This window comes from Neobacillus citreus, from assembly GCF_018343545.2.
GTDB classification, from domain to species: domain Bacteria; phylum Bacillota; class Bacilli; order Bacillales; family Cytobacillaceae; genus Neobacillus; species Neobacillus citreus.
Genome location: NZ_JAGYPE020000011.1, coordinates 46,632 through 104,302, shown reverse-complemented (window position 1 = coordinate 104,302; position 57,671 = coordinate 46,632). Strand labels below are relative to the sequence as shown.

General features: G+C 42.2%; 54 protein-coding genes and 1 other annotated feature. Of the genes, 14 read left to right on the top strand and 40 right to left on the bottom strand.

Translation table 11 applies throughout. The annotated features are described in order from the left end of the window. Positions 1-71 precede the first annotated feature (71 nt). The 4 genes from KHB02_RS08840 to KHB02_RS30015 form a co-directional block, all read right to left on the bottom strand. On the bottom strand, positions 72-212 hold the full coding sequence (locus tag KHB02_RS08840) for a hypothetical protein (RefSeq protein WP_213118169.1): 141 nt from the start codon (positions 210-212) through the stop codon (positions 72-74). Positions 213-268: 56 nt separating this feature from the next. After that, the gene (locus KHB02_RS08835; protein WP_213146759.1) at positions 269-1,738 is read right to left on the bottom strand and encodes an amidase family protein; all 1,470 of its coding nucleotides are present in this window, start codon (positions 1,736-1,738) and stop codon (positions 269-271) included. A gap of 97 nt (positions 1,739-1,835) precedes the next feature. Continuing rightward, positions 1,836-2,975, bottom strand: coding sequence for a DEAD/DEAH box helicase (locus KHB02_RS08830; RefSeq protein WP_213146547.1), 1,140 nt, complete (start codon positions 2,973-2,975; stop codon positions 1,836-1,838). Between the two features lie 81 nt (positions 2,976-3,056). Beyond that, on the bottom strand, positions 3,057-3,356 hold the full coding sequence (locus tag KHB02_RS30015; RefSeq protein WP_213146546.1) for a DUF5658 family protein: 300 nt from the start codon (positions 3,354-3,356) through the stop codon (positions 3,057-3,059). Between the two features lie 320 nt (positions 3,357-3,676). On the opposite strand from KHB02_RS30015, the gene KHB02_RS08825 reads away from it, so the two are divergent. Then, the gene (locus KHB02_RS08825) at positions 3,677-4,276 is read left to right on the top strand and encodes a copper resistance CopC family protein (protein WP_213146545.1); all 600 of its coding nucleotides are present in this window, start codon (positions 3,677-3,679) and stop codon (positions 4,274-4,276) included. Beyond that, complete coding sequence (locus KHB02_RS08820; protein WP_213146544.1) at positions 4,276-5,364, top strand: copper resistance D family protein; 1,089 nt, start codon at positions 4,276-4,278, stop codon at positions 5,362-5,364. Before KHB02_RS08825 ends, KHB02_RS08820 begins: the two co-directional genes overlap by 1 nt. Before the next feature lie 50 nt (positions 5,365-5,414). On the opposite strand, the gene KHB02_RS08815 is transcribed toward KHB02_RS08820, so the two are convergent. The 4 genes from KHB02_RS08815 to KHB02_RS08800 form a co-directional block, all read right to left on the bottom strand. After that, on the bottom strand, positions 5,415-7,298 hold the full coding sequence (locus tag KHB02_RS08815) for an AMP-dependent synthetase/ligase (RefSeq protein WP_213146543.1): 1,884 nt from the start codon (positions 7,296-7,298) through the stop codon (positions 5,415-5,417). Positions 7,299-7,361: 63 nt separating this feature from the next. Beyond that, on the bottom strand, positions 7,362-7,727 hold the full coding sequence (locus tag KHB02_RS08810) for an SCP2 sterol-binding domain-containing protein (RefSeq protein WP_213146542.1): 366 nt from the start codon (positions 7,725-7,727) through the stop codon (positions 7,362-7,364). Between the two features lie 312 nt (positions 7,728-8,039). Further along, positions 8,040-8,642 carry a TetR/AcrR family transcriptional regulator gene (locus KHB02_RS08805; RefSeq protein ID WP_213146541.1) on the bottom strand — a complete coding sequence of 201 codons (603 nt, stop codon included), beginning with the start codon at positions 8,640-8,642 and terminating at the stop codon, positions 8,040-8,042. A 107-nt stretch (positions 8,643-8,749) separates the two neighbouring features. Further along, on the bottom strand, positions 8,750-9,766 hold the full coding sequence (locus tag KHB02_RS08800; RefSeq protein ID WP_213146540.1) for a 4Fe-4S binding protein: 1,017 nt from the start codon (positions 9,764-9,766) through the stop codon (positions 8,750-8,752). A 206-nt stretch (positions 9,767-9,972) separates the two neighbouring features. Then, positions 9,973-10,218 (top strand) — a binding site (T-box leader). 57 nt (positions 10,219-10,275) lie between these two features. Here KHB02_RS08800 and brnQ point away from each other — a divergent pair. Both brnQ and KHB02_RS08790 read left to right on the top strand, forming a co-directional pair. Continuing rightward, positions 10,276-11,616: a branched-chain amino acid transport system II carrier protein gene (gene brnQ, locus KHB02_RS08795; protein ID WP_213146539.1), complete on the top strand. Its 1,341-nt coding sequence runs from the start codon at positions 10,276-10,278 to the stop codon at positions 11,614-11,616. 158 nt (positions 11,617-11,774) lie between these two features. Continuing rightward, positions 11,775-13,427, top strand: coding sequence for a glutamine--tRNA ligase/YqeY domain fusion protein (locus KHB02_RS08790; RefSeq protein WP_213146538.1), 1,653 nt, complete (start codon positions 11,775-11,777; stop codon positions 13,425-13,427). A gap of 127 nt (positions 13,428-13,554) precedes the next feature. Here KHB02_RS08790 and KHB02_RS08785 read toward each other — a convergent pair whose 3' ends face one another. From KHB02_RS08785 to KHB02_RS08705, 17 genes are all read right to left on the bottom strand, one after another. Further along, the gene (locus KHB02_RS08785; RefSeq protein WP_241113787.1) at positions 13,555-14,571 is read right to left on the bottom strand and encodes a PAS domain-containing sensor histidine kinase; all 1,017 of its coding nucleotides are present in this window, start codon (positions 14,569-14,571) and stop codon (positions 13,555-13,557) included. A gap of 14 nt (positions 14,572-14,585) precedes the next feature. After that, positions 14,586-15,035 (bottom strand): GAF domain-containing protein, encoded by a 450-nt coding sequence (locus KHB02_RS08780; protein WP_213146537.1) that lies wholly within the window; start codon positions 15,033-15,035, stop codon positions 14,586-14,588. Positions 15,036-15,050: 15 nt separating this feature from the next. Then, complete coding sequence (locus KHB02_RS08775) at positions 15,051-15,704, bottom strand: response regulator (RefSeq protein ID WP_277398200.1); 654 nt, start codon at positions 15,702-15,704, stop codon at positions 15,051-15,053. A 13-nt stretch (positions 15,705-15,717) separates the two neighbouring features. After that, on the bottom strand, positions 15,718-16,377 hold the full coding sequence (locus KHB02_RS08770; RefSeq protein WP_213146536.1) for a sensor histidine kinase: 660 nt from the start codon (positions 16,375-16,377) through the stop codon (positions 15,718-15,720). A gap of 188 nt (positions 16,378-16,565) precedes the next feature. Next, positions 16,566-16,850: a hypothetical protein gene (locus tag KHB02_RS08765; protein ID WP_241113786.1), complete on the bottom strand. Its 285-nt coding sequence runs from the start codon at positions 16,848-16,850 to the stop codon at positions 16,566-16,568. Further along, the gene (locus KHB02_RS08760) at positions 16,837-17,148 is read right to left on the bottom strand and encodes a hypothetical protein (protein ID WP_213146535.1); all 312 of its coding nucleotides are present in this window, start codon (positions 17,146-17,148) and stop codon (positions 16,837-16,839) included. Before KHB02_RS08760 ends, KHB02_RS08765 begins: the two co-directional genes overlap by 14 nt. Continuing rightward, positions 17,141-17,332: a hypothetical protein gene (locus KHB02_RS08755; protein ID WP_213146534.1), complete on the bottom strand. Its 192-nt coding sequence runs from the start codon at positions 17,330-17,332 to the stop codon at positions 17,141-17,143. Before KHB02_RS08755 ends, KHB02_RS08760 begins: the two co-directional genes overlap by 8 nt. Then, complete coding sequence (locus tag KHB02_RS08750; protein WP_213146533.1) at positions 17,322-17,846, bottom strand: Rieske (2Fe-2S) protein; 525 nt, start codon at positions 17,844-17,846, stop codon at positions 17,322-17,324. Before KHB02_RS08750 ends, KHB02_RS08755 begins: the two co-directional genes overlap by 11 nt. 11 nt (positions 17,847-17,857) lie before the next feature. Continuing rightward, positions 17,858-18,421, bottom strand: a complete 564-nt coding sequence (locus tag KHB02_RS08745; RefSeq protein ID WP_213118184.1) for a 4Fe-4S dicluster domain-containing protein — start codon at positions 18,419-18,421, stop codon at positions 17,858-17,860. Position 18,422: 1 nt separating this feature from the next. Next, positions 18,423-20,612, bottom strand: coding sequence for a molybdopterin oxidoreductase family protein (locus tag KHB02_RS08740; protein ID WP_213146532.1), 2,190 nt, complete (start codon positions 20,610-20,612; stop codon positions 18,423-18,425). Then, positions 20,599-21,681 (bottom strand): hypothetical protein, encoded by a 1,083-nt coding sequence (locus KHB02_RS08735; RefSeq protein ID WP_213146531.1) that lies wholly within the window; start codon positions 21,679-21,681, stop codon positions 20,599-20,601. Before KHB02_RS08735 ends, KHB02_RS08740 begins: the two co-directional genes overlap by 14 nt. 277 nt (positions 21,682-21,958) lie before the next feature. Then, complete coding sequence (locus tag KHB02_RS08730) at positions 21,959-23,149, bottom strand: hypothetical protein (RefSeq protein WP_213146530.1); 1,191 nt, start codon at positions 23,147-23,149, stop codon at positions 21,959-21,961. A gap of 141 nt (positions 23,150-23,290) precedes the next feature. Continuing rightward, on the bottom strand, positions 23,291-24,451 hold the full coding sequence (locus KHB02_RS08725; RefSeq protein WP_213146529.1) for an HD-GYP domain-containing protein: 1,161 nt from the start codon (positions 24,449-24,451) through the stop codon (positions 23,291-23,293). 172 nt (positions 24,452-24,623) lie between these two features. After that, on the bottom strand, positions 24,624-25,868 hold the full coding sequence (locus KHB02_RS08720) for an ATP-binding protein (protein WP_213146528.1): 1,245 nt from the start codon (positions 25,866-25,868) through the stop codon (positions 24,624-24,626). A 180-nt stretch (positions 25,869-26,048) separates the two neighbouring features. Then, positions 26,049-27,464, bottom strand: coding sequence for a branched-chain amino acid transporter BcaP (locus tag KHB02_RS08715; protein ID WP_213146527.1), 1,416 nt, complete (start codon positions 27,462-27,464; stop codon positions 26,049-26,051). A 265-nt stretch (positions 27,465-27,729) separates the two neighbouring features. Continuing rightward, positions 27,730-29,037, bottom strand: coding sequence for an ATP-binding protein (locus tag KHB02_RS08710; RefSeq protein WP_213146526.1), 1,308 nt, complete (start codon positions 29,035-29,037; stop codon positions 27,730-27,732). Positions 29,038-29,174: 137 nt separating this feature from the next. Further along, a complete protein-coding gene (locus KHB02_RS08705; RefSeq protein ID WP_213146755.1) occupies positions 29,175-29,624 on the bottom strand; it encodes a hypothetical protein in 450 nt (149 codons plus the stop codon). A gap of 92 nt (positions 29,625-29,716) precedes the next feature. Here KHB02_RS08705 and KHB02_RS08700 point away from each other — a divergent pair, with 92 nt between their 5' ends. From KHB02_RS08700 to KHB02_RS08690, 3 genes are read left to right on the top strand one after another with little or no spacing between them, the layout of a single operon-like run. Continuing rightward, positions 29,717-30,028 (top strand): hypothetical protein, encoded by a 312-nt coding sequence (locus KHB02_RS08700; RefSeq protein WP_213146525.1) that lies wholly within the window; start codon positions 29,717-29,719, stop codon positions 30,026-30,028. A 1-nt stretch (position 30,029) separates the two neighbouring features. Next, positions 30,030-31,256 carry a glutathionylspermidine synthase family protein gene (locus KHB02_RS08695; RefSeq protein WP_213146524.1) on the top strand — a complete coding sequence of 409 codons (1,227 nt, stop codon included), beginning with the start codon at positions 30,030-30,032 and terminating at the stop codon, positions 31,254-31,256. 6 nt (positions 31,257-31,262) lie between these two features. Then, complete coding sequence (locus KHB02_RS08690; protein ID WP_213146523.1) at positions 31,263-31,649, top strand: DUF350 domain-containing protein; 387 nt, start codon at positions 31,263-31,265, stop codon at positions 31,647-31,649. 35 nt (positions 31,650-31,684) lie between these two features. Here the strand turns inward: KHB02_RS08690 and KHB02_RS08685 are convergent, their stop codons facing one another. The 4 genes from KHB02_RS08685 to KHB02_RS08665 form a co-directional block, all read right to left on the bottom strand. Next, positions 31,685-32,713, bottom strand: a complete 1,029-nt coding sequence (locus KHB02_RS08685) for an ion channel (protein ID WP_277398199.1) — start codon at positions 32,711-32,713, stop codon at positions 31,685-31,687. Between the two features lie 701 nt (positions 32,714-33,414). After that, positions 33,415-34,149, bottom strand: a complete 735-nt coding sequence (locus KHB02_RS08675) for a C39 family peptidase (RefSeq protein WP_420848077.1) — start codon at positions 34,147-34,149, stop codon at positions 33,415-33,417. A gap of 175 nt (positions 34,150-34,324) precedes the next feature. Further along, positions 34,325-34,771 carry a threonine/serine exporter family protein gene (locus KHB02_RS08670; RefSeq protein ID WP_213146521.1) on the bottom strand — a complete coding sequence of 149 codons (447 nt, stop codon included), beginning with the start codon at positions 34,769-34,771 and terminating at the stop codon, positions 34,325-34,327. Between the two features lie 16 nt (positions 34,772-34,787). Further along, complete coding sequence (locus tag KHB02_RS08665; RefSeq protein ID WP_213146520.1) at positions 34,788-35,549, bottom strand: threonine/serine exporter family protein; 762 nt, start codon at positions 35,547-35,549, stop codon at positions 34,788-34,790. A gap of 186 nt (positions 35,550-35,735) precedes the next feature. Between KHB02_RS08665 and KHB02_RS08660 the strand changes: the two genes are divergently transcribed. Beyond that, a complete protein-coding gene (locus tag KHB02_RS08660; protein ID WP_213146519.1) occupies positions 35,736-37,811 on the top strand; it encodes a carbon starvation CstA family protein in 2,076 nt (691 codons plus the stop codon). After that, complete coding sequence (locus tag KHB02_RS08655) at positions 37,804-38,007, top strand: YbdD/YjiX family protein (RefSeq protein ID WP_213146518.1); 204 nt, start codon at positions 37,804-37,806, stop codon at positions 38,005-38,007. The genes KHB02_RS08660 and KHB02_RS08655 overlap by 8 nt, the downstream gene beginning before the upstream one ends. A 125-nt stretch (positions 38,008-38,132) precedes the next feature. On the opposite strand, the gene KHB02_RS08650 is transcribed toward KHB02_RS08655, so the two are convergent. The 3 genes from KHB02_RS08650 to KHB02_RS08640 all read right to left on the bottom strand — a co-directional run bounded on the left by KHB02_RS08650 (position 38,133) and on the right by KHB02_RS08640 (position 40,421). Continuing rightward, positions 38,133-39,101, bottom strand: coding sequence for a ring-cleaving dioxygenase (locus tag KHB02_RS08650; protein ID WP_213146517.1), 969 nt, complete (start codon positions 39,099-39,101; stop codon positions 38,133-38,135). Between the two features lie 275 nt (positions 39,102-39,376). After that, positions 39,377-39,607 (bottom strand): hypothetical protein, encoded by a 231-nt coding sequence (locus KHB02_RS08645; protein WP_213146516.1) that lies wholly within the window; start codon positions 39,605-39,607, stop codon positions 39,377-39,379. 70 nt (positions 39,608-39,677) lie between these two features. Further along, positions 39,678-40,421, bottom strand: coding sequence for an alpha/beta hydrolase (locus KHB02_RS08640; protein WP_213146515.1), 744 nt, complete (start codon positions 40,419-40,421; stop codon positions 39,678-39,680). A 220-nt stretch (positions 40,422-40,641) separates the two neighbouring features. On the opposite strand from KHB02_RS08640, the gene gntK reads away from it, so the two are divergent. Both gntK and KHB02_RS08630 read left to right on the top strand, forming a co-directional pair. Then, positions 40,642-42,186 carry a gluconokinase gene (gene gntK, locus KHB02_RS08635; protein WP_213146514.1) on the top strand — a complete coding sequence of 515 codons (1,545 nt, stop codon included), beginning with the start codon at positions 40,642-40,644 and terminating at the stop codon, positions 42,184-42,186. Positions 42,187-42,192: 6 nt separating this feature from the next. After that, on the top strand, positions 42,193-43,038 hold the full coding sequence (locus KHB02_RS08630) for a MurR/RpiR family transcriptional regulator (RefSeq protein ID WP_213146513.1): 846 nt from the start codon (positions 42,193-42,195) through the stop codon (positions 43,036-43,038). A 44-nt stretch (positions 43,039-43,082) separates the two neighbouring features. Here KHB02_RS08630 and KHB02_RS08625 read toward each other — a convergent pair whose 3' ends face one another. After that, entirely contained in the window at positions 43,083-44,414 is a 1,332-nt protein-coding gene (locus KHB02_RS08625) for a GntT/GntP/DsdX family permease (protein ID WP_213146512.1), read from the bottom strand. Positions 44,415-44,633: 219 nt separating this feature from the next. Between KHB02_RS08625 and KHB02_RS08620 the strand changes: the two genes are divergently transcribed. Then, complete coding sequence (locus KHB02_RS08620; protein WP_420848074.1) at positions 44,634-45,860, top strand: MFS transporter; 1,227 nt, start codon at positions 44,634-44,636, stop codon at positions 45,858-45,860. Positions 45,861-45,895: 35 nt separating this feature from the next. On the opposite strand, the gene KHB02_RS08615 is transcribed toward KHB02_RS08620, so the two are convergent. The 4 genes from KHB02_RS08615 to KHB02_RS08600 all read right to left on the bottom strand — a co-directional run bounded on the left by KHB02_RS08615 (position 45,896) and on the right by KHB02_RS08600 (position 51,687). Further along, the gene (locus KHB02_RS08615; protein ID WP_213146511.1) at positions 45,896-46,822 is read right to left on the bottom strand and encodes a ketopantoate reductase family protein; all 927 of its coding nucleotides are present in this window, start codon (positions 46,820-46,822) and stop codon (positions 45,896-45,898) included. A gap of 96 nt (positions 46,823-46,918) precedes the next feature. Further along, positions 46,919-48,031, bottom strand: coding sequence for a radical SAM/CxCxxxxC motif protein YfkAB (yfkAB, locus tag KHB02_RS08610; RefSeq protein WP_213146510.1), 1,113 nt, complete (start codon positions 48,029-48,031; stop codon positions 46,919-46,921). A 265-nt stretch (positions 48,032-48,296) separates the two neighbouring features. Beyond that, positions 48,297-50,426: a DNA helicase RecQ gene (gene recQ, locus KHB02_RS08605; protein WP_213146509.1), complete on the bottom strand. Its 2,130-nt coding sequence runs from the start codon at positions 50,424-50,426 to the stop codon at positions 48,297-48,299. Between the two features lie 235 nt (positions 50,427-50,661). Beyond that, positions 50,662-51,687 (bottom strand): asparaginase, encoded by a 1,026-nt coding sequence (locus KHB02_RS08600; RefSeq protein WP_213146508.1) that lies wholly within the window; start codon positions 51,685-51,687, stop codon positions 50,662-50,664. Between the two features lie 182 nt (positions 51,688-51,869). On the opposite strand from KHB02_RS08600, the gene KHB02_RS08595 reads away from it, so the two are divergent. Further along, a complete protein-coding gene (locus KHB02_RS08595; protein WP_213146507.1) occupies positions 51,870-52,040 on the top strand; it encodes a hypothetical protein in 171 nt (56 codons plus the stop codon). Between the two features lie 117 nt (positions 52,041-52,157). On the opposite strand, the gene KHB02_RS08590 is transcribed toward KHB02_RS08595, so the two are convergent. Further along, complete coding sequence (locus KHB02_RS08590; RefSeq protein WP_213146506.1) at positions 52,158-53,735, bottom strand: fatty acid--CoA ligase; 1,578 nt, start codon at positions 53,733-53,735, stop codon at positions 52,158-52,160. 78 nt (positions 53,736-53,813) lie between these two features. Beyond that, entirely contained in the window at positions 53,814-54,959 is a 1,146-nt protein-coding gene (locus KHB02_RS08585; RefSeq protein ID WP_213146505.1) for an acyl-CoA dehydrogenase family protein, read from the bottom strand. Between the two features lie 250 nt (positions 54,960-55,209). Between KHB02_RS08585 and KHB02_RS08580 the strand changes: the two genes are divergently transcribed. After that, positions 55,210-56,169, top strand: a complete 960-nt coding sequence (locus tag KHB02_RS08580) for a D-2-hydroxyacid dehydrogenase (protein ID WP_241113784.1) — start codon at positions 55,210-55,212, stop codon at positions 56,167-56,169. Positions 56,170-56,199: 30 nt separating this feature from the next. Here the strand turns inward: KHB02_RS08580 and KHB02_RS08575 are convergent, their stop codons facing one another. Then, positions 56,200-57,426: an RtcB family protein gene (locus KHB02_RS08575; protein ID WP_213146504.1), complete on the bottom strand. Its 1,227-nt coding sequence runs from the start codon at positions 57,424-57,426 to the stop codon at positions 56,200-56,202. Positions 57,427-57,671 lie beyond the last annotated feature (245 nt).

Sequence of the window (57,671 nt, the reverse complement as noted above, 5' to 3'; positions counted from 1 at the left end):
GGATATCTACAATTCGACTTTTCTCCTAAAAAACGCCTCCCAGTCGCTCAAGGGAGGCGTTTTTATCTCAATTATCTAGGGTTCCCGTGCGGACGGTTCTGTTTTAAAGCTTCGCCAGTTTCAAATTCAACCAATTCAGAGCTTGTTTTCATGGCTTTCTTGCGGTTGTTATTACGCTGGGCATTCGCGTTGCCGAGTTTCGTTCTACCCACACTAATCAGCTCCTTTTTTAAAAAGTCATTGATAGTATGAGTGAAAACAAAATGACTTATTCTAAACTTAAAACAGGTGCTTTTCTTAATTTTGTCAGCTGTTCGAATGCATAGGCCGCCTCAATCAAAGCCGGTTCGCTGTAGGCGGTTCCGGCAAACGTGATCCCCACCGGCTCACCACTAACAGTAAACCCAGCTGGCACAGCGATGGATGGATAACCCGCTTTGGCGCTGATGTGCGACCCTTCATCGCCTGGAAAAACAATTGCATCCAACCGATATTTTTCCAAAGCATAATCAATTCCTTGCTCTGTCGAATGAAATAAGTCGAATTCCAACGCATCCACATAAGCAGACTCTGTTAAAGATCCGCTTGTCCGTTCAGACTCAAGCAGCACTGCCTGGCCATATTTCAGCATTCGCTCTTCATCCACTTTGTTAAACGCAATCAAGTCGCGCAAGCTGCGAACTGTAATGGATGGGTGTAAACCATTCAAATAGGCATTCAGGTCTGGCTTAAATTCATAGGTTAACACATCATATTTCCATTCCGCTTTGGCGCAAGGAATTTCAATTTTCTCCACGACTTCCGCACCAGACGATTTCAAAGCCTCCACCGCTGCCTGAAAGACTTCTTGCTTTTCCTTCATTAAAAGCTCAAGGAACCCATCAACAGCGATGCCAATTCTTTTACCTGCCAGACCGTCCTTAAGAAGACTTTTTAAAAAATCGACCCCGGCCAGCGGATTCGTCAGCGTAATTGGGTCTGCCTCATCTCTGCCGCATAAGGCGCCCAGGAGAATCGCAGCATCTTCGACCGTTCTTGCCATCGGTCCTGCTGTATCCTGAGTATGTGCAATCGGAATAACCCCGCGCCGGCTAATCAAACCGACTGTCGGTTTAATGCCGACTAGTGAATTTTGACAGGATGGATTTAAAATTGATCCAGAAGTTTCCGTCCCAACCGCAGCTGCCGCGAAATTGGCAGCCACAGCAGCACCCGAGCCCGAACTCGACCCGCCGACATCAAATTTGCCTGGGCCATACGGATTTAATACCTGACCGCCGCGCGAGCTATAGCCGCTTTTCATTCCATACGCCATGAAGTTGGCCCACTCCGTCATATTTGTTTTTCCGAGAATAATCGCACCGGCCTTGCGTAATTGCTCGGCTACATAGGAGTCCTTCATAGCAATAGAATCCTTTAAAGCTAGCGACCCGGCACTGGTATGCATTTTGTCATGAGTGTCAATATTGTCCTTTATTAAAATCGGAACGCCATGCAGCGGACTGCGCGGCCCCCTCACTTTTCGTTCTACATCAAGTGCCTCCGCTATCTGTAAAGCATCTGGATTTATTTCCAGAACCGAATGAATCTCCTTATCATAAACTGAAATCCGTTTTAAATATAACAGGACCAATTCCTTGGATGTAAGCTCGCCGCTTTCTAATTTTTCTTGAATTTCACTAATGGTGACTTCCTCAAGCCATTCTTCAAAAAACTTTTTTAATTTTGGACTTTGCATCACGTTTCCCCTCCAATTTCACCTCTTATTTATTCAAGAAAGTTACCTAAAATCCTTTTCCATTATGAAAAAAAGGCTGTGGAAAATCCACAACCCTCTAACGCCGCAGCGTCTGCTGCTCCGCCACGATTTGCCCTCTATAGAAAATTCTTTTTTCAACCGACACTTTTAATTCCCGGCCATACTGTTTTAATTCCCGCTCTTCCCGGTCTGTTACCAGTGAGATGACCATGCCATCCGCTCCCATCCTTCCGGTTCTGCCGGCGCGGTGGATATACTGGGTAATATCTTTTGGCATGTCAATCTGGACAACATGAGTGACCCCCTGAATATCCAGTCCTCGTGCCGCCACATCGGTAGCAACCAGCATGTTCAGCTTTCCATCACGGAACGCTTTCAGGATCGCCTGACGGTCTAGCTTTTTCATTTCACTATGTAATATTCCAACTGAAAGGTCTTTAAAATCGAACTTTTCCTTCATCACCTGGAGTTCGCCGATATCATTGATAAAGGCAAGCGACTTGCTGCCTTCAAGGCGGGCTATTTTTTCAAGCAATTCTATTTTGTCACGGCGTTCGCTGACAAAATAAACATGCTCAACTTCTCCACCGGCTGAAGCCGTATCATTCCGAGAAACTCGTATAAATTCTGGCTCTTTTGCTAATTCCCTAGCAGTCTTTTCGACTGCAGGCGACAGTGTGGCAGAAAACAACACGACTTGCCGGTCGGCCATCGTGGATTTCACAATAGTTTGCACTGTGCCCAAATGCTCATGAATAAGCAGCTGGTCGCCTTCGTCTAGGACAATCATTTTAACCTCGTGCATTTTCACTTTTTTCTGCTTAATCAATTCGAGCAGCCTTCCTGGCGTGGCAAAGATGACATGCGGGCGCTTTTTTAATTTTTCAAGCTGGCGTTTCAGGTTGGCCCCGCCGATAATCGATGTGCCCCTGATGCCGCTGCCTTCCGACCACTTTTGGAATTCTTGAAAAATCTGCATCACCAGCTCCTGGGAGGAAGCCAGTACAACCCCTTGAAGAGACTGTGCATCGGCATCTATTTGATTGAGCAATGGCAGTAAATAGGCTAGAGTTTTTCCGGTTCCCGTGGGCGATTCGGCAATCACATCTTTTCCCTCTAGAATTAATGGAACAGCCTGTTCTTGAACGACGGTGGCAGTTTGAAATCCAGACTTTTCCCATGCCTCTTGTAAAAATGGCTTTAAATTATTTAACATGTTGTACTCCCTTTTCTAAATCATTTTTCATGTTGTATTTGATACTAACGCAATTAGTTGCAAGTGTCTAGTTGGCAAAGGTTAGGCTGAAGTATTGAAATAGAGGAGAATCCATACCATATGGAAAATTAGCACAGAAAAATAAAGAACACAAGCGGAAATTAAAAGGGTGCGAACCCTTCCCTTTAAGGGATTAAGATAATATAAACCAATTAACATAATGGGAAGGAAAACTTTAATCAGGTAAAAATACTCCCAGCCTTTTTCAATGACCGCCTTTATCAGAGGATTTCCCTCCTCCACGACTCCTAAAGATATTCCGAAATGTGTCAAAAGCGCATCCAACGCCCCTGCACCCAACAAGAAAAAACAAAGCCTCACATTAGCCCACCTTTCACTATACAGTCTTTCTACAAAGTAATGTGCCGATACGTGATATATAAAGGCAAAGATAAATTTATTATAACAGATAAACGAACATTTCGTTCTTGAAATAGAACACCGTATCGAAAAAATGTAAGATCGGCAAATTTTGCAAAAGGTAACAAGGAGCCGATCCTTCAGTAAAGGGAATTCATTTCTAAGCAATCCTACAGATAATTTGACATGTTTGTGAACAATGCTTTCAAAATAATATTCATGGGAAGAAAAATGATAGAATGAACAACAAGGAAGTTTACAATATAATGGAGTTGAAAATAATGATAAAAAAAATCTCCTTTATGGTATCTATGTTGTTTTTTCTATTAGGAACCAATGTATTTGCACACTCCCATTTGGAAGATTCCTCTCCGAAAAATGGCGAGGTGGTAACACAGGAGCTTAAAGAAATTACCCTTACCTTTGAAACAAAATTAGAACAGACCAGCACCTTTACAATGAAAAGTCAAAACGGTACTGAAGTCCCTCTGTCACAGGTTACTGTTGATGGCAATAAATTAGTGGGAACGCCAACGGATAAATTAGAAAACGGCGGATATACTGTACATTGGAAGATTATCGGAATTGACGGCCATTTATTAGAAGGCGATATTCCATTTACGGTGCAGTTGCCTGAGGTTCAAAAAGCTGCTGCTTCAACAGAAGGCACTTCTACTGAGCAAGCATCAACGGAAAAGGCAGACAAACCTGCCGATACTGCAGCAAAAGAACAGAAAGCAAAGAGTGCCGCTGTTATGGCCAAGAATGTTGAGACAGACCAACCGACCTTTAAAAACTATGTGATCCCTGCCTCAGTCGGCCTCTTGATTGTCGTCGGTGCGGGAAGTTACTGGTTACTATATAGAAGGAAGCGTGCTTAATGTTCATAGCGAATGTCCTTAGTGAAGCCTTACTTTATTTGTGCTTTTCCATATTGTTAGGAAGTTTTATTGTACAGCTTGTTCCGGAAACGGCACTCCCTCAAATAAAAATCTCAAAAGGTCTATTGCTGACAGCAACTCTCGGAGTTGCTTTTCTTTCGTTTGTTCCGGTTTTAAAAATCATTTTGTATTTGTATAAGGACCTAGGGTTAGGGATGACCGTTAAATCCGTGCTTCTCAACTTTGAGGTTGGGAAGTCTTGGGTTCGTACTGCTGTGATCAGCTTTATTCTGTTGATTTTTTTATTACCTATCCGCCTTGAGAAAAAGCGAATCTTTTCTTTTATAGGGCTTATCTTTACCATCATTTTAATAAATGTGCGAGGCTCAGCGAGTCATGCCAGCTCCATTGCGGGATGGCAGGGTTATTTCACCCATTCGACCCATTTTCTTGCCGTTTGCACATGGATAGGAATTCTTGTTACGGTCGGCTGGTTTTCAAAAAATCATGATAATTGGCCGCGGTTCTTAAAGTGGTTTACCCCTGTGGCAGGGGCTTGTATAGTCTTGATTGCCCTGACAGGATTTGACCTGATGAGCTATACGATGAATGAAGGCGACTATGTCAATTCGTGGTCCTTATCTTGGGGACAGGCGCTTTTGCTTAAACATTTAGCCATTGCTCCACTTTTGGCATTTGCTTTTATTAACAGCATCCTGATTCGGAAAAAACTATCAAGTGACGCGGCATTTAATCCGCTTCCTTGGGTGCGGCTTGAAAGTGTTGTCGTGTTACTGATCTTTTCAATGACGGGGGCACTTGGCCAGGAATCGCCGCCGCATAATATCCAAACAACACTTTCTGAGTCTGGATACTCACCGCTCTATACCTTTTTTCATGATGGCAAGGTTACATTTCCGCTGCATTTTTCACCAGGTCTCATGTCAGTTGGGCTTTTCATATTAGCATTCATTTTTTTGGGAATGATCGTCTTAACCTTTACCAAAAAGGCGCCAAAAATGATGTCCATTATCATGAGTATCCTATTTATCCTTGCTGGATATTTAGCTTTAATGCTGGCTGTTTAAAAGCCAAAATAAAATGAGCGTGAACCTCTGAATGTGGTTCACGCTTTTTTTTAATGGCCACCGCTTCGCTCATGGCTTACTGATAAGCCAACTGCCGCCTCATTAGCGGCAATCCGCATATCCATAAAGCTTTCCTCCGCGTAGGCATGTTCGATAACGTCCTTGTATTTTTTCTGAATTTCCGGCAGGCGGACCTTTAAAGACGGGGTCAGTTCACCATCATCAACTGTCCACTCCTTACCAATAATGACAACCTTTTTTGGCTGTTCATACTTGGCAAACTTTTTCGTAAATTTGGCCACTTCCTTTAATAACAAGTGCTGCACTTCCGGCTCCCTTAACAGCTGCTCGATATTTCCGGAAAGCCCTTTCTTTTCTGCCCATGGCAAAAGATTCTCCAGGCTTGGGGTGATTAAGGCAATGACATACTTTTTGTCCTGGCCAACAAGAACTGCATTAGATATATAAATACTTTGAGTCATCGTATTTTCAACTGGCTGCGGGGCGACATTCTTTCCGGTTGTCAGGACAATAATCCGCTTTTTCCGGTCGACAATTTTTAAATAGCCTTCCTCATCGATACTGCCGATGTCCCCGGTTTTAAACCAGCCATCTTCGAATACCTCTGCGGTCGCTTCTTCATTCTTGTAATAACCCTTCATAACACTTGGACCTTTGACCAATACCTCACCATCCGGAGCAATTTTAATCTCCAAATTCGGAAGCGGTTTGCCAACAGTCCCTACCTTGGAACGGGCCATCGGATTTGTACAGACGACAGGCGCCGTTTCCGTCAGACCGTAGCCTTCAAGTGCTGGAATATCGACAGCCCAGAAGAACTTGCCGATTTCTGGATTTAAAGCACCTCCTCCAGAAATAAGCCCTCTTACTCTGCCTCCAAGCTTAGCTTTAACCTTGTTGTAGACAAGGGCATTGGCAATCTTCCAGCTGCGCTTGATTTCTTTAGGCAGGAAGCCTTTTTTCATGAAATCATCAAAGCTTTTGCTTAAATAATGCTCGTATTTTTTCAAACCCACTCCAATTGCCCATTTAAATATTTTCTTCCGTAATGGCGTACCGGATTCGACCATTCTCTGGGCAGTTGCATAGACTCGTTCAAACAGGAGCGGTACGCTGACTAACACAGTTGGCTTGACCTCCAAAAGGTTTTCTTGAACCTTATCGATTCCTTCTGCATAAGCGATGGTCGACCCGACTGATAATGGCATAAATTGGCCGGCCATCCGCTCGAACACATGTGAGAGCGGCAAATGGGAAAGCATCACATCGGATGGCCTTGCTTCAAGGACCCAGAATTGGACACCTTCAATATTAGCCAGGATATTGCCGTGTGACAGCATCGCACCTTTCGGGTTGCCTGTTGTTCCTGACGTGTGGATAATCGTGGCGAGGTCGTCCCTGGTCAATTCATCCCAAATTGATTCCCAATTATCTAACGGGTTTACAGAACCAAGTTGGGCCAAATGCTGCAGTGATAGAAGGGTGTCTGTTTCGGTGAAGTTCGTAGGTGTGAAGATAAGCGCCGTTTTCATGGGAACGCTCCCATTTCGAGGCACTTTTTTTAAATAGTTTTCATCTTGAACAAAAATAAAGGTGCAATCAGCATTATTTAATATATACTCGACCTGGTCATTTGGAAGCGTTGAGTGGATGGGCACGCTGACAGCTCCTAGACTTAAAATGGCCAAATCAGCTACCGGCCAGTAGGGGTTATTTTCTGATAATATTGCAATCTTATCATTTCGTTTTACACCAAGATGGGCAAGGCCTGCTGCCACCTGTTTCACTTTTTCCCAAAAGGTAAAATAGCTGATTCCATGCCATTTCCCATTCTGCTTCCATAAAAATGCATCCTTATCAGCGTAGCGGCGGGCAGTGCGGGCAACGACTTCCACTAGATTATTCGCCTTCATTGGCAACCTCCTATCAAATTTAGATTTTAAAGAAAACCCGGTAAATTACCGGGCCGCTTAATCTTACAAACTGTCTTTTACGTTATATTGACGAAGAATGCTTTCAATCTTTAAGGCCTTACCCATATCCCCTTTAATTTTCAGCTTGCCGGTCATGAATGCCATCGTGCCGTTTAATTTGCCGAGCATGAATTGGTGGAAACTTTTCAAAGACATAATCAAAGTACAGTCCGCTGGTGTTACAGAGCCTTCCTTGACCGCTGACTTGCCATCTTGGAATTGAAGCTGGTATGTGCCGCCATCATCGCCGGTTATGTCAAATTGATAGGTTGCTTGGAGGCCTTCAATCGGACCGGAATTCCCATTTAATGTTTCCTCAATTTTTTTCATTAAATCTGCTAAAGAATATTCTTCAATTGTTTTTGACATGATTAATCCCTCCTAAAATAGATATAAAGTATTAGCGGTCCGGAAGCATTATTAGTATCATATTCTTCTCCGCCCAGAAGGTTCTGTTCTGTTCTGTGTCAAAGCAGTCTTTACATATCATCGTTATATTTAAAAGAAAATGATCCACTTTTCCTCCTTTGAATGGATAGTGCTGAATTTTCAGATATTTTTATGATACCAATACGTACTCGTATTGTGCAAGCGAAAAATTTCGATACTTTTCGACATCCCCCCTATGAATATGTTGTTTTCCTCTGTATTCGGGCAAGAATGCAAAAAAAAAAGCACCCGTTAATTGGTTAAATTAACGAATGCTGCGATAACTATTCGATTTAGAAGCCGGGCTAAATCATCATAATGGTAAGGACTGTCATCTTTTCCTTTATAGTTTTGTACGACTACTTCATTTATAGCTCCAATCATGGCCTGGGATACGACATGTAGTTCTGTCTCGGAAGCAGTTTCAGGAAGGTAGCCTCGGACTGTTTGAAACATCAGCTGCGCAAATCGGCGGTGGGCCTCACTTCTAGCCATCTCGACGTCTTGGGAAACACCGACTGACTCCACCAGCATTAAATTGGCCACTTTTACATCAGTAAAACAAATCTCGATATAGCGGCGGATACCAACGTACGCCTTATAAGCTGTCCGGGTTTCTTTGTCAATGGCCAGGCTTACCTCTTGAAGTATTTCGGTTGCCACCACGTCAAAGAGGCTGGCCAATAATTCTTCCTTGCTGTTGAAATGCTGGTAAAAGGTTGTTTTTGAGACTCTTGCCATCTCGACAATATCAAGAACTGAGGTGTTTTTATACCCCTCATTGGTAAATAGAACTAGTGAGGAATAAAGGATTTTTTCCTTTGCTTCCTTTGGCATTTCCGTAACAAAAAGCATCAATAAATCAGTCCAATCTATTTAATACCTGTTCATATGAGTTGTCTTAATTTTAAAAGATATTTTTCTATTTAACAAGAAACAGTTTTTCAAAAAAGACGGGCCTTTTAGTGGCCAACATAGTTCGCATCCGGAATCAATTGCTGCCATTCTTTATAGGTAATAATCGTATCCCAGTGACCGGTTAGTTTTGCGACAACGACAACTATGAAAAACAATGCAAGAAAGCCAACAGGAATGAACCATTTATTTACCTTTTTGTTCACTACGGTCATGTTCAATGTATCTTTAATTGGGCAAGCCTCCACACAGGACATGCAGGCATTGCAATTTGGCGAAGCGACAACCTTTTTGGTATGAACCTTGATTCTTTGCGGACAAACCTTTGTACACATTTCACAGTTCGTACAGGTATCTTCATTACGGCGCACCTTTGTAATTCTGAACAGGGAGCCAAGGCCGATCATTGCTCCATATGGGCACAGGAAGCGGCACCAGAAGTTTCTGAAGAATAAGGACAGGACAAAAATCACTAAGATAACCTTCAAAGCAAAACCGCCGATGTTTAAAAAGAACAGCAGCATTTTTACATCAGAAATTTTATTATACGGTTCATCTAAAAATGCCTTTGCCTCAAACGTCGGCATCGCAAGAATCATACTGATGAAAAAGTACAGGAGCAAATATTTTAACGGAGTTAAAATCCAACTCAGCCAAGTTGGTATCTCAAAATTCTTTTTAAAAAGCTTTCGTCCAAACCAAGCAGTTATTTCACTGACGGTTCCAACCGGACAGAACCAACTGCAAAACGATTTGCGAAAGATAAGCCCCGAACCGATAAAAAAGGCAAATAAGACAAGTCCGGCCGGGTGAATCATATCAAATTCGCCGCTTGTCAGCCAAACCTTCAACGCTACCAAGGCGCTGATTGGAAGAAACCCCTCGACTGCCGATGGACGCTCAACAAAAGGCTTTTCCCCAAGCGTTTCAAAGTGCATATAAAACTGATAGAATCTTAGTCCAACGTATAACAAAAATAACAGAAAAATTGCTTGAACAGCATATCGAGTTATTTGAACAGGCTTTCGTTTCAACTGTTTCCTATACCAGGCTTTTGACTTCATAAAGTTCCCTCCGTTCCTCATATCTTAACTATAAGGAACAGGAAAATATGGATATGTGATTTTAATCATCGCATTTAGGTAATTCATAAAGCTGTCAAATTAGCGACTAAATTCCGTCAAATAATTTTTTTTAAAAAAAGTACTTGAAATATTATTGAAGTATAATATAATCAATCTATAAAATTTATTTCGACTTTTTAGAAACTTCAAAATCGATGACGAGAAGAGTAGCTTGTAATTCTTAGACTTTAGAGAGCCGGCGGGTGGTGAAAGCCGGTGTCAGGACGCAAGTGAAAATCATCTCCGAGATGCAGGGCTGAAAAACCAAGTAAGCTCTGCCGGACCGCCTGCCGTTACAATAGGACACGTATGATGGTACGTTGATCGAGAGCCGCAACTGTTTTTTTGTGTTGCGGAAGTAGGGTGGTAACGCGAGCATGCTCGTCCCTATCCATAGGGACGGGCTTTTTGTATTGTTTTTAGAAAATCGTCAAAAGGGAGAGAGAGTTATGAAAAAGAAAGACACACTATTTGTTGGACTCATGCTATTTTCAATGTTTTTTGGTGCAGGCAACCTCATTTTCCCACCCTTTTTGGGAATGGGCGCAGGAACGTCCTTCTGGCCGGCGATTACCGGGTTTGTTGTAACAGCGGTTGGATTGCCTTTACTTGTTTTGGTTGCAATTTCCCTTGTAAAGGACGGCGCTAATACTTTGGGGAACCGCGTTCATCCATGGTTCGGGACCATTTTTACAATTGTTGTCTATTTATCAATCGGACCATTCTTCGGGGTTCCACGCAACGCCAACGTCGCTTTTGAAATGGGCTTCAAGCCGTTTTTGGGAAATGTATCTGTCAGCCCGACCGTTCTATTGTTCGGTTTTACAGCAGTATTCTTTTTACTTGTTTATTTATTAAGCTTAAATCCATCAAAAGTGGTCGATTATATGGGCCGCATTATCACACCAGCATTATTATTATCAATTGTTGTTTTATGTGTATTAGGATTTTCAAAACTTGATAAACCGCTTCAGGCCCCGTCTGAAACTTATCAAACAGCATCCCTTTTCAAAGGCTTTATCGATGGTTATTCCACCATGGATGCCTTAGCAGCACTAGCGTTTGGAATTGTTATTTTAACTGCGTTGAAACAAAAAGGTGTAACTGAGAAGAAACAATTAACAGCTTACACTCTTAAAACGGGGATCGTTGCTGGTGTGGCACTGGCGCTTGTGTATGTCGCCATCGGATTCCTTGGTGCAAAAATGGCGGCTTACGGAACATTTGATAACGGTACAGCATTGTTATCGAATGCTTCTACTATTATCTTAGGTAGCAGCGGCAAGGTTCTGCTTGGTCTAATTTTTACACTCGCTTGCTTTACAACCTGTGTCGGCTTGACAATCGCTTGCGGTCAATATTTTTCAAAAATACTGCCAAAGCTAAGCTACCGTTTTGTCGTAACTGCTGTAACGATTCTTAGTTTCTTGATTGCTAACCTAGGCTTGAACCAAATTATCGCCGTTTCTGTTCCATTCCTTGTAATGGCATACCCATTAACAATCGTTCTTGTCGTACTGGCATTCTGCCATCGCTTCTTCGGCGGTTCCCATAAGGTATACGCAGGAGCCATGCTGCTGACTGGACTTGTCAGCCTGTATGACGGCTTAAAAATGTTTGGTCTTGAGTCGAGCGTTCTAAACCATTTAATGAGCAATCTTCCATTTGCCTCTGTTGGTTTAGGCTGGGTTGTTCCAGCTTTGGCCGGGGGTTTGGCCGGGGTTGTTTTGGAAAAATTAAGTCGTTCATCCTCTTCGAATGAGGAATTACAATTAGAAAAAGCTTCTTAATTAAAAAGTAGATGCCAGCGGGCCTTAGATCCGCCGGCATCTTTTTTTCGTTAACCTTCTTTATACCTGTTTTTCGGATGAAATGATGGGAACAATGGAAAAATATCAGTATTTATGTTATGAATAATAAGTAGATACGATGAAAGAGGTTGAAAAGGATGGATAATCAAACATCTAACTTTATTAAGGATATAATGATAAAAGATTTGGAATCAGGCAAGCACGACAAAATCGTGACCCGCTTCCCGCCTGAGCCAAACGGCTATTTACATATTGGCCATGCCAAATCCATCATCTTAAATTTTGGCTTGGCGGATGATTTTAACGGACTGACTAACTTGCGCTTTGATGACACGAATCCATTAAAAGAAGATATTGAATATGTAAACTCTATCAAAGAGGACGTCAAATGGCTCGGCTTTGAATGGGACGACTTATTATTTGCCTCCAACTATTTTGAGGAAATGTACAACCGCGCTGTCCTGCTAATCAAAAAAGGGCTTGCTTACGTTGATGACTTAAGTGCAGATGAAATTCGTGAATACCGAGGAACACTGACTGAGCCTGGTAAGGAAAGCCCGTATCGGGACCGTTCCATCGAAGAGAATCTTGACTTATTTGAACGGATGCGTGCTGGTGAGTTTAGTAACGGTGAAAAGGTGTTACGTGCGAAAATCGATATGGCTTCGCCAAATATTAACCTGCGCGACCCGGTTATTTACCGCATTTCTCACGCCACACATCATAATACTGGCGATAAATGGTGTATCTATCCGATGTATGCATTCGCTCATCCGCTCGAGGATGCGATTGAAGGAGTTACCCACTCTATCTGTACGATTGAATTCGAGGATCAGCGTCCACTTTATAATTGGGTTGTTGAACAATGTGAGATGGAGAACACACCGCAGCAAATCGAATTTGGCCGCTTGAATTTAACCAATACCGTAATGAGCAAGCGGAAGCTGAAGCAGCTAGTTGATGAAGGGTTTGTTGATGGCTGGGATGACCCACGTATGCCGACCATTTCCGGAATGCGCAGAAGAGGCTTCACCCCTGAGTCTATCCGGGCGTTTGTTCGTGAAACGGCTGTTACCAAAAATAATGCTACAGTTGATGTGGAAATGCTCGAGCACTTCGTCCGCGAGGATTTAAAATTAAAGGCGCCGCGGACAATGGGTATTATTAATCCATTAAAAGTGGTCATCACCAACTATCCAGAGGGACAAATTGAGCTTTTGGATGCGGAAATCAACCCGGAAAATCCGGATATGGGGATGCGGAAAATTCCATTCTCCCGTGAGATTTACATTGAGCAGGATGATTTTATGGAAAACCCGCCAGCAAAGTACTTCCGCCTCTTCCCTGGCAATGAGGTCCGTCTGAAGCATGCGTATTTCATTAAATGCGAGGAAATTGTCAAGGATGCAGATGGCAAAGTGGTTGAACTGCGCTGCACCTATGATCCTGAAACAAAGAGCGGTACGGGCTTTACTGGCCGAAAAGTAAAAGGAACTATTCACTGGGTCGAAGCGGCACATGCCGTTCCTGCTGAGTTCCGTCTTTACGAGCCGCTGATTTTAGACGAGACAGAGGAAGATGAAGGCGCGACTTTCCTTGATAAAGTGAATCCAAATTCGCTGGAAGTGCACCAAGGCTATGTTGAGCCAAACATGAAGGAATGCCAGCCGCATGACAAATTCCAATTTTTCCGGCATGGTTATTTCAATGTTGATCCTAAGGATACCGCGTATGGTGAAAAGCTTGTGTTTAATAGGATTGTTTCCTTGAAGAGTTCGTTTAAACTTTAACAATAAAGAGGCTGCCCCGCTTTTCGGGGCGGCCTTTTATATCATTCTGATTATTTAATTCGCTGATATAAACGGACGATTCGCTGATATAACGAAAAATCCGCTGATATACTTAAACCCACATTCTTTAATCCTTGGATATCGGCACTTCCAGAATGATTTTCGTGCCAATCCCCGGTTCAGTATTAATCGACAAGGTGCCGCCGACTGAACGAGCCCGTTCATCCATACTGAACAGTCCGACTCCTGGAGACTGATTCCCCAGATCAAACCCTTTCCCCTTATCTTCAACCATTACTCGGACAACATTGTCCATTTCCCTAACTGTTACGGAAGCATCCAAAACCTCGGCATATTTACGAATGTTTGTCAGGGCTTCCTGGATAATTCGGTAAATTGTCAATTCAATGCTGATGTCAAGTCGCCGGTTTAACGCGCAATCGAAATAGACGTCAATATTATAATGATTGGAATACCGAGAAAGATAAGAGCGAATCGCCGGAATTAAACCTAGGTCATCCAAGACAGAAGGCCTCAGTTCCCAAGAGATTTCCCGGATTTCTTCAATTAATTGGGTAGCTTCCTCCTGCATCTGCTGCAAGAGCGGATGGTCCATCTCCGACAAAAGGCGGTTAATGGTAATCAGGTGACTGTAGAGGTTTTGTCCGATTCCGTCATGAAGATTCCGTGATAAACGCTTTCTCTCTTCCTCTTGGACATCGATGATCCGTGCCATCATTTTTTGAAGTTCCTGCTCGACCCGCTTGCGTTCAGTAATTTCATAACGTATTGCCAAATACTGATACGGCCTGCCCTTATCATTTAAAAAAGGAACAATCGTCGTATCGACCCAATAATAGGTCCCGTCTTTGGCTTTATTACAAATCTCGCCCTTCCACACCTGACCGCTGCCAATTGTTCTCCACATCTCTTTAAAAAATTCTTTTGAATGATGTCCCGAATTGATGATACGGTGATCCTGCCCAATCAGTTCTTCCCTTGAAAATTTAGATATTAGGCAAAACTGGTCGTTAACATATGTAATCATCCCCCTCGCATCAGTGATGGCAACAATTGAGGAGGCATCAAGGGCAAATTTGTAATCCGTCAATTCATTTCTTGTTTGCTGTAAATCCTTGTCCATTTCCATCCCCCGCATCAAAATAAATGCTCCTTTAATAGCTGTTCGAGAGCTTGGGCAGATTCAGCCACCTTTTCCTGCTCCTCTTCTGCAAAGAAGTACTCCTCTCTTTTTCCGATAAGGAGCACTCCCTTTGGTATGCCACTAAAAAATAAAGGGACCGCATAGGTAGCCACAAGTTTTTCAGCAAGATTAATGGGATAATCCGTCACTTTTCCTATGATGGAGTTTGGAAAATTTGTAATCATCATAGGGCTGCCGCTTGATATAATTTTCCCTGCGATTCCTTTTCCGAAACGGACCGTTATTCGTTTGTATTTATCGTTTAAATTTCCGGAAGCGTAATGCCACCTGACATCAGGACCTGATTCATTTTGCAGGGCAAGCCCGACAAAATCGCAGCCGATCTCAGCTCTTAACCGCTCACAAACTATAAACAATTCTGGGAGTTCCCTTAACTCTGACATCTACGCACGTTCTCCTTAAATGCCATATCCCAATAGCCCCTTCCTAACGGCATATTCGACCAGCTCAGGCCGGGTTTTCATTTGCAATTTTTCCATCAGATTGCTTTTATGGGTTTCGACCGTTTTGACACTGATGACCAACTGTTCGGCAATCTCTTTATTAGAGTATCCTTTGGCAATAAGAGTAAGCACTTCTTTTTCCCGCTCGGACAACAGATTGTACGTATCATTGCCATCCTGTTTTACGCCTGCTAAGTATTCCTCCATCAGGCGTTTTTGTGCAGACGGATGCAAGTAGGCATCTCCTTTAGCCACAGATTCAATTGCCGACATTAATTCATCATGCGGGGCGCTTTTTAAAATACAGCCGCTGGCGCCGCCTTGGATGGCTCTGAACAGGTATTCCTCGTCATCATGCATCGTTAAAATTAAAATATTCACTTCAGGCATTTGCTTTTTTAATTCCATTGTTGCGGTAAGGCCGTCTTTTCCATGCGGCATGCTTAGGTCCATGACAACCACATTCGGTTTTAGCTTCAACGCTTTTTTGATGCCTTCATTGCCTTCAGATGCTTCTCCGACTACTTCCATTTCAGGATTCGTTTGCAGCAGCATTTTCAGGCCGCTTCTTACCACGGCATGGTCATCTACCAACAGAATTCTTATCAATGTAAACTCCCCTTTAATTCGATAATGGAAGAGATATTTCTATCGATGTTCCTTCTCCTATTCTAGAGGATATCACACACTCACCGCCAATCAGAAGCATTCTTTCCTTCATTGCCGCGAGCCCTGAAGAAGGTTCATTTCCTTGGAACTCTTCAGGCTGGAATCCTTTCCCGAAATCACGGATGGTAATCTTTAGTTCAGATTCTTTCCAGAAAAAGTTCATTTTTACAATGGCTGTATCTGCGTACTTTGCAATATTGGTTAATGCTTCCTGACATACACGAAATACGGCAATCCGTTGTTTTTCCGCGATTAATTTTCCCTCACCGCTGGACTCTAACTCCACGATTATGCCAAATGTAGAGGTATAACATCCAATATAGCTTCTCATGGCCGGTAACAATCCAAGTGTTGTCAGGGCAGGCGGATGGAGTTCGACGGAGAGCAATCTAATTTCCTGAATTGTTTTTTCAATCAGCAGGTTCATTTCCCTCATGTAGCTTTTCTTAGACGAGTCCTGTTCTCCTGATGCGAGAAACTGTAAGCCTGTTAAAATACTATATAAGTTCTGGCCGACCCCTTCATGCAGTTCATGCGCAATTCTTTTGATTTCCTCTTCTTGGGAGTCAATGATATATGTGCAAACATTAGGGTTTGTTCTTAATGAATCCATTTTTACCTGCCCTCCTGTCTTCTAATTCTCAATTTAAATATATCTCGAGTCTAATTTTAAACCTATTGGCGGTTTTTAGCTTTCTATTGGCTAATTCTGATGTTCTATTGGCGAATTTTGGACTTCTATTGGCGAATATAACTGTCCTATTGGTGATTTAAAAAGCTTATAAAAAAATTCAGGTTCTCCTAGAAGACCTGAACCTTTTTAAACGTATAGGTTAAACCACTTTCCTCATCGGCAGCCGACCACAAACCAGCAGACTCCGTTACTTGGCTTGCCAAAGGCACTGCCAAAAAGTAAAAATCATCAAAATAGAAGCGGAGATGGGTTCCATCCGGGCAAAGCTGAACCTTTTTTATCGATTTGCTCACCACAGGGGCCTGATCCCCGCCATCCCGGTCCTGAATGGCAATTTCAACTTCAGCACCGGCGAAACGCTCCTGTATTTTCTTGATATCAATGGACGCCACAGCTATTACATCCTCTCTCAACTGGGTAGATGAACATCTTGTAGCCTTGCAGGTACTCCCAAAACTTCTCTCCCGCGTTTTCCTCGATAAACTTAATCGTTTCGTCCTCGGACACCCAACTGCTCATTCCTTTAATTTCAGCAATCACCATTTCGGCACCTTCAACGACCTTTTCTTCGAGATACCAATTTAAACGTTTCTTGGCAAACAGCGATTTCAGCAGTTCGTCAATCTCCCCAGAAAATCCACCGGCCTGCGGGCGAACAAAGCAGAAATCAATATACGTTTCACTAGTCATTGACATTCACACCTTTTTTATAAATGATGAATGCAACTGGGAATAAGACAACATTCACAACAGCAGCGATGATGGTGTTTGTGTAATTTTCGTAAAAATATTGATGCACCATGTATTGTGTAAAAATAATGTTTAACATCAGCACCACAAGCAGCAGGCCGACAGGGATATAACTACGCTTCATAACGCTTCACCCCCACGGCATAGACAGCGCCGTTTTCCACTTTCACATGGATTTCAGGCAATGGACGTCTTGGCGGGCCGGCAATTGGTGCGCCTGTTTCAACATCAAATTTTCCGTGATGGCAAGGACATAGCATCTCGCCTTCATCCTTTTGCCAAAAAACAGGACAACGCAGGTGTGTGCAGGCATTTTGGTACGCGACAAATTTCTTTTCCGATATGCGAATCAGAATGGCGCTGTCGTGTTCGCCAGGAAAATGAAAATCAACAGCGTCACCTACAGGAACCTTATCTAAATCAGCAATTTTATGTTTCGGATATTTTTTATCTTCTAAGCGGTTGAGCTCCTTTGCCGCCATGACTCCCCAAGGAAGTGATGAAACGGCGAACACTCCAGCGGCGCCAACCAAGGTCTTCATGAAACCGCGGCGGTCCAACTTTCGTTCGTTATTTCTATTAATATTGTGGGTATAGTTATCTTCATTGAACGGGATTTTATTATTTTTATCGCTCATGGTAATCCCTCCTAGAACAGTTTAGTGACGCCCTGCAGGATTCCAGGGAGATTCACACGTACGTTAGTTTCGCCTTCTAAATATGGCATGCTGGTTACCCATTTGCCATTATCAAGATTAAATTGCTTTTGTTTTGCTTCGATTTCTTCGTCTGTTAACCATTGAAGTGTATTGGACGGACATACGCTCGCGCACATTGGCGGGATACCGTCCTTGGTGCGGTCAATACATAGGTCACACTTATACATTAAATTCTGCTCTGTATCGAACTTCGGTATTCCATATGGGCAGGCAATTGTACAGTTTTGGCAGCCGATACATTTTTCCACAAGAGCCGAAAGGACGGCTCCTGTTTCATGGATTTGGATCGCTTGGGCCGGACAACTGCGCGCACATGCCGGATTCACACAGTGAAGGCACATTAAAGGCATCGTCTGCCGGTTCTTAAGCGGATTTACATCGTAAACATAGTTGCGGTTGCGCTGTTCGTGTCCGCCGCACTGTGTGCAAGCAGCCAAACAGGAACGGCATCCTATGCAATTTTCCAGTTCAAGATATAACCTCTTTTTTACCACTTTATTGCACCTTCTTCATTTCTAGTTTTTCAATCTGTGCTGCACAAGCCTTGAATTCCGGCATTCTTGAAATTGGATCAAGAGCGGCAATTGTTAATAGATTGATAGATTTCTCGTGACCGAAATGGTACGGCACGAACACTGTATCCTTACGAATGGCTTCGGTAATTTTTACTTTATATTCAGCCTCTCCTCTGCGAGTATAAAGGCGGACATATTCTTCATGTTCAATATTATATTTTGCAGCTGTTTCCGGATGAACCTCAACATATGGCTCCGGACACATATCACGCAAGAATTGAATGCGGCGTGTTTGGTTACCAGATAGGTAGTGGAACACAACACGTCCGGTCGTTAAGCGCAACGGATATTCCGCATCCGGCTCTTCTGCAGGCGGGCGGTATGGCAATGCGCAAATTTTTGCTTTTCCGTCTGGATGATAGAACTTCTTATCTAAAAACATATGTGGTGTACCAGGGTCCTTTTCATCACGGCAAGGCCAGAACACACCGTCTTGTTTATCGATTTTATCCCAGGTAGCGCCATAATAGTCAGCGTATCCACCTTTTGAAGCTAAACGGAATTCATCTGCTACATCTCTGGCTGTTTTTAAGTGGGAGAAATATTTTCCCCTGCCAAGTTTTTCGGCAAGCTCCACTTGCATTTGCCAGTCGGGCTTTGATTCGCCTATCGGCTCCTGCGCCTTATTGATTTTTATGATGCGCCCTTCAATATTTGTAACCGTTCCTTCATCCTCTGACCAAGTAACGGAAGGAAGGATAACATCGGCAAATTCTGCTGATTCAGAAAGATAGAAATCGGCGCAAACCATAAAATCTAATCCTTTTAATGCCTTACGGACAAAGTTTTGGTTTGGTGCAGATACCGCTGGATTTGAACAAAGCAAATACAAACCGCGTATTGTTTTTTGATCCATTAATTCAAACATTTCATAAGCAGATACACCTGGCTGCGGCATTTCTTCAGGGGTAATTCCCCACACCTGACATACTTCCTCAACATGCTTTGGATTAGTGAGCTTACGGTAGCCTGGCAGCAGGTCTGATTTTTGGCCATGCTCACGGCCGCCTTGACCGTTACCTTGGCCGGTAAATGTTGCAACACCTGATTTCGGACGGCCGATTTTCCCAGAAACTAACGCCATGTTGGTGTAACCAGAAACGTTGTCGACCCCTTTATGCTGCTGTTCGATGCCGCGTGCAAACATCACAACTGCGTTTGGCGCTTTACCATAAATCTCCGCAGCACGGATAATTTTTTCAACTGCAATTCCTGTAATCTCGCTTGTATATTCAGGAGTAAATTCTTTGACTAATTCTTTTGTTTCTTCAAAGCCATTTGTGTGTTGGTTGACGAATTCTTCATCAACATAGCCGTTTTGGATCAATAGGTTCACAATACCATTAGCAAGTGCCAAGTCTGTTCCCGGTCTTAAATCCAAGTGAACATCGGCACGTCTTGCAATCGGGGTTTCACGTGGGTCGGCAACGATCAGATAACCGCCTCTTTCCTGGACGTTCCAAACGCGGAACATCGAAGTTGGATGGCATTCTGCCGTGTTGCTTCCAGCGATGAACAAGCAATCTGTTTCATGGATATCGGTCCATGGTAATGTCGAACCACGGTCAACGCCGAATGAGCGAAGGAATCCGCCGGCTGCACTGGACATACAGAAACGTCCGTTATAATCGATATAGCGAGTTTGCAAACCAACTCTTGCAAACTTACCTGTTAAATAGCACTTTTCATTGGTCATTGATACACCACTGAAAACAGACAATGTATCTTTGCCGTATTTCCCTTGAAGCTCTTTGAATTTCCGAGCGATTAAATCATACGCTTCATCCCAGGTTGCTTCACGGAACCCTTTGTCTGTTCCTTTTAAGGAAGCATCGTCACGGATTAACGGTCTTAAGATGCGGTCCGGATGGTTCGTCTGCTGGTAAGCAGTAACCCCTTTCGGACACATTTTCCCGACCGTAACCGGCCATTCATAGCGAGGCTCAACCCCGATAATTTTGTTTGTTTTTGTATTTACACGTAAATTCATCCCGCACTGCATACCACAATAGGCGCAGTGTGTTTTTATTAAGGTTTCATTTGGATGACGTACGTTTTCGATTTCTCTAAAAAATTTATCTTTTGGGGCTTTTTGGTTAACCTCTTGCATTCTGATTTGCCTCCTTGACCTTCACTTGATGGGTAGGGAATCCTGAGAATCTGGCGATACGGTACTTTCTGCGGCATGGCAGGCACAATTCCGCAAGATTAAAGCCGTCTTCCATGTTGAACTCCATGTTGTTAGTTCCCAATACTTGAATAATATCGTTCGATTGTTCGACTGATACAAATTTATCTCCGCACACTTTACATTCTTTCATATGCTGTTCTCCATAATGTTCACGGTAGTTTCTAGCAAATACGCTCATCGGACGGAACGGAATATGAGCAAGCTTACCAAATGGCAGATAGATAAGCGTTACAATGACTGAAAACTGGTGGATCAGCGACATTTGCGGCTGCATCCATCCATGTAAGAATACGTTTTGGACTGTCAATAGTAGACCAGTTACTGAAATAAATAACAACATATAGAGCGGCAAGAAATCGTACATGAATTTTTGCTCTGCTCTTGCCTGCATATTTTTCATACGGCGGTAAAGCGCCATGCAAACTCCTGTAATCACCATGATGGCTGAAATATTTAAAGCATTGTAAGAAAACCAGGCGATGATTCCATCTGCTTTAATCCGTACTAAGTCCATTCCCATTAAGACTACTGTGTAATAGCCATTTCCATCCATATTGAAGTACATCCAGCTGAACACGAGCGGGAAAGTAACTAAACAAGCAAGCACACAGCCCCACCCGATTAATACGTGCTGCATCCAGCGATAAAATCCGCGCTTTTTGATGAAGTCGTAAATCGCTAAGTGGCTTACCACTGTTTTTGGAGCGCTTTTTCTAAAAAGCAGCTTTAAGCCCTTTTTAATGATAATTTTGGTTGGCGGTCTTTCTCCCCAGGAGATGAAGCGGTAAAAGAAACCTCCTATGAAAGTAATCGTTCCTACCATATATCCATAAAGGTTTAAGTCAATATGTGTAAACATTCTTGTTCCGATAAACACCAAAATCGCAAGTCCGGCTACGCTTAAAAACATTGATTTGGCAAAATGGGAAGCAAATGCATTATTGACGGTATTATCCCGTTTTTTCGCCGATTGAATAGTTGACTCCATTTTCTTGATCCTCCCTTAAATGTAAACTCGCCGACTGGCAAGTCCGGTAGGACGAAGACAGAGGCGTAGTTGAATTTATGCGTTCGAAATTTACGATAGTGAATTTCGATTAGCAAAAAAATAACACTATCGTTTTCTTATTCTTATTGTAAGAAAAACGACAGTGTTATCTTTATCAGGGAACTCCCCCATCTAGGGGGAAAAAAACCCTTATATATCTCATATTTTGACAAAAGTTCGTCACAAATAGAAAAGCCCCAGCATCTTGTGGCTGGAGCTAGATATTTTGCTTTTTGATGTACTTTTTTCGTAAAGAATACAGAAGTAGCAAGAACCCAATTAACAGCTGCAGTGAGGACAAGGCGGCATCCCAGAAATGATAGGTGGACGGTCCATAGCCAAAACAGTGGTGGATCGTAGTTATTGCATATAACATTTGCGGGAGATAATAACCAAAAAATAACGATAACGTAAGCCCTACACCCAACACATAAAATACGGTATAAGTGATAATCGTCCGCTTTTCTTCTTCAAATACAACCTCAGTTTGTCGGGCAGGTTTTCTAAATCTAAACCAGTTTCGAAAAACCTGCTGGGCATTTTCCATAAGATTGTAAACACCCGTCGAGTTTTCAAATACATAATATAAATCTGTTTTCATATAGATGCAGCACTGATAAATCATCCGAATAAAAGCATCTAGGACAATTACCTTCAGTACGCTCAGGAAAATCCCTGACCCGTCTGCGAAAATCAACTGACCTAGCAGTGCTGCAAAAAGAACGAACGTATCAAAACAAATCCCCGCCAAATATAAAACATTTCGATCTTTTGAAGGTAGTTTCCAAACGAATGACATATCTGTTTCGAAAACGATAAGGAAAAGGCGATGTCCAATGGTTAATTTCGTGGGAAGCTGGTAGGCCCTCATGGCCAGCACGTGCCCAAATTCATGAAGCATTACAAAGCAGAAGGATAAAACGAGCCATGCCGGGATATTCAGCACCATTAAGTCAAAAATAAAAATATCCTTAAAATTTGGAAATAAAGATGGATGGGTTAGAAAAAGGAAAACGTTGATGACAAATAAGGCTGCGTAAACAGTATAAGCCGCTTTATTGAAAAAGAATTTTCCCAACTTAGGAGAAATCCACTCAAATCCAAGCGGATCTTGCTTCTTTATTGGGGCAGCGAGTTTCACACCATCCATTTCGACAACCAATTGCAGTTCGAGAAGCTGTTCGGCAAAATCGAGTAAATCGACCTCTTCATGAGGATACTTGCTTTTAAGCCGGATTTCAATTTCACCTAATTGATAGCCTTCGTTGATTAATTGAATCGCATCGATACAAACCTTAGGCATTTCATAAAATTCCCCGGAGCTGGTATCTTCAACGATATAATTCTTTTTATCTTTACGAATTTCAATTGGGACTAATACGAGATGTGAATGGAGTGTAAGGTTCATTTTTTTACACCTGTATCCTTGTTTATTTATTTAATAAAGAAGGATGCTTGGCATAATGCCAGCATCCTATTTGTCATGGTTTAATCCAGTAACTACACCACCAGCATGTAGTTTTTACTTTTTTTAATTTGCGAATTTTCATCAACTCCACCTCCTAAGTGAACTCATTTCTTTTTGCCAAGGATAGTCATTATGAAATTTAACCCATGCTGGGAATACCTTTTCAAATTCTTCCATTAGCTTTGGATCAAATTGGGTACCCATACCTTCAATTATACGTTTATGAGCTTCTTCCAAAGGCATTGCTGCACGGTAGGACCTCGACGATGTCATTGCATCAAATGCATCTGCAATAGCAGTTACTCTAGCTAGTATTGGAATTTCTTCTCCCTTTAATCTTTGGGGGTATCCATTTCCATCCCATCGCTCATGATGGGAACGTATCACACAAATGCTGTCTTTAATTCCTTCCACATCCTTGACCGCATCTGCGCCAACAGCAGGATGTGATTTAATAATTTCATATTCTTCATTATTGAGTTTCCCTGGTTTCATTAGTATTGAATCAGGTATATGAACTTTACCAATATCATGTAATAAGCAAGCATAGTAAAAAGATTTTTGTTCGTCTTTGGAAAATTCCCCTATTTGTTGGGCCATTAATAAAGCATAGCTCGCTACACGTTCACTATGTCCCCTTGTATATGGGTCTTTTAGTTCTAAGGTTGCAATAACTCCTTTGACAATACCCTCTAACTGTTTATCATAAGAGGTTTTAATTGATTTTACGTAACCTTGAAATCTTACTAACAGAAAGAAGGACATTGTTGATAGGATGGATACTAAAAGGAATGGCATAATAACATAGGATGTTTGTAATATGACACCGGTTAATAGATATTTTACGGCAATACCCGTACTAACAATCCAAAAATAGCTAGTGCTTAGAAAAATAGGCAAAGTTAATATCAAATACACTTCTACCATATTCCCGCTTAAGTAAGCCTCACTTCTACCATAAAAACTAATAATATCAACCGTAAAAGTTGTTAATAAATAACTGATAAAAAAAACAAATTTAATAGAGATCAGTTTTCCAGACTTGCTCAGAAAAATGTTCACAGGAATCAATATTGCTAATACAATATATGTTACGAACCAAAAGTCACTTGGAAAGCCATGTTGCTTATGAGTGACAAAGGCTGGTATAAAATAATAATAGAAAAAATCATAGCCTATTAAAATTAAGTAAAAAAACAGCAGGAACCATTTTAAGGTCCGTTTCTCTTCATGAAGTATCATAAAATCCTCCAAATTACCTATCTCAGATAAGATAGTATAAAAGAATTCATTTCCTTTTGGCGGTTTGACAAAATCTTTAATAATTCTATATTCCTCTACATTATATCTTATTAGTTAAACCCGTGAAACATTTTATTTTGCTGATTTTTGTACAATTGGAGAACTTAAACTGTTAAATACTATTGTGTGCTATTGGTAAGTGGACTATAACTTTAGTCCCAGCGCCAAGTATACTTTCAATTTTTAAACTTCCTCCATGGTCCTTAATAATTTGTCTAGTTATGAGCAACCCTAGTCCAGTGCCATCACTTTTAGTCGTATAGAAAGCTTCAAATAGATTTTCAAGACTGGCAGCGTCTATACCACAGCCGTTATCTTCAATCACGATGTCAAGCGAAGATTCTTCAGCCATTTTTATTTCTATTTTTAAATTACCGCCGTTTGACATGGCCTCAACTGCATTCTTTAATAAATTTATAAATACCTGCTTTAACTGTTTCTCATCACAATCCACTAGGGGAATCGGGGTATCAATAGACGTTTCCACCTTCACACCTTGAGATTCAGCCTGCTGGCAGATTAAAGAGATAGTGTAATTAACAATTTCTTCCATATCAACCTTTTTAAAATCGATTTCCCTGGGTTTCCCTAGATACATTAGGTCATCCACGATAGAATTAATTCTATCAATCTCTTGAAGCATAATTGGATAAAATTCGCTGTTGCTTGACTTTGACTCTAATTGCAATTGGGTAAAACCTTTTAATGATGAAAGCGGGTTTCGAATTTCATGACCTATCGCAGCTGCCATTTGGCCTATTACTGCAAGTTTTTCTTTTTTACTCAGTTCCTCATGAACAGATGTTAATGACTTTATATATGAATAAAATCTAATTAAAATGATAAAGGCAATTGCTGATAAAATGATAATGATAAACATAGGAGGTATGATATTAGTATCATGGAGTATTAGCCCTAATAGAACATACCTTCCAATCAATCCTATAGTTACACTCCAATAGTATTCCTTATTAACAAATACCGGTGAAAAAAAGACAAACAAAAGCTCTACTATATTTCCTGAAGCAAACGTTAGGTTAGTTCCATAATACTTCATAACAAGACCTATACTATCTATGAGAATGTAACCAAATAACAAAAGGTATTTGACAATATAGGGATTTCCTCTTTTTATAAATGAAATGGAAATCGGCAGCAGCAAAAACACCAGAATATAAAGCCAATAACCGAGCCCATTACTAGGAAATTTAGCTGCTCCATAGTCTGTAAATTTCGGTAAAACAATATACCAAAAAAAGTCATATGAAATGAAAAAGAAATAGAATAGCCACAAAAATAACTTTATAGCCTTTTTTTCTTCATATATTAGCTTCGGACCTTTGCTACTTATTTCCATGAGTGTTCTCCTTAAACTAGATACTATTCTAAAAATTCAAAATTCCGTACATCACTCATACTATTCTACCATTTTTTTAGAATAACATTATAAAATAAATGAAAAAAACGATGATTTTCGACATTTTTTTATTGGGAAAATTTAAAGGGGAGTCCCATTTGATTGGAACTCCCCTTTATATTAGCTGACCTTTTTCAATTGTCCAGATGAATTATTTAATGTCGAATGCTTTCGTCCATAGCCGAAGTAGACGAACAATCCAATTACCAGCCAAACACCAAAACTAATCCATGTTATAGCCGGCAGCTGTACCGCTAAATATCCGCAGAACAAGAATGCCAAAATCGGAATATACGGTACAAACGGGACTCTGAAGCCTGTTTTAGGCACTTGGTTGTTTTTTCGAAGATATAAAATCCCGACTGAAACTGTCATGAATGCGAACAAGGTTCCAATGTTTGTTAATTCAGCCAGTTTGCTTAATGGAACAAATCCCGCAATAACAGACACCAATAAACAAATGATCCAAGAGTTTACAACCGGTGTTTGTTTCTTTTCATCTACCTTGGAAAACACTTTTGGCAGCAATCCGTCACGGCCGATTGCGTAGAATAGGCGGGATTGTCCGTAAAGTAATACTAGAAGTACCGTTGTAATACCGGTGATTGCCCCAATTGAAATGAAACCGGCAACCCAATCTTGATGGATATAGGTTAAGGCGAATGCAACCGGGTTTTTCACCCCCAACAGATTATAAGGTACAATTCCCGTTAGGATAGCGGAAACAACAATATATAAAACCGTACAAACAAGTAATGAAGCAATAATTCCGATAGGCATGTTGCGCTGCGGGTTTTTAACCTCCTCAGCAGCTGTCGATACAGCATCAAAGCCAATATATGCAAAGAAAATCGTAGCCGCTCCAGTCGCTACGCCGGAGAATCCGAATGGCATAAAAGGAGTCCAGTTAGCTGGCTTTACATACCATACACCAACACCAATAAATAAAAGAACAACAACAAGCTTGATAATTACCATGATGTTATTTAAACGGGTAGATTTCTTTGCCCCCTGAGATAAAAGCAAAGTAAGTAAAAATACGATGACGATCGCAGGAACGTCAACAAATGTCCCGTTTGCCGGGTCAAACGCACTTGTTATGGCTTTCGGAAAATGAATCCCAAACCCTGCAAGCAGCCCTTGGAAATAGCCTGACCAGCCGCTGGCAACCGCCGCTGATGCAAAGCCGTACTCGAGAATTAAATCCCAGCCTAAAATCCATGCAATCAATTCACCAAAGGTCGCATAGCTGTAAGTATAGGCACTTCCAGAAACCGGTACATTTGAAGCAAATTCCGCATAACAGAGAGCGGCAAAAATGCAGGCTAAACCTGATAAGACAAAAGAAATAATAAGTGCTGGCCCGGCATGTTCCGCAGCAGCAACCCCTGTGACAACAAAAATTCCGGTCCCGATAATGGCCCCTATCCCAAGCATCGTTAAGTCAAAGGCCCCCAGCTCCTTCCTTAAGGAGGCACCTTTTTTCTCTGATTCCTGGATCAGGTCCTGAACTGATTTTTTCCTAAATAAATCCATTTATTATTTAAACCTCCTCAGGTTCGATGTTATAATTTTCTGAAAAGACAAATAAAATTTATATCGGTATAATATAATCTTTTTATCGAAAAAGCAATATTTTTTTAAAAATAAAAAAATTGGTAATATTACACTGGGAATATACTGGTTTTTCACTGAATCAACATAAAATAACCCTTATTAAAATTCATCATTTTTTCTATTTCGATATAGTTTAACTAGATAAAAAAACAGATGACATCAAACGAAAGGATGTCATCTGTTTTTACATTATTTTAACTACTGTCGGTTCTTCATTAATGATACTGCTAACTAACTCTTCCTTTTTACCTGCTGGAAGAACAATTGTTACCGTTGTTCCCAGTCCTGTTTCACTTTGATAGAAAACCTTTCCTTTTATCGTTTCAATAATTCTTAAGGATACCGAAGTTCCCAGCCCCGTTCCCTTATCTTTGGTCGTATAAAACAATGTTCCAATCCTCGATAGTTGTTCGGGTGTCATTCCTTTTCCGTTATCAGTAATCAAAACGGAGGCATGGGTTTGGTCGGACCTTGTATGTATCGTCACAACGCCTTCCTCTGAGGTCGCTTCAATCGCATTTTTCACAAGATTTACAAGAGCCTGTTTTAACTGATTTCGATCTGTATAAAGGCAAAAATCGGATGTATCCAATTCACTTTCTAGTTGTACACCCTGCTTTACAGCATAAGGTTCCAGTAGCGTGACTATTTCCTTCAATATGTCTTTTAAGGCGAATTCTTCTAGTTTTTCGAATTTCGGCTTGGCAAAATTCAAGTAATCGCTAATGATCGCCTCAGCCCGTCCTAATTCACTTAAAACCAGCCCGAAATATTCATAATTCTTCCCTTTCTCATCCTGCTGCATCAATTGTAGAAATCCCTTTACTACTGTTAATGGGTTGCGGACTTCATGGGCGATAGAAGCCGCCAGTTCACTTAATGTATTAAGCTTTTCTGCTTTCAGTATCTCTTCCTTCATTCTATTTTTCTCAATCAGCCCTTCATATAACTTTGCAGCAAGCATTAGGGAAGCGGTATAAATAAGAGCAAAAAGCAGTAAATCGGGAATATTTATAAACAATTTGAAGGTATTTCCATTTAGATAATGATAAGTTAGAAGTGTTAAATAGCATAGAATTAAAGACCAGACGCCCGATAATAAAGTGAACTGTACTCTTCGATTTGAAGAAGCATTCCAAAAGCGGGTTCGCAAAAGGTAAGGGACAATAGAAGTAAGCAGGCAGCCCAAAATGGCGTAATGGACACTGCCACCACCCATCATAATGCGAGCTCCAATAATAGAGGCTATGACCATCCCGCCGCCAGCAGGTCCTGCATATAAAACGGCAAGAATAAGCGGAGCATAGCGAAGATCCCAAATAAGGCCATAATTTGAATAACTAAAAATCATGCAGGCTATTGCTGCCTGACTGTGCATGGACCCACAGATGATTGGTGAATTCCATTTTTTCTTATAGTCAGTTAAAGCATTACAAAGCAGGACTGGTGCTAATACAATTAACAGTTGCAAAAGAAGCTTTTCCGCCAGCATCGTCATTCCCCAGAGGAATCAATTATATTATCCATTACAATACGACAAAAAACGGCACTTTCCTTCTTATGCTGAAAATTTTTTGGCAGGAAGTGTCGATGGCGGTTTTTCTTCTCCGGAAAACTTTTAAAAAGACGTCAATGGCTGTTGCCGGTAAAGTTTCCATAGTATACATAGCATTTACGATCCTCATCAATCTCCCTTGAGTCCATCGCAAATTCTAAAAACTTTTCTCCCCTTTTTATATAGATGAAATCTGAGTGAAGGGCAGCGAGTACTTCCTCGTGCTCCCAAATTTCTTTTTGTTCGATTAAAATGCTCCCCTGTTCGGTCAGTTCCCTTGTTTCAAATCCAATATGCGAATGATATTTCTCAAGGGTGTCATTGCTGAACTCTTCTTTTTCAACATAAATGACTGCCGTTCCGTCTGGGTCAAGTGCAGTAGCGGTAACCTTGTACGTCTCATTGTTTTTTACAAAATATTCACAGGTCATTCGCGCGGCCGCTTCCGATTTGGAGATGTCATAGTAGTGCCATAACGCCGGGTATTGCTGAGCTTCGTCATCAAGCCGATATTCAAGCCTCAAATCAATCTCTCCTTTTTCTTTTACTTTTCCATTGTTTTCCTCTAAATTCATTTTATAATAAAATTACAAATCGAAAAAGGAGAGTGAGAAGTTTGAAGAAAACTAGATTGCTTATCACGGGCGTTCTTACTTCTCTAATGGCCGGAACGATCGCTGGCTGTTCCAACGACCGGCCGCCCCAGCCGGATGACAGTAGCTGCCGGGACTGGGATTGGGATGATGAGCAGGGTGTCTGGCAATGTGACGACACAGGTTCTAGCCATTATGGACACTTTTTTTATGGCGGCAAATATTTCCGAAATAAATCTTCACTTCTAAAATCCTCCTCCTATAAGTCCTATCATTCCTCATCCAGCTTTAAAGGAGGCTTTGGCAGCGGAACGAAGGGCGGATTTGGAGGTTAGAATGGAGGATTATTCTACACGGCGCAGACAGTTTTATTCGCAATTCCCGGCCTTTTGGTCAGACTTATATGGCAGTGAATATGGTTTATTTCACACATTCCCCATTTCAGTTACGACCGCTTTGCAATTAAGAGAAGCAACGGAGCGGATGGGCAGAGTCTTTTTTAAAACAGCAACACTTCTGCGGAGCCTTCCGGATGAGCAGCTGTTGCAGCTTGGATACCCGGTTGAGAGCATTCCATTTTTACGATTGAAAAATCATTTTCCGGAATCAGTGATTTCCCGGTTTGATTTTGCTGTAACAGAAACGGGTGTTAAGTTGCTGGAATTCAACAGTGACACGCCGACCTTTATTGTGGAATGCTTCCACATCAACGGGAAGGTCGGCAAGGAATTCGGCTTAATCGACCCGAATCAGGGCGGGGAGCGGCTTCTTTCTTCAGGCATTACCAAAGCGGTATTAGAGGCTGCTGAGGGAAAAACCTCCCCTAATGTCGTTTTTACAGCCCATCAGGATCACATGGAAGATTGGCAGACCAGCGTTTATTTAAGCGAGCTTTGTCAGGTAAGAAATAAATTGGTTCCATTGGCTGACCTGCGGATTACAGATGGTGCTTTAGCGGATGCCGATGGGATCCCTATCGATGTACTATACCGGCAGACATACCCGCTTGAACATTTACTGGAGGACAGAGATCCAATCAGCGGCGCTCCAGTTGGTATTGAACTTCTACAGCTAGTAAAAGATGGAAAGCTGGCTGTGGTCAATCCTATTTCAGCTTTTTTGCTCCAGCCAAAATCGGTCCAATGCTTAATTTGGGGATTGGCGGAGCAAGGCGTTTTTTATTCTGAGGAAGAACTAGGCTGGATCAAGGAATATATGCTGCCAACCTATCTTGATCCGGATGCCTTTGTTGGCAAGGCACCCTATGTTGAAAAGCCGTCCTTCGGGCGGGAGGGGGACACAGTGACGATTTGGGATGCTCATGCTAGGGTTTATGAACAGAATGCATTTGCAACCTATAAGGATGAATTGTCAGTCTATCAATCTTATTGTTCGCTTCCTACTGTAACGCTTGAAACAGAAAAGGGGCAGGAAGAGCTTTCCTATGTTATTGGATCCTTCCTCATCGCTGGAAAACCAAGTGCGATTGGAATCCGCGCTGGAGGAAAAATTACCGGCAATGAGTCTTACTTTTTGCCAGTTGGAGTAAAAAAGGGGGAATAATGGATCATGACGGATTTTTTATTATATTTGGCGGTTTCGCTTGGTTTGTTAATTGTTGGGCTATTTCTTATGGAGGTCACAACCAAGGTTAAGGAATTTTCCTTAATAGCTAAAGGGAATAAGGCAGCAAGTTATGTTCTTGGCGGCAGGTTGCTTGGCCTTGCGATTGTGCTGTATTCTACGGCAGCTAATTCGATTTCTTTGGCGGATATGGCCATTTGGGGCGGAATTGGAATTTTAGCGCAGATTATTGTATTTTATTTGGCAGAGTGGCTGACACCAAAGTTTAATGTTACTCAAAGCATCGAGGACGATAACCAGGCCGTTGGACTTTTCTTGATGTTTTTGTCGGTTTCTATCGGTGTGATCATCGCCGGATGTTTAACGTATTAGGTTAAAAAAAACGCATCTCCGCCGGAATGCGTTTTTTATATCCTTTGATAAGTTTTTTTGTCGCAAATAACAAACAGTCTCGCTTCTTTTGGGATGGAGTCGTGCCATTTTTTGAGGATGTTTAAGTCATCCCGATCGGCAATCAGCTGGGCTCCTTTATTTTTTAAGGCTTCGTAGGCCTCGCCGTATGTTTTCCATTCCGGTTTTAATTCTACCTCCCAAAGGTCGCTCCCAGCGTCCCCATCCCTTCTGCTTAATAATTGTGTAAAAAGATGGCTCGTACCCTTGGTTTGGGCGGATTTGGCCATAAGGTTGGATACAGATTGGTGTGAAAGAATGAACTCGTCTACTTTTACATGGTTGAAATTACCGACATGCCTTTCATTTAATATTTCTGCGATGGTGTAAATATTACTTTCTGTTCCCTCATCATAGCGTTCGATGGAGGAAGCCGTTAGGAGTGTTTTCCCGTCAGCTAAATCGGGATTGGTGATGCCGTCAGGAGCAAACAGCAATACCGCTTTTGCTTTTTCGATTCTTGCCCTTTTGAGGGTCTCCTCATCGGTTGGGCTTCCTTGTATGTAGAGGAACCGTTCATGCTCATACGGCGTTTTCTCCAACTCGTCAATTAGTACAATTTCCGTTTTGGGCTCCGCTGCAAACAGCTCTTTAATAGTGTTTTTGCTTTTGGCTGTCCAGCCAACAATGACAAAATGATTTTCACCTTTGAAGGTCATCCTGCCTTCCTCCTTCATTTGCTTATACCTGGAAACACTGTCGATAATCATCCCAATGACGGTGCCGAAAAGCCCGATACCCAGCGTATAGACGATGACCATCGCCCAGGTCCGCCCCAACTGCGTCGTCGGGTAAATATCGCCGTATCCGACCGTTGTCATTGTGGTCAGAATCCACCAGACCGCGTGAAAGGTATTTTCAAAGGTTTTCGGCTCTAGCATTCTCATAATCTCTGCATTGATAAATATGTAAATGGTTGTGAAAAGGATGACGGTTCGATAGCGGTATTTGGATGCCGTTAGAAATAATCTTCGGAAGAAGACCAATGTAGTGCACCTCCTGTGCATGGATTTGTTTTTAGGTTTCATAACGACCGTGGCATTTATTTTTTCGGCAGTTCAGGCGATTTGAACCTTTCATAACGACCCAAGCCCAAGACTCCGTTTCTCATCTGATTCAGGCGTTTTGCCCCTCTCAACCAATCAATTAAAATAGTGGATTCGATGGCACCGGGATCCATATATCTGTTAATGAAAACCCTCCATCTGGTCCCCCCCTTTTTTAAATAAATACTTCTATTTACTATTCAAATAATCCTTTTTATAAAAATGTTTAAAAGCGTGGATTAACGTTGAAAATATTTCAATTAGCCAATTGACAAATACAGATTAATCATGTAATATTATTAATTGTGCTTTTCATTTGTATAACTTGAAATAAATAGAGAATACACAATGTAAGAATTTTACTGGCTTTTCACTCGTGTTTTTTTTTGGAAAGACTTATTCACACTGGAACGGCCTCGGAGCCGTAAGGATGTTAGAGAGGTAGGGCTGGCATCGTTTAGGTTTATAAAACCTACTGGTGGAAATTGTACCGCGGCATATTTAATTAAGAAATATTTAAATTTTTACATGAAGGCAGCATAAGGAACTTGCAGCTATTCAAGTTACGATAAATCCTAAAATAAGGAAAGCAATAGAAGGCAGAGGAGCTATTCCTCTGCCTTCGTCCAATTTACAGGACGCTATTGGATAACAATTGCTTGTTTGCCCATTTGCTCCCATGTTTTGATAAAGGTTTCGCGGTCTAGTTTTTTGTTCTTTGTACCGTATGGGTCATTGACATAGATGTGGGACTGGTCATAACCAGTAATCACCACGCTGTGTTCACTGAAGGTGATATCGATTTTTCCCTCTGGGGTATTCCAGGTTTGAAATACGTTTACCGGAGCAAAGCCTGTTGTCGTGATAATCCAAACTGGATGTCCTTGGTTTACTTTTTTCAACAGGTCTGTAAATGGACTGCCCGTTAAATTTATGGCACGTTCCCCAGCATATTTTTGGGCAAGCTCGTAAACGGGGCCATTGTACACCCCAAGTCCCGGCCCATGTGCCATATCTCCAACAAATCCGGTATTTGGATTTCCTTTTAGTCCGTTGCTATAGGTAAACGGAACTGTTTTAATATTTTCGGCAAGCTCATATTTCGTCACATTGATTCCATGAAATTGCATAACCATCGCAAGGCTCGTCACCTCACAGCCATTGTAGAGCATCGGCTTATCCATTTGATTAATCAACGGGACATCGAGCAGTTTGCTTTCAGGCAAAATAGGATAATCTTTTTGAAGTGCTATCTGGCGTGTTTTTAGAGGAGGGTCCTCCAAAATCATTTTTATTGCCGATCGTATTGCTTCGACCCCAATTATGTTTGTTGAACCAAAGAGAATCGCCATGAAAACAATAAGCGCAATAATCATTTTGTTCATAAATAATAAATACCTTCCCTGTGAACTTTTCATTTTGCTAGTAGTACTAATATACTAATATATTACTATACCAAACGTTAATAGAACCTAAAAGAGGAAAAGTTTCCAGATAAAATCCAGAGGCTGTTCAAGGAATAAAGTTGAAAAGACAGCCCCTAGAAAAAATTTATGTTTTTAACTTTCTTTCATTGATTTTCCGGATCACTTGATTGATCACTTCTGAGAAAACTAACCCAAAGGCGATGGTTCCCGCAAGCATCAAAACCTGAGCAGCAGACCCAAGTGCCGTGTTATAATTCTCTTCCACAAAATTTCTCATGGCATTATAAGCGAGTCCCCCTGGAACTAATGGAATAATTCCAGCAACACTAAAAATAATCACAGGGGTTTTATATAATTTTGCCAATTCCTGGCTTAGCACAGCTATAAAGACCGTTGCCAGTAATGTCCCTAAAACAGGATCATCATAATATCCTTCGACAAGATAATAAACCAGCCAGCCTCCTGCACCAATCAACCCGCATTTCACCAAGGTATTCCTCGGTGCATTAAAAAGGATGCCAAATGCCCCTGTTGCAATAAAGCTGGTTATGACCTGAGCTAAAATATCCACTTTTCCAAGACCTCACTCACAAGAATTTCAGTATTACCGCAATTCCAGCCCCAATGGCAAAGGCTGTCAGAAACGCTTCGGCACCTTTTGACAATCCGGAAACGAGATGGCCCGCCATTAAGTCTCTGATGGCGTTGGTCACTAATAATCCAGGAACTAACGGCATGACCGACCCAATAATGATTTTATCCAGTTGATGGCCCACGCCGATTATGACAAAAATCAAGGAAAGCAGCCCAATCACAAATGCCGCCAAAAACTCGGAGAAAAACTTGATCGGCACGAAGCGATGGAAATAAACAAAGCTTAAATAACCCGCACCTCCGGCAATCATTGATGGCAAGAAATCATTCCAACCTCCCTTAAACATAATCATAAAACAGCCGCTTGCCAAGGAGGCTGCCGCGACCTGCACCCTGAACGGGAAGGAAAGGTCCTTGGCTTCAATTTCCTTTAGCTGTTTCATCGCCTCTTTACTATCCAGATCACCGCTTGATATTTTTCGTGAAATACTATTCACGATGGCGACCTTCTCTAAATCTGTCGAACGCTCTGAAATTCTAATCAACTTGGTTTTTGTCGGTTCCGACCCTTCGGCGGAAAAAATAATGCCCGTTGGCGTAACATAGCTATGTGACTTTTCAATCCCGAACGAGGCTGCCATCCGCATCATCGTATCTTCCACCCGATATGTCTCCCCGCCGCTCTGCAGCATAATTTTCCCCGCCAGAAGACAAACCTCCATAATTTCATACGTTCGTTCTGCTTCATTATTCATCTATATCTCACCACGTCAATTTCAACATTTGATAAATAGTTTAATTCAAAAACCTGTAATAAGGCAATTTCTAGTCAGTTTATCAAAATTTCGGGAAATTTGTCAAAATTCACAAAAAATTCTCTTGAATTCAGAAAATAATAAAATATAATAATATTATTCTAAATAGGAAAGGTGTGAATCTTTATGAAAACGTTTAAATCCATTATTATCTGGGGAGTCATTGCCGCCCTCGGAGCAGCAGGTTTTGCCGTCATGGCCTTAAACAGGGGCGAAAGCATCAGTGCGATTTGGCTGTTAACAGCCGCTGTCTGCGTATATGCCATTGCTTACCGTTTTTACAGCAAGTTTATTGCAGAAAAAGTATTTCAGTTAAACGATAAAAGGAAAACCCCTGCTGAAATTCATAACGACGGAAAAGATTTTGTACCGACAAACAAATGGGTTTTATTTGGCCACCATTTCGCCGCTATTGCCGGTGCAGGTCCATTAGTTGGTCCAATTCTCGCAGCTCAAATGGGATATTTGCCTGGAACACTTTGGATTGTCGTTGGTGTTGTTTTGGCTGGTGCTGTTCAGGACTTTGTTATTCTTTTCGCTTCCATGCGCCGCAACGGTAAATCACTCGGAGAGATGATTAAAGAAGAGATGGGCAAGGTTACAGGCGTCATTGCGATGATCGGGATTTTAGGAATCATGGTAATTTTATTAGCAGTTTTAGCCCTTGTCGTCGTAAAAGCACTTGTAGGAAGCCCTTGGGGAATGTTCACGATCGCAGCAACGATTCCGATTGCGATATTAATGGGAATTTACATGCGCTTCATCCGCCCTGGCCGCGTTGGCGAAGCATCCATTATCGGTATTGTTTTACTTTTACTTGCCTTAGTTTTCGGACAGACAGTTGCCGAAACCCCAACTTTAGCAGCCATGTTCACGTTCAAAGGCGAAGCGATTGCCATTATGATGATTATTTATGGCTTTATTGCATCTGTACTGCCTGTTTGGCTGCTGCTCGCACCACGCGATTACTTAAGTACGTTCTTAAAAGTGGGTACCATTATGGGACTTGCCATCGGTATTGTCGTAGTTGCTCCACACCTAGAAATGCCTGGTGTAACGAAGTTTATTGATGGTACGGGTCCAGTATTTGCAGGAAACCTCTTCCCGTTCTTATTTATAACTATTGCCTGCGGTTCTGTTTCCGGTTTCCATGCTCTCGTTTCATCCGGTACAACACCTAAAATGATTGAAACAGAATCACATGCCCGCCCAATCGGCTATGGTGCGATGCTGACAGAATCCTTTGTTGCCGTCATGGCAATGATTGCCGCCTGTGTGCTGCATCCTGGTGTGTATTTTGCGATTAACAGCCCAGCTGCCTTAATCGGAACGGACGTTACCCAAGCTGCTTCTGTTGTATCCAGCTGGGGCTTTACGGTCACTCCTCAAGATTTAGCGAATTATGCCAAGGATGTAGGGGAAGCTTCGATTCTCTCCAGAACCGGCGGTGCCCCAACCCTGGCGATTGGTATGGCGGTTATTTTCTCAAAAGTTATTGGCGGAAAGGCGTTAATGGCATTCTGGTACCATTTCGCGATTCTTTTCGAAGCGTTGTTCATCTTAACAACTATTGACGCCGGTACTCGTGTCGGCCGCTTTATGATCCAGGATATTTTAGGAACCGTTTATAAGCCATTTGCGAAAACTGACGCGCTGGTTCCAAACCTTATTGCAACCGCATTATGCGTTCTATTCTGGGGTTACTTCCTGTATCAAGGCGTTATTGACCCGCTTGGCGGTATTAATACACTATGGCCGCTTTTCGGTATAGCCAACCAAATGCTGGCTGGAATCGCCCTGCTCTTTGGAACTACGATTCTCTTTAAAATGGGCAAAAAAGCGTATGCCTGGGTTACCTTGGTGCCAACCGCTTGGCTATTAATTGTTACGCTAACAGCAGGCTGGCAAAAGCTATTCCATGAAAATCCAAAAATCGGCTTCCTTGCTCATGCCAAAATTTTCAAAGAAGCGAATGATGCCGGCAAGGTTCTTGCACCAGCGACTTCTCCAGCACAAATGAATCAGGTACTGATCAATGATTACGTGGATGCCACACTAACGGGGATTTTCATGGTTGTTGTCATTTTGGTATTAATCGCAGCCATTCGAATTTGGCTTCAGGTTTTAAACGGCAAAAAATTAACAGTACACGAAGAACCATTTATTCCGCGTACCGAAGGGGATTTGAAGAAATATGCTTAATCGCTTGAGAAAGCTCAACGCCTACCGTAAGCAGTTTATTAGTTTACTGGTTGGAGTTCCAAGCTATGAAACATATGTAGCTCATATGGAATCGCACCATCCTGGCGAGCCTATTAAAACACGGAAAGAATTCTTCTGTGAGGCTCAGGATGCACGTTACAATGCGAAGGGCGGTAAAGTTTCACGCTGCTGTTAAAACAGAAAAAGCCTTGACCCATTGGTTAAGGCTTTTTTAGTTTATAAGGCTGCATCATTCACTTCAGCAAGTATTAATTATTTGTTTTTATTGGATTCCGATTCTTTTATAAATTTCACAAATATTCAATTTAGGTCTAGCGGCCGCAGCTTTTCTTCTATCTCTTTTCGGCGTGGCTCTAAAAATGGCGGTAATGCCAGCTTTTGACCCATTGTTTCCATCGGTTCGTCTGTTGCAAAGCCTGGCTCATCTGTTGATAATTCAAACAAAATGCCATTTGGCTCTCTGAAATATAATGCTTTAAAATAATAACGTTCTACTTTTCCTGAGTTCGGCAAGCGATAATCCTTCAAACGCTGTGCCCATTGGTTGTATTCTTCTTCATTTGGTACACGGAAAGCAACATGATGAACTCCCCCACGGCCTAATCGAGCTTTTGGCAAATCGGGCCTTCTTTCAATATGCACTTCTGCGCCACTGCCCCCTTCACCTGTTGCATAAACCAATATTTCAGGAAAATCCCCTTCAAGTGATGGGTATGATCCCACATATTGAAATCCCATGACTTCAGTAAGCACACCAATGGTAGGTTCTGCCATTCCAACAGTGAGGGTAACAGGTCCTAAACCTATTATGGCATGTTCTTTTGGAATATCTTCCCCGACCCAAGGAACCCCCGGCCTAACACCTTCTTCACCGTTGTCGGCGACCAGTATTAAACGTGTCCCATCGAAATCTTTGAAGGCTAATGTATCACGATTTGCTCTTTTTTCAATTTCATCATGTTGAACACCAGCCTGTTTCAATCGTTCCTTCCAAAACAATAAAGAATTAGTAGTCGGAACTCTTAAGGATACAGTGGAAATATCTGAAGTTCCCCTGTATGAACTTCCAAGATTAGGAATGTCAAAGAAGGTCACCTCAGTACCGGGATTTCCTTCTGCATCCGCATAGAAGAGATGATATGATGATGTATCATCTTGGTTTACTGTTTTCTTTACCAATCTCATTCCTAAGATTTTTGTATAAAACTCATAATTTCTTTCTGCTTTTCCGGTCAAAATCGATACATGATGTAACCCTAAAAGTTTCATTTCCTCCACTCCTACATTCTTATTTTTTCAAAATCGGTTAGAATAAATGCAATTATCTTGAATTCGAGATATTATTTCAAAAATAACCTTCAATTACCCTAAACAGGATATCTTGAAGTTGAGATAATAGTAACCCTTTTACATTTATATGTCAATAGACTTTCTATTAGCGACTAAATGAAAACAAACTCCCACTTGGTTTACGAAAGCGAGAGTTTTTGTTCCTACCGACATAACTCCAGGCCATCCATTCCTGGTGGCTTTGTCGCTAAAATCTACTCCCCAATATTGTTCTCAAACCATTCCTGCAACTCTTGTAATGAGGTAAAAGAGAAGATTTCTTCTCCATTCTGACCATTATCAAAACCGGTGTTTCCCCTTAAGGTAATCATCCCTTCATCCTCTGAAATGAGAATCGCATAGGGATGATTCACATTTATGTACCTGGCATCCAAATCATTATCAATCCAGTTCTTACTTCTTAAAAAAGTTTCACAATGGTTCACTAATAATCACTCCTTCACTAAATATTGTTCCAAAAATGCAACAAAAAAAGAGACAAAAAAATTGTCTCCATTAAAGATTTTTTTCGATAAATTCTAATGTTTTTTCGATAATTACCTGCTGGTCGTTATCAAGTGTGGCCACATGGTAGCTGTCTTTCACCCGATGAAGTTCTTTAACCTCTGAGCGAATGTCATCATAAATGATTTGCGAGTTATCAGGCGGGACGACATGGTCTTCATCAGAAACAAAAATTAATACCGGGCAGGTAATTTTGTGAAGGTCTGCTTTTACCTCATCCATAAAGGTCAAGATTTCCTTCACAGATTGAACCGGTGTTTTTTCATAGGCAAGTTCCACGACACCCGGCTTCTTAATATCTGAACCGATCGCATCTAAATAACGCACATCTTCTAATTGGCGGACTGGTAACATGGCCGGAATATCAACAGCTGCATTAATAGGGATAATCGCGCGAATTTCTGGATGGGTTTCAGCCATATACAAGGTTAATGTTCCGCCCATTGATAAACCAGTCACAAAAATCGTGTCACAGCGTTCCTGTAGCCATTGGTAAGCTTCCTCTACCGAAGTAATCCAATCTTGATATGTTGTTTGCTCCATATCTTCATAATGTGTTCCGTGCCCTTTTAAGCGCGGCCCGCAAACCGTGTAGCCTGCTTTGGCATAAGCCTCCCCAAGCGGGCGCATGCTTTGGGTGGACCCCGTAAAACCATGTGAGACCAAGATACCGACACGATTTCCTTCAAAATAAAACGGTTCAGCACCTTCTAGAACTGGATATTTTTCAGACATGAACTTCCCTCCCGTAATAATTTGCATATACGTTTAAAATATTCGCTACAAACACCTTTTTCCCTTTCTTTTTTAAAACTATCTAATAATCTCTTTATGTATGTTTAACAATAGTTATAGGACAAATTGTAGTGTGCAGGAATATTTTTTCTTATATAATGATACTGGAGTAAAAATTTTTTGAACTATACAATAACGCTTCATAAAGGAGATTAACCCAATGACTAAAACCTCTTACTATCTCGGTGTTGATATTGGTACCACAAGTACAAAGTCAGTTCTTTTTGCAGAAAAAGGGAAAGTTATCAGCATGCATCATGTTGAATACCCTTTATACAGCCCTGCCCCGTCCATTGCAGAACAGGATCCGGAGGAAATTTTCCAAGCTGTCCTAGAAACGATGAAAGTAGCTATCAAAAAGGGCGAAATCAATTTGGAACAGCTTAAGCTTGTTTCCTTTAGTTCCGCCATGCACAGCCTTATCGCCATGGATGATAACGGTAAACCAATTACCCGCTGCATTACGTGGGCAGATAGCCGCGCTACAGAAACAGCTGAAAAAATTAAAAACGAATTGAATGGTCTTGCCATTTACCGTAGAACCGGAACACCGATTCATCCGATGTCACCGCTTGCCAAAATTACTTGGCTAAAAGAGGATCATCCTGAAATCTTTAGCAAAACCAGCAAATTTATCGGTATTAAAGAGTACATATTCTTTAAGCTATTTAATCGTTATGTGATGGATTATTCCATCGCCTCTGCAACAGGGCTGTTTAACCTCGAACAGCTTAATTGGGATGCAGAAGCACTAAGTGTTGCCGGTATTACCACTGAACAATTGCCTGAACCAGTTTCAACAAAGTTTTATTTAACCGGCTTAAAAAATGAATATGTCGAGGAGCTTGGAATATCAGGGAACACTCCATTTGTAGTCGGAGCTAGTGACGGTGTTCTTTCCAATCTCGGCGTCAACGCCATTGACCCAGGAGTAATGGCTGTCACGATCGGCACCAGCGGCGCGATTCGGACTGTCACGGACAAGCCAGTGACTGATCCAAAAGGGAGAATTTTCTGTTATGCGTTAACTGAAAATCATTGGGTTGTCGGCGGTCCAGTCAATAACGGCGGGATGACCTTCCGCTGGGTTCGCGATCAGCTTGCCTGGTCGGAGGTTGAAACAGCAAAACGACTTGGCATCGACCCTTACGATGTCTTAACAAAAATTGCCGACAAGGTCACGCCTGGTGCAGAGGGGCTCATTTTCCATCCGTATTTGGCGGGTGAACGTGCACCTTTATGGAATGCCAATGCCCGCGGTTCGTTTTTTGGACTTGGCCTTCATCACAAAAAAGAGCATATGATTCGTTCTGTCCTTGAAGGTGTCATTCTAAATTTATATACCGTTATGCTCGCCCTTCAGGAAATGATTGGCGTACCGCAAAAAATCCAGGCAACAGGCGGGTTTGCCCGGTCAGCATTGTGGAGACAAATGATGGCGGATATTTTCAACCAGGAAGTTGTTGTACCGGAAAGCTTTGAAAGTTCCTGCCTAGGTGCTGTTGTCCTTGGTATGTATGCACTTGGAGAGATTGAAGATTTCTCGATTATGTCAGAATTGGTCGGTTCCACCCATGCCCACCAGCCAATTGAGGAAAATGTGGCCATTTATGAGGACCTAATCCCGATTTATATCCGCCTATCACGGTTATTTAGCGAAGAATACGGGGCCATCAGCAGCTTCCAGCAAAAATGGGTGAGGTAATCACCAATGCCGCAAAACTGTCTAGGAAAAATTCGTTCTTATTACGCAAGGCTTAGTGAAAAAGAAAAAAAGATTGCTGACTACATCTTGGACAGTCCCGAAAAAATCATTCATAACACCATAAACGAAGTGGCAGAGGATTTGAATGTCGCTGATGCCACTGTTTTTCGGTTTTGCAAAAGGATTGGTTTCAAGGGGTACCAGGCAATGAAAATTGCCCTCGCTTCTGAAATATTTGAACCTATTCAACAGATTCATGAAGAAATTAAGGAAGATGATACGGAGAAGACAGTAGCGGTGAAAATTTTTCAGTCAAATATTAGAGCATTGGAAAACACCTTGCAGATTCTCGATGGGCCTTCTATTCAAAAGGCAGTTGATTTATTATTGCAGGCTGACCGGGTTGAGTTCTATGGAACGGGCGGCTCAAATGTAATCGCCATGGATGCTTTCCACAAGTTTGTCCGGACAGGGATTAAAGCATTTGCCTTTATCGATTCCCATTTCCAGCTTATGTCGGCTTCCCAGCTCGGCGAAAAAGATGTGGCTGTGGTGATTTCTCATTCGGGAACAAACAAAGACACCATCAATATTTTAAGAACAGCGCAAAAAAATGGCGCCAAAACAATCGGTATTACAAGCTATCCAAAATCACCAATTGGACAAAACGTGGATGTTGCTCTTTTTACAAGCTCTGAAGAGACCGAATACCGCTCCGAAGCACTGTCTTCGAGAATCGGCCAATTAAGCCTGATAGATGCTCTTTATGTTAACATGATGATCCGCAATAAGGACAAGGCCAAAAACTCACTTGATAAAGTTAGGGAAGCCATTTCTAATACACGAATGTAAATCTAAATGAGGATGCCTTTTTGAGGCATCCTCTGCTTTTTTACTTAGACAAGCATATTCACTATAAGTGCCCCAATAAAGGCGACAAAGGAAAGAATTGTTTCGAGTACCGTCCACGTTTTAAAGGTTTCTTCAAGAGTTAGTCCCAAGTATTCTTTAACCATCCAGAACCCGGCGTCATTGACGTGTGAGAACATTAACGAGCCTGCGCCTGTTGCAATAACCAGCAATTCTAAATTGACTCCTGACATTCCGGCCACAATGGGAGCAACGATTCCAGCAGCAGTCGTTAATGCCACTGTTGCAGAGCCTGTGGCAATCCGGATTAACCCTGCAATCAAGAACGCCAGTACAAGTGGTGATATATTCAAATCCTGAGACATGCTGGCAATTACTTTCGCCACGCCGCTATCAATAAGAATTTGCTTAAAACCGCCGCCTGCACCAATGATTAAAATAATTGAACCGACTGGTATAATACATTCTTCCACGAGTTTCTTAATTAAGTTCCTATCCATTCCATGACGGAAGCCAAGGAAATAAAAAGCTAAGAAACAAGAAATTAACAGAGCGATGACTGGGCTGCCGATAAAGGTTAACACTTTTTGCGCACCAGCTGAAAGATGCAGATATGGTGCCGCTGTTCCTAATATCATTAATATGACTGGCATTAAGATCGATAGGAAGGAAACACCAACACTTGGTACCGACTTTTTATCGGCTTGATCGTCGATTTTCACCAACGTTGGTTCGCCGGTCGGGATAACCCGTTTGTTAATCATCCATGCAAATAACGGCCCGCCAATTATACCTGTAGGAATCGCAATAATTAAAGAGTACAGCAATACTTTTCCGAGATTAGCCCCATAAATTCCGATTGCCGCAATCGCCCCCGGATGCGGCGGGACAAGACCGTGTGTGATGGACAAACCAGCAATAGCCGGCAGACCAACTAATAAAATATTTTGTTTAGATGCTTTTTGGATGGAAATAACCAGCGGTAACAGAATTAAAATTCCCACTTCAAAAAAAACGGGAATACCAATTATAAAGCCTGAGAAAAACATCGCCCATGGCAGCTTCTTTTCGCCAAATGCCCTAATAAAGAAATTGGCAATTTGCAATCCTGCCCCTGATTCAGCGAGCATTTTACCTAAAATCGTACCTAGGGCCAAAATGCCCACTAAGTGTCCTAAGACTGCGCCGACCCCTGTTTCATAGGAACCGACAATCTTGTCCCATCCCATACCGGAAAAAATCGCCAAGAATAGTGCTGCGACCATTAAACTAATAAATGCATGCCACTTAAACCAAGAAACTCCTAAAATGACAATGATAATTGCCAGCAGTGTGATGAGTAACAAATATGTATCCATTATAACTGCCACCCTTCTGTAATGTAAAAAAGCTTATAAATGATTTGAAACCATTTTCACGCCTATTTGCTAAATTTCTCCTTATTGTTCTTCAACGAGTACGAGCTTATACAAATAGCCAATCCGTCAAACCATAAATATAAATGAAATTTCCTATTTAAATTTTTCAGAAATTTCGGTAAAATAATATTTAGAGAATCGAAATAAATACAGAAAGAAGTGTTATCTAACTTGAAACAACAGGACCAGGCAAAACGAAATTTGGCCATCATGTGGTTCGCCAACTTTTTTGTAGCTGGAAGCATGACAATGGTTCTGCCGTTTATCTCCCTGTACATCGAGTCACTGGGTGATTTTTCAGAGAAATACGTCCAGCATTGGTCAGGTTTAACATTCGGTATTACATTTGTGTCCGCCTTCCTCTTTTCACCGATTTGGGGCAGGATCGGCGACCGTTATGGCAGAAGAAAAATCCTGATCATTTCCGGAATGGGAATGGCTTTTTCGATCCTGTTAATTGGGTTTGCCCAATCGGTTTGGCAGCTTTTCATGCTCCGCTTTTTTATGGGCTTCTTCTCAGGATTTATTCCAATGTCACAGGCACTTATCTCCACACAAACGCCGAAGGAAATTGCCGGCCGTGTCCTCGGCACCCTGCAAACAGGAAGTATTACGGGTTCCTTATTAGGCCCGATGCTTGGCGGGGTTCTCGCTGACACCTTTGGCTATGCAGACACCTTTAAGTGGACCTCCGTCACGATTTTCCTTTCCGCCCTGCTTGTGCTGGCAGTAAAAGAAGTTCGAATAGAAGTAAAAAAGGGAGTGAGGTCCCACTATTCAAGCAAAGAAGTTGTCCAGCATATTATCCGTAATCCGGTCATGCTGACTGTTCTGCTCATCTCAGCCCTTGTACAAATCGCCCATTTTAGTATTCAGCCAATCCTATCACTATTTGTAGGCGAGCTGCATGGCCCTAAAAATATCGCCTTTTATTCAGGAATTGCTTTTTCTGCTGCTGGTTTAGGGAATTTGTTGATGTCCAGAAGATGGGGAAATATTGCCGACCGGCACGGTTATATTAAGGTTTTGGTGATTCTTCTTTTCCTAGCGGGAATTATTTACTTACCTGGGGCCGCGGTTACAAATCTTTGGCAGCTGGTCATCATTCGGTTTGTTCTAGGGGTTGCCATCGGGGGAATTATTCCGGTGCGAATTGCTTATATCCGCCAGGAGGCACCTCTTGCCATGCAAGGTGAGGTTCTTGGCTATAACAACAGTCTGAGGTTTCTTGGAAACATCATTGGCCCAATGCTCGGCGGCTTTATTTCCGGATATCTTGGTTTTTCGGCTGTATTTATCAGTACCAGCGCGTTATTAATCATTAGCGGTGTAATTTTGTTGGTATCTATGAATAAGCATCCAAAGCTGGCAAAGCACACGGCATAGAGGGTGAGCAACTTTTTGCTCACCCTTTTTATTATTTATTTGCCTTGCTGCAGTTGCAGTTCATACACTTTTAAATTGGCATAAACAGCATCTAAAACCGGAACTGGAATTTGTTCTTTACGAGCGATTGTTAATAAATACCCATGCAGATGGTCCGCTTCGACAGAAAGCTGCTTCTCCATATCCCGCTGCATCGAGGATTTCATCGCATAGCCCAAGCTATCAATTTGATTCAGTTGAAGTGCTGCTATATCTTCAGGCAGAGGCGCACCAATTTTGTTCATGACGGAAATGATTTCTTGTGACAGTTTTTCGATTGTTGCCCGGCCGCTTGGCATTTCCCTGATTGGTCCAATCGGCGCCCTCATCAGAGTCGTAATTCCTGACATCATCGAAATAAACAAATATTTGTTCCATAAATCCTGATTAATGTTGTCGCTGAGTCGATAGCCAGACCTAGTGCCGCTGAAGGCTTCTTCAATTTTTAAGATTCTTTCAGTCTTTTCACCGGTTAATTCACCAAAGACAATATCGTGTCTTGGGCTTGTTTGGATGATTCTTCCCTCTTGGTCTAGGGTAGTTTCAATAAAGCACAGGCCGCCAATGATCCGCTCTTGGCCGAACTCTGCTGCTAATTGTTCAATATGGGAGATTCCGTTTAATAATGGAAGAATGGCTGTCTTTTCATTTACATATTGCCGGAAGCTATCAATTGCACCTTGCAGGTGATAGGCTTTCGTCGAGAGCAGGATTAAGTCAAACGGATCCGCTTCCTCTCCAGACAAAATCAGTTTTGGAGTCAGTGTGACGCTGCCGTGAACACTATCAATGACAAGCCCTGCTTGGTCAAGCTGCTTCTTTCTTCCTTCTCTTACTAAAAAAGTGACATCAACGCCTTTTTCCTGCAAGCGTCCGCCAAAATATCCGCCAACTGCCCCTGCACCAACGACTAAAATCCTCATGCTACAAACCCCCTATGGATAAACCTATAATTCTAGTATAAGGGAATTTTTACTAAATAGTAAGATAAAAAAGCAGGATACTCTGTCATCCTGCTTTTAAATATTGGTCTGCCGTTTTGAAAAATCAATGTCTTGATAATAGCTGTTTTTGACAAGAATATTTGGGCCAAGACACCTTACGGATGGACAGTGGCAGCTCAGTTCTTTTGCTAAGTTCGAGGTTTGCCATGTCTGATACGCATCTTGAAGTTTCGTCGTTTGAATGTTTCCGAGCGGAGGAGCATCACCAAAATCAGTTACGATAATATCTCCGTTGAAGATGTTGACATTTAGACGGGAGCGGCCGTCAGGGTCGTTTCGAACGGTGATATTTTTGCTGGAATAGAGCCGTTTTAATAGGTTAAGGTCCTCCTCTTTATTGTTGCACGGATAAAATGGCAGTGTGCCAAACAGCATCCACGTTTTTTCATCCCTAATGTCCAACAAACGATGGATCGCCTCTCGTATTTCTTCGAGCGTCAGTACTTCCAAATTGCTAGCGAAGTCACTCGGATACATCGGATGCACCTCGTGCCTTTGGCAAAGCATCTCATCGACAATTTGCCGGTGAATTTTTTCAAGATGCGGCAGCGTCCGTTTGTTTAACATTGTTTCTGCGGATACCATCACACCTGCTTTGACAAGCTCGCGGCTGTTCTCTATCATTCTTTCAAAATATTTAGCCCGCTGCTGGTGATCAGGCTTTTTTTCCATCCGGGCAAAACCGCCCTCAACAAAATCGTCTATAGTTCCCCAGTTATGCGAAATATGTAGGACGTCCAAATAAGGAATAATTAATTCATAGCGGTCGAGGTCCATTGTTAAATTAGAATTGATTTGCGTCCGCACTCCGCGTTCATGTGCGTATTTTAAAATGGGAACGACATAATTTTTGATTGAGGAAAGGGAAAGCATCGGTTCGCCGCCAGTGATGCTAAGGGCTCTTAGTGTCGGGATTTCCTCCAGCCTTTGTAATAGCAGTTCGAGCGGAAGAGCCTCCGGATCCTTTGTCTGCAAGGTATAGCCGACCGCACAATGCTCGCAGCGCATATTGCAAAGTGTTGTGGTGGTGAATTCAATATTCGTCAACTGGGGCTTTCCGTACTCCTCAATGTCCAGATAGGCTTCCCAAGGATCATATTGAGGGGAAATTTTTTTCATCGTTTTCATGATTTGCTCCTTTAAATCGAATCTAACAAACTTAATTATTATAGCCGACTTTGTGGATTTGATGGTACATAAAAGCTTATGAACACCATTACGTTTATATTCAGATGGATGCTTTTCAATCTGCTTATCCGTTTATCGACAAATTGCCGGGGAAATAGAACAAATTTATAGGAATATCGACAAACTATTCGAATTTTCAGATATTTATATTCCCGTCTTTCAAAAAAGGCTGTACCTAACACTAGTGCCTTGTACAGCCAGGTTTTTATTTTTTTTTGCTTAAAAAATACACATATACTTTAATCATAAAATAACTCACTTCATCTGGAAGCAAATCTTTAATAGGTTTTAGGCGGTCCCGGCCAGCTTGTTCCACTGCTTTTTCTAAAAGCGGAATATACTCGCCTGGAATCAGCCTTGTAAAATCAACAGCAAGTCCCTGCTGGGCACATTGCAGCAAATGATTTTCGACAGTGCTTACTGCCAACTCGCGCTGTTCGGCTATTTCCTGAATGGATAATTGGCTTTGATGCAGGTTCAATGTCTCTAAGTGCGAATCTGTCACCGCTTTTTTCGCCGGCTTTTTTGCCGCGACCGGTTCAGGTTCCAATTCGCTTTGGTAGTTTGGGTTTTCCTCTAAAAACGCTCGAATCACTTGGATAAACTCCAATCCATATTTTTGAAGCTTGTGTTCCCCTACCCCGCTCACATTTAACATTTCTTCACTTGCTTTCGGCAGCTTAGCACACATATCCTTTAGCGAAGCATCTGAGAAAATCACAAACGGAGGGACTTTTTCTGCCTCGGCAATCCGTTTGCGGGCTTCCCTTAATTCTTCAAATAATGGGTCACTCTTAGTTACTTGTTTCACCTGGACAGTTTCCCTGCGATGGACCTGCTGATTTCCGAGTAAAACTTCTTTTCCCTTTGTTGATACATAAATGGTTGGAAAGGTACCTTGCTCGATCGCTAGCAAGTCCTGTGAAATCAAGAATTCGATAAAATCACTGACATCCTTTGCACTTTTGTCCTTCATGATTCCGTACGTTGATAACCTTTCGAAACCCATTTCGGTGACTTTTTTATTTTTCGAGCCTGTTAATACCTGTGCGGTGATGTTTTTACCAAAGCGCTGCCCCATCCGAATCACACAGGACAAAACCATTTGCGCTTCTTTTGTTACATCAATGCTTGTCCTTGCGTCCGTGCAATTTCCGCATCTGCCGCACGGCTCCGTTTCTGTCTCACCAAAATAATGCAAAATAAATTCCTGCAGGCAGCTTTCTGTATGGCAATAATCGACCATCTGCTGGAGTTTTTCAAGTTCTTGAGTCATTCTGGTCCTATCGCTGGATTGGTCAATTAGAAAACGCTGAATTTGCACATCCTGCGGCGAGTAGAGCACGATACATCCGCTGGCGAGTCCGTCACGGCCTGCACGTCCCGCTTCCTGATAGTAGCTTTCCATGTTTTTTGGAAGCTGCAGGTGAATACAATAGCGGATATTGGATTTGTCGATTCCCATTCCAAATGCAGATGTCGCTACCATAACCGAAGCTTGGTCTGTTAAGAACCGTTCCTGCTCGAGGGCGCGTTCCGCATCCCCCATTCCGGCATGATAACGGGCGACATTGATGTTTTCCTTTCGGAGCCGTTCGTAAAGGATATCGACATTTTTCCGTGTCGCAGCATAAATAATGCCTGCCTCTTTGTCATTCTTTTTCAGATAATCTAACAGATATTTAAGACGATCCTGTCCTTTAATGACAGAGAATGAGAGATTTTCACGTTCAAAGCCTGTGATAATGGTGTTTCGTTCATCTATTTCCAGCAGGATGCAAATATCTTCCCGCACCCTTGGTGTTGCCGTTGCAGTTAAGGCGATGACGCTTGGCCTTTGCGGCAGCATTTGAATCATTTTTTGGATATGCCGATAGCTCGGTCGGAAATCATGCCCCCACTGTGAAATACAGTGCGCTTCGTCCACTGCGATTAATGGGATTTCCATTTGTCTAAGGTCGTTTAGGAATTCCGGCGATTCCAACCGTTCGGGTGCTATGTACAATAATTTGTATTCTCCGTGCTTTGCTGCTTGGATTCGTTCATAGGCCTCCTGGAAACTAAGCGAACTGTTAATAAAAGTGGCTGGAATTCCTACCTGAATAAGGGCATCGACTTGATCCTTCATTAATGAGATCAGCGGAGAGACAACAATGGTGGTACCCGGGAGAATGAGAGCAGGAATCTGATAGCAGATCGATTTTCCGCCGCCAGTCGGCATGACGCATATAGTGTTATTTCCTGTTAAAACGGATTGAATTGCCTGCTCTTGGCCGGTGCGGAAGGAGCTGTAGCCAAAGTGGGATTGCAGCAGGGGAAGTGCTTGTTCAAACAAGGGAAGTCCTCCTTTTACTTTGAAGATAGATTTAATCCCCTCTATTATACTACTTTCTAAATAGATATGAAAAATTGTATAGTTATCGTTTGGTTAATCCTCATAACGACCGGGACTCTGATTTTACCTATCGTTCAGGTGTTATGAGCCCTTCATAACGACCCATGCTCCGATTTTACCCATCGGTCAAGTCTTATGAATCTTTCATAACACCACGCCCCAAAAAATAAATAGATTAAACCTGACTGGATGTGGCTGGCTGCAATTTAAAATCCGCTACCAATTCACCAATTACCTCATTACGGGCATTGCGCAATTTCGGAAGGTGGTACTCAGCAAGTTCTTCGATTTGCTCCACAGTTACTAAATTCAGCTGTTTCAACACTTCGACTGCTGCAGGAAAGACCGCGCGGCTATTGCCGTCTTCAACCTTGATGGCAATCCCGAGCCCTGTTTCAAGATCACCAATACAATAAACAGCCTCCGCCCCAACCTTGCCTATGAATCTGCCTTTTCCTATCCTCATAAAATCGGAACAAAAACGGTCTGTCCCGCCAACCATTTCCGGGGCTATTATCATTGCCTTCGCCACCCGTCTAACGGCATTACGGCGATTTTCAGGCAGGGCATCCGGCTGTGCCAAGCGGGCATATCCATAAGCAATTTTTTCAAGAGGCAGGCCATGAACCGGTACGCCGCATCCGTCGATACCTATTTCTATTTTTTCTATCGGATAATCCGTCATCTCACTGACAGCGGCAAGAATCCGCTGTTGAACGGGATGATTCAGCTCGTAATAGTTTTCGAGTGTCTCTCCTAAATGTTTGGCAGTCACGAGCATCCCGGTATGCTTTCCGGAACAATTGTTATATAAAGGAGTAATCTCTTTACCTTCACGGATTAGCTCTTTATATCTCTCTTCCCATCGCGGTGGATGGGTTCCACATTTCAAGCAAATGTCTTCAAGGCCTGCCCTTGCAAGAATGGCTAGAACCCTGTCTGTATGCATTTTCTCTCCATTGTGCGAAGCACAGCATAACGAAAGATCGGCATCGCTGAAGCCATAATGATCAGCTGTCCCCGTTTCCACTACAGGAATTGCCTGAATCGGTTTCATCGAAGAACGGGTGAAAACCACTGCTTCAGGATTGCCTGCATAATAAAGTAAATTCCCCTTGGCATCCACCACTGCAATATGTCCATGATGAACGCTTTCAATTAAATTACCCCTTGTTACGTTTACTAAGTTGGTAGACTCCAAGTTCACTCATCCCTTAAAAAAATTTCAAATCACAATTATGAAACAAAAATAGGACTTTCACAACCGATAAAAATGTTTTAAAAATGTTCAAATTTCACCCCTATTTTATGTGATATACGTCACACAAAACGAAGAAAACATTATTTACAATTTAATTAAGTTATTAAAAGGGGGAATTAAGAATGGCAGTCGCTTGGTTAGTTACAATTGCTTCATTTATTCTTTTTTATTATACAACATCCGTTATTATGGACGGACTTAGAGAAAGAGAACAATATGAATTATCTATTTTAGATGCCCAAATTCAAAGTAACTTTGCAAATCATTCAGAGATTCCGAGAAAAGCAAGTTAGTTTGTGTTTTTAATAAGCTTTACTATTATAAAAACAGACTGCCGTACAAACGCGGCAGTCTTTACTATTTTAAATAGGCTAAACCCAAATTCCTTTGGTACAGCATCACTTAAACTATCACTTATTTGTTGAATCTGGGCTGAAAAGCTCCTCTAATTGTTTTCGCAGAACGAATTTCTGGATTTTTCCGCTGGCGTTCCGCGGCAGCGCTTCACAGAAAATGTATTTGCGCGGACGTTTATAGTTTGCTAGGCTATTGCTGTTTTTGCAATATTCGTCTAGGTCCTGCTCGGTGATATTCGGGTCTTTTTTTACAACGAAGGCTGTGACGGTTTCCCCCCAGCGGTCGTCAGGCTGTCCGATGACAGCCACATCTAGCACGCCATCATGTGCATGGAGCACGTCTTCCACTTCGCGCGGGTAAATATTCTCACCGCCGCTGATGATCATGTCGTCGACCCGATCATTTACAAAAAGGTAACCCTCATCATCCATGTAGCCGATGTCGCCTGAATGATACCAGCCCTTATACATCGCCTTTTCTGTAGCCTCTTCACGATTGTAATAACCTAGCATCATACTTGGCCCTCTTACAATAATTTCTCCTGCTTCTCCTGCTGGACAAACATCACCTGGATCGGACGGCCCATCCTCCCTGGTCCTGACAACGCGAATTTCATGGTTTAGTCCCGCTTGTCCTGCAGACCCTGCTTTTCTCAGCTGGTCTTTTTCCGACAGGAAGGTTATGGCAGGGCCCATTTCTGTCATCCCGTAAGCTTGAATCAAGGAGATGCCCAAGCGGTCATGGAGAGCATGGACAAGTGATGGCGCCATTGGAGCGGCACCATATAAGCCTAGCTTCAGGCTTTCGGTATTGTACTTGCTCAAATCTTCTTGCAGAAGCATATTCCACATGGTAGGCGCTGCAAAGAACTTTGTAATTTTTTCATTTTCGATTAATGACAGTATCACTTTCGGATTAAATTGATGCAGGACGACGTTTTTCGCCCCTATTTGCACCCTTGGCAGGAACGCACAGTGGAGTTCGGCACAATGGAACATTGGGGCTGTTACAAGGCCGACATCCTCTTTTTCAAGCTTTTGGGAGGCAACGCAGAGAAGGCTTTGGTCGACCATATTACGGTGGCTATGCATGACCCCTTTAGGTCTTCCTGTTGTACCGCTTGTATAAATAAAGGCATAAATATCATTTTCGTTTACTTCGGCTTGGATTGCTTCTGCAGTGGCGGAGGTGAGTTTTTCTTGGTAGCTGGCGGCATAGGCTGGAGCCTCTTCATCAATAAACCAGAACGAGATTCTGTCAAAGCGGCTGGCAATAGCCGTGATTACTGGCTCCAATGCCTTTTCTAAAATTACAACCTTAGGGGCGGCATCGGATAAAATAAACGCTACTTCCTCCGACATGAGGCGGAAGTTAATCGGGTTGAAGATGGCACCGATTTTCGCACAGGCAAAAAAGGCAGTTCCTAGTTCTTCTGTATTAAACATGAAGGTAGAGACGCGGTCTCCTTTTTTCACGCCTTGTTTAAGGAGAGCATTTGCCAGACGATTAACCTGTTCATTCCACTCTTTATAGGTGTAGCGGACATTTTTGCGAACATCATAGAGGGCTTCCTTGTTGGGGTACTTTTGGACTGTTAATTCAAAAATTTTACCGATAGTCGTATTGCTCATTTACTCGCCTCCATTTTATTTGGATTTATAAGGAGGCAATCGGTCAGCGGCCAATTGCCATCATTATCATGTGGTTTTTTATAATCCTAAATTTTTCGCAATTATGGTTTTCATAATTTCATTGGTACCTGCATAAATAGCTCCTACTTGAATATCACGGAACCGTCTAGCAATCTCGTATTCTTCCATGTAGCCGTAGCCGCCATGTAGCTGCATACATTCGGATGCAACCTTCTTGGCAATGTCGGTCAGCTTCCATTTTGCCATGGACACCTTGGTCACAACGTTTTTCCCTTCCATATGCTCGGCAATCAGCTGATCCAAAAAGGCTCTGCCCATTTCAATATCGGTGGCCATTTCGACAATTTTGAATTGCGTATTTTGGAACTGGCTGACTGGTTTGCCGAACGCTTCACGGCTTTTTACATATTCAATCGTCTTTTGCAGCATCACTTCGGCTGCTGTTTGCGCTCCAATTGCCACTAGCAGGCGTTCCTGCTGAAGTTTTTCCATCAAATATAGGAAGCCTTTTCCCTCTTCTCCTAGAAGGTTTTCCTTTGGCACACGGCAGTCTTCAAAAATTAACTCTGCCGTATCCTGGGAATGGAGACCAACCTTGTTCAGCTTGCGGCCTCTAGAAAATCCAGGAGCGTCACGCTCAATGACCAGCAGGCTGACGCCCTTATGCTTTGGAACTGCCTGCAGATCGGTCTTCACTGCCACCACAATGAGGTCCGCTTGAATACCGTTGGTGATAAAAGTTTTTTGTCCATTGACAATATAATGGTCCCCGTCAAGCTTAGCAGTGGTTTTAATATTGGCAAGGTCAGAACCTGTCCCAGGCTCTGTCATCGCAATCGCAGTAATGATTTCACCGGTGACGCACTTCGGCAGCCAGCGCTGCTTTTGTTCCTCTGTTCCATAAGCGGTTATGTAAGGAACGACTATATCACTATGAAGTCCAATTCCTATCGTTCCGGTTCCGACTCGTTCAAGCTCTTCATTAATAACAACCGAAAAGCCCCAATCAACCCCGCTGCCTCCATATTTTTCATCAATGTCTGGACAAAGGAAGCCTTGCTCACCCATCTTCGTCCAAAACGAGCGGGGAATGAGTCGATTTTCCTCCCATTGCTCATAAAAGGGATATGCTTCCTTTTCTAAAAACTTTCTTAAAGACTGGCGAAAAATTTCATGATCTTCATTTAAATAAGGGTGTTTCATTCCTATAAACCTCTCTTTCTAGAAAACGCTTTCTTTATTTTCTATTTTAACAAAAACAGAGACTTTTTTGTATTTTTAATCCTTATTTTTCCACATAAAAGATGTCGGTGCTCCTTTCTACTAACCAATTGCGGGACACTTTTGATTTTTACGTTTAGAATTAACTAGAAAAGTCAAATCAGTTACCTTTTTTTGAAAATTCCTATATCATTAGTTTAGATTGATTTGCAATGAATGGAGGAACCAAGCCTTGCGAAGAAAAATTGTAATTACCCATAACCTTGAACAACACCTGCTCAGTCAGATTAAAGAAGTAATCCCCGATTGGGAAGTAATCGCCAGTAAGGAAAAGAATATCTGGCAGGAACATGCCAAGGATGCTGAAATTATTGCCGGGTGGAAAAAAGGCCTTGATGAATATTGCCTTGTTTCTGGTTCAAAACTGAAGTGGCTGCAAAGCTGGAGTGCCGGAGTCAATACCTTGCCGCTTGAAAAGCTGAAAGCCCATAATATTCTTTTAACAGGTGCAAGCGGCGTGCATGCCTATCCCATTTCTGAAACAATTTTCGCATTACTGCTTGGTCTAACCCGAAAAATCCATACATATGTACGAAACCAGCAAGCCAAAACCTGGCATCATGCTAATATGAAGCTCGAAATCCATGGAAAAACGATTGGCATCATCGGAGTCGGAACAATCGGAAAAGAAACCACCAAAATCGCCAAAGCCTTTGGAATGAAAGTTCTCGGTGTACGGCATTCGGGCCAGCCGGCTGAGTTTGTCGATGAGATGTACACTACCGATCAATTGGACGCACTTTTACCACAGTGCGATTATGTCGTAGTCACCTTGCCTTTGACGAAAGAAACACGCCGTATGTTTGGCGCCGATCAGTTTAAACTCATGAAATCGACGGCCTTCTTTATCAATATCGGCCGCGGTGAAATCGTGGTTGAAGAGGAAATCGTCAAAGCCTTACAGGAAGGTGAGATTGCCGGAGCAGGTCTTGATGTTTTCGAAAAAGAACCATTAAGCCAGGACAGTCCGCTTTGGGAAATGGAAAATGTCATTATCACTCCGCACACCTCCGGCTCCACTGAGCATTATAATGATCGTGTCGTCGAAAATATCTTAATACCCAATTTAAAAAGCTACCTTTCAGGTGAAGACCCTTCTATTAATCTTGTTGATTATGCAAAAGGGTATTAAATAGAAGAGAGACCACTTGCGGTCTCTCTTCTATTTTTTATATCTTCCAGGAGTGTATTTTTCACTCGCCTTAAAGTTATATACCGGTTTAATAAAGCTTGCAATCACGACGGTTTCTTCCACTTTTTCAAGAATTTCATTGATTGGCTTGTAGGCCATTGGCGCTTCATCTAGTGTCTCTTCGGAAACTGATGTCGTCCATACGCCCTTCATTGTGTTGTGGAAATCATCCATCTTTAATTTCTTCATGGCCTGGGTCCGGCTCAAGACGCGGCCCGCTCCATGCGGTGCCGAGTAATTCCACTCGTCATTTCCTTTTCCTACTGCTAAAATCGACCCGTCCCGCATGTTGATAGGAATAATCAGCCGCTCCCCTTTTTGTGCAGATACTGCGCCCTTACGCAAAATCAGGTTATCTGTATCGATATAGTTGTGTATTGTATCGAAACGGTCCGCTTCTTCGAACTCCATATTTTCAGTAATCGCTCTGGCGATTTCTTCACGGTTGGCTTTTGCGAATGCCTGAGCCAGTTTCATGTCATGAATATAGTCATTAAAATCCTCGCCTTCCAAATAAGCTAAATCATCCGGAATGATGGGATTTTTTTCTTTGTAGTTTTGAATCATAGCTTGAATTTCCCTTTGGCGCCCCTCAGTCTTTAGTTTTTCAATGATTTCGCTTAAATCATGCTTACGGAGCTTAGAAATGGCCAGCTTTTGATAATATTGTGCAATCTTTGCCCCCACATAGCGGCTGCCGGTGTGGATGGTTAAATAGTGGAATCCGTCAGAGTCAGTCGAAACCTCAATGAAATGGTTCCCGCCGCCAAGCGTTCCCAGACTATATAAGCTTTTATTCTGACTCAGAATGTGTGCCGCTTTAAATTCTGCCGTTGACGGAAAACTCGTGTTAACGAAACCGACAGTCTCATCCGTATGAATCTCTTGCCCACTCGGGACGTACGTCCTTATCACTTGATCCAGTTTATTAAAATCGACCTTTTTTTCTTGAAGTTTGACAGTCAGAACGCCGCAGCCGACATCCACGCCTACCAGATTCGGGACCACTTTATCCTTCAATTGAATGGTTGTGCCGATCACGCAGCCTTTCCCGGCATGATAGTCTGGCATGATACTAATTTTGGTATCTTTTAAAAAAGCTTGATTACAAAGCTCCTTGATTTGCTCAAGAGCTGCTTCCTGCGGGTAATTGGAGAATACCTTTGCCTCCGTCTGTGTTCCCGTTATTTTAATCACGAGTTTTTTCGCCTCCTTTTACAGATATTAACAATAGGCTACCATTGATGGGGGATTTAAACAATCGATTTTTGTGCGACAAATTTCTTTTGCAACTATTAGGTATATGAAGGACATTTTGATTCGACTGACAACTGTTTTTGTCCTTCATCCGGCTTATCAAGAACATTTCACTTCTGCCGGCTCCCGATTTTGTCCTTCATCCGGCTTATCAAGGACATTTCGCCACTGCTGGAACCTGATTT

Excerpts from the sequence above, each read along its gene's own strand:
- KHB02_RS08835 (WP_213146759.1), bottom strand. The coding sequence starts at position 1,738 with ATGCAAAGTCCAAAATTAAAAAAGTTTTTTGAAGAATGGCTTGAGGAA.
- KHB02_RS08830 (WP_213146547.1), bottom strand. The coding sequence starts at position 2,975 with ATGTTAAATAATTTAAAGCCATTTTTACAAGAGGCATGGGAAAAGTCT.
- KHB02_RS08825 (WP_213146545.1), top strand. The coding sequence starts at position 3,677 with ATGATAAAAAAAATCTCCTTTATGGTATCTATGTTGTTTTTTCTATTA.
- KHB02_RS08820 (WP_213146544.1), top strand. The coding sequence starts at position 4,276 with ATGTTCATAGCGAATGTCCTTAGTGAAGCCTTACTTTATTTGTGCTTT.
- KHB02_RS08815 (WP_213146543.1), bottom strand. The coding sequence starts at position 7,298 with ATGAAGGCGAATAATCTAGTGGAAGTCGTTGCCCGCACTGCCCGCCGC.
- KHB02_RS08810 (WP_213146542.1), bottom strand. The coding sequence starts at position 7,727 with ATGTCAAAAACAATTGAAGAATATTCTTTAGCAGATTTAATGAAAAAA.
- KHB02_RS08805 (WP_213146541.1), bottom strand. The coding sequence starts at position 8,642 with ATGCTTTTTGTTACGGAAATGCCAAAGGAAGCAAAGGAAAAAATCCTT.
- KHB02_RS08800 (WP_213146540.1), bottom strand. The coding sequence starts at position 9,766 with ATGAAGTCAAAAGCCTGGTATAGGAAACAGTTGAAACGAAAGCCTGTT.
- brnQ (WP_213146539.1), top strand. The coding sequence starts at position 10,276 with ATGAAAAAGAAAGACACACTATTTGTTGGACTCATGCTATTTTCAATG.
- KHB02_RS08790 (WP_213146538.1), top strand. The coding sequence starts at position 11,775 with ATGGATAATCAAACATCTAACTTTATTAAGGATATAATGATAAAAGAT.
- KHB02_RS08785 (WP_241113787.1), bottom strand. The coding sequence starts at position 14,571 with ATGGACAAGGATTTACAGCAAACAAGAAATGAATTGACGGATTACAAA.
- KHB02_RS08780 (WP_213146537.1), bottom strand. The coding sequence starts at position 15,035 with ATGTCAGAGTTAAGGGAACTCCCAGAATTGTTTATAGTTTGTGAGCGG.
- KHB02_RS08770 (WP_213146536.1), bottom strand. The coding sequence starts at position 16,377 with ATGGATTCATTAAGAACAAACCCTAATGTTTGCACATATATCATTGAC.
- KHB02_RS08760 (WP_213146535.1), bottom strand. The coding sequence starts at position 17,148 with ATGACTAGTGAAACGTATATTGATTTCTGCTTTGTTCGCCCGCAGGCC.
- KHB02_RS08755 (WP_213146534.1), bottom strand. The coding sequence starts at position 17,332 with ATGAAGCGTAGTTATATCCCTGTCGGCCTGCTGCTTGTGGTGCTGATG.
- KHB02_RS08750 (WP_213146533.1), bottom strand. The coding sequence starts at position 17,846 with ATGAGCGATAAAAATAATAAAATCCCGTTCAATGAAGATAACTATACC.
- KHB02_RS08740 (WP_213146532.1), bottom strand. The coding sequence starts at position 20,612 with ATGCAAGAGGTTAACCAAAAAGCCCCAAAAGATAAATTTTTTAGAGAA.
- KHB02_RS08735 (WP_213146531.1), bottom strand. The coding sequence starts at position 21,681 with ATGGAGTCAACTATTCAATCGGCGAAAAAACGGGATAATACCGTCAAT.
- KHB02_RS08730 (WP_213146530.1), bottom strand. The coding sequence starts at position 23,149 with ATGAACCTTACACTCCATTCACATCTCGTATTAGTCCCAATTGAAATT.
- KHB02_RS08725 (WP_213146529.1), bottom strand. The coding sequence starts at position 24,451 with ATGATACTTCATGAAGAGAAACGGACCTTAAAATGGTTCCTGCTGTTT.
- KHB02_RS08720 (WP_213146528.1), bottom strand. The coding sequence starts at position 25,868 with ATGGAAATAAGTAGCAAAGGTCCGAAGCTAATATATGAAGAAAAAAAG.
- KHB02_RS08715 (WP_213146527.1), bottom strand. The coding sequence starts at position 27,464 with ATGGATTTATTTAGGAAAAAATCAGTTCAGGACCTGATCCAGGAATCA.
- KHB02_RS08710 (WP_213146526.1), bottom strand. The coding sequence starts at position 29,037 with ATGCTGGCGGAAAAGCTTCTTTTGCAACTGTTAATTGTATTAGCACCA.
- KHB02_RS08695 (WP_213146524.1), top strand. The coding sequence starts at position 30,030 with ATGGAGGATTATTCTACACGGCGCAGACAGTTTTATTCGCAATTCCCG.
- KHB02_RS08690 (WP_213146523.1), top strand. The coding sequence starts at position 31,263 with ATGACGGATTTTTTATTATATTTGGCGGTTTCGCTTGGTTTGTTAATT.
- KHB02_RS08675 (WP_420848077.1), bottom strand. The coding sequence starts at position 34,149 with ATGATTATTGCGCTTATTGTTTTCATGGCGATTCTCTTTGGTTCAACA.
- KHB02_RS08665 (WP_213146520.1), bottom strand. The coding sequence starts at position 35,549 with ATGAATAATGAAGCAGAACGAACGTATGAAATTATGGAGGTTTGTCTT.
- KHB02_RS08660 (WP_213146519.1), top strand. The coding sequence starts at position 35,736 with ATGAAAACGTTTAAATCCATTATTATCTGGGGAGTCATTGCCGCCCTC.
- KHB02_RS08655 (WP_213146518.1), top strand. The coding sequence starts at position 37,804 with ATGCTTAATCGCTTGAGAAAGCTCAACGCCTACCGTAAGCAGTTTATT.
- KHB02_RS08650 (WP_213146517.1), bottom strand. The coding sequence starts at position 39,101 with ATGAAACTTTTAGGGTTACATCATGTATCGATTTTGACCGGAAAAGCA.
- KHB02_RS08640 (WP_213146515.1), bottom strand. The coding sequence starts at position 40,421 with ATGTCTGAAAAATATCCAGTTCTAGAAGGTGCTGAACCGTTTTATTTT.
- gntK (WP_213146514.1), top strand. The coding sequence starts at position 40,642 with ATGACTAAAACCTCTTACTATCTCGGTGTTGATATTGGTACCACAAGT.
- KHB02_RS08630 (WP_213146513.1), top strand. The coding sequence starts at position 42,193 with ATGCCGCAAAACTGTCTAGGAAAAATTCGTTCTTATTACGCAAGGCTT.
- KHB02_RS08625 (WP_213146512.1), bottom strand. The coding sequence starts at position 44,414 with ATGGATACATATTTGTTACTCATCACACTGCTGGCAATTATCATTGTC.
- KHB02_RS08615 (WP_213146511.1), bottom strand. The coding sequence starts at position 46,822 with ATGAGGATTTTAGTCGTTGGTGCAGGGGCAGTTGGCGGATATTTTGGC.
- yfkAB (WP_213146510.1), bottom strand. The coding sequence starts at position 48,031 with ATGAAAACGATGAAAAAAATTTCCCCTCAATATGATCCTTGGGAAGCC.
- KHB02_RS08595 (WP_213146507.1), top strand. The coding sequence starts at position 51,870 with ATGGCAGTCGCTTGGTTAGTTACAATTGCTTCATTTATTCTTTTTTAT.
- KHB02_RS08590 (WP_213146506.1), bottom strand. The coding sequence starts at position 53,735 with ATGAGCAATACGACTATCGGTAAAATTTTTGAATTAACAGTCCAAAAG.
- KHB02_RS08585 (WP_213146505.1), bottom strand. The coding sequence starts at position 54,959 with ATGAAACACCCTTATTTAAATGAAGATCATGAAATTTTTCGCCAGTCT.